42 protein-coding genes and 1 pseudogene (2 of these 43 running past the window's edge) are annotated in these 57,671 nt (G+C 61.5%); 23 read left to right on the plus strand and 20 right to left on the minus strand.

Features of this window, described 5'->3' with window-relative positions; genetic code table 11:
- Both ICL81_RS07315 and ICL81_RS07320 read left to right on the plus strand, forming a co-directional pair.
- A protein-coding gene (locus ICL81_RS07315; protein WP_353055461.1) for an NUDIX domain-containing protein crosses the window boundary here: on the plus strand, positions 1-260 show its 3' portion. It extends 181 nt beyond the left edge of the window; 260 of the gene's 441 nt are visible here — the last part of the coding sequence; its start codon lies off the left edge, out of view; the stop codon is at positions 258-260.
- Positions 257-922, plus strand: a complete 666-nt coding sequence (locus ICL81_RS07320; protein WP_215394765.1) for a lysophospholipid acyltransferase family protein — start codon at positions 257-259, stop codon at positions 920-922. The genes ICL81_RS07315 and ICL81_RS07320 overlap by 4 nt, the downstream gene beginning before the upstream one ends.
- A gap of 259 nt (positions 923-1,181) precedes the next feature.
- Here ICL81_RS07320 and ICL81_RS07325 read toward each other — a convergent pair whose 3' ends face one another.
- The 6 genes from ICL81_RS07325 to ICL81_RS07350 all read right to left on the minus strand — a co-directional run bounded on the left by ICL81_RS07325 (position 1,182) and on the right by ICL81_RS07350 (position 7,390).
- Entirely contained in the window at positions 1,182-2,162 is a 981-nt protein-coding gene (locus ICL81_RS07325; protein ID WP_188023862.1) for a diaminopimelate dehydrogenase, read from the minus strand.
- A gap of 78 nt (positions 2,163-2,240) precedes the next feature.
- On the minus strand, positions 2,241-3,581 hold the full coding sequence (mgtE, locus tag ICL81_RS07330; RefSeq protein ID WP_188034253.1) for a magnesium transporter: 1,341 nt from the start codon (positions 3,579-3,581) through the stop codon (positions 2,241-2,243).
- A gap of 199 nt (positions 3,582-3,780) precedes the next feature.
- Positions 3,781-4,392 carry a CueP family metal-binding protein gene (locus ICL81_RS07335; protein WP_188034254.1) on the minus strand — a complete coding sequence of 204 codons (612 nt, stop codon included), beginning with the start codon at positions 4,390-4,392 and terminating at the stop codon, positions 3,781-3,783.
- A 63-nt stretch (positions 4,393-4,455) separates the two neighbouring features.
- A complete protein-coding gene (locus ICL81_RS07340; RefSeq protein WP_188034255.1) occupies positions 4,456-5,454 on the minus strand; it encodes an FUSC family protein in 999 nt (332 codons plus the stop codon).
- Between the two features lie 116 nt (positions 5,455-5,570).
- Positions 5,571-6,266, minus strand: coding sequence for a hydrogen peroxide-dependent heme synthase (hemQ, locus tag ICL81_RS07345; protein ID WP_188034256.1), 696 nt, complete (start codon positions 6,264-6,266; stop codon positions 5,571-5,573).
- Positions 6,267-6,277: 11 nt separating this feature from the next.
- Positions 6,278-7,390 carry a ferrochelatase gene (locus tag ICL81_RS07350; RefSeq protein WP_353055462.1) on the minus strand — a complete coding sequence of 371 codons (1,113 nt, stop codon included), beginning with the start codon at positions 7,388-7,390 and terminating at the stop codon, positions 6,278-6,280.
- A gap of 139 nt (positions 7,391-7,529) precedes the next feature.
- On the opposite strand from ICL81_RS07350, the gene ICL81_RS07355 reads away from it, so the two are divergent.
- The 7 genes from ICL81_RS07355 to ICL81_RS07385 all read left to right on the plus strand — a co-directional run bounded on the left by ICL81_RS07355 (position 7,530) and on the right by ICL81_RS07385 (position 16,801).
- Positions 7,530-8,567 carry an iron ABC transporter permease gene (locus ICL81_RS07355; RefSeq protein ID WP_188034340.1) on the plus strand — a complete coding sequence of 346 codons (1,038 nt, stop codon included), beginning with the start codon at positions 7,530-7,532 and terminating at the stop codon, positions 8,565-8,567.
- On the plus strand, positions 8,564-9,388 hold the full coding sequence (locus ICL81_RS07360; protein ID WP_188034258.1) for an ABC transporter ATP-binding protein: 825 nt from the start codon (positions 8,564-8,566) through the stop codon (positions 9,386-9,388). Before ICL81_RS07355 ends, ICL81_RS07360 begins: the two co-directional genes overlap by 4 nt.
- The gene (locus ICL81_RS07365; protein ID WP_188034259.1) at positions 9,388-10,419 is read left to right on the plus strand and encodes an ABC transporter substrate-binding protein; all 1,032 of its coding nucleotides are present in this window, start codon (positions 9,388-9,390) and stop codon (positions 10,417-10,419) included. Before ICL81_RS07360 ends, ICL81_RS07365 begins: the two co-directional genes overlap by 1 nt.
- Before the next feature lie 36 nt (positions 10,420-10,455).
- On the plus strand, positions 10,456-11,244 hold the full coding sequence (locus ICL81_RS07370; protein ID WP_188034260.1) for a FadR/GntR family transcriptional regulator: 789 nt from the start codon (positions 10,456-10,458) through the stop codon (positions 11,242-11,244).
- A gap of 152 nt (positions 11,245-11,396) precedes the next feature.
- Positions 11,397-13,961 (plus strand): YhgE/Pip domain-containing protein, encoded by a 2,565-nt coding sequence (locus ICL81_RS12185; RefSeq protein ID WP_188034261.1) that lies wholly within the window; start codon positions 11,397-11,399, stop codon positions 13,959-13,961.
- Complete coding sequence (locus ICL81_RS07380) at positions 13,958-16,135, plus strand: YhgE/Pip domain-containing protein (RefSeq protein ID WP_188034262.1); 2,178 nt, start codon at positions 13,958-13,960, stop codon at positions 16,133-16,135. The genes ICL81_RS12185 and ICL81_RS07380 overlap by 4 nt, the downstream gene beginning before the upstream one ends.
- A 12-nt stretch (positions 16,136-16,147) precedes the next feature.
- The gene (locus ICL81_RS07385; protein WP_188034263.1) at positions 16,148-16,801 is read left to right on the plus strand and encodes a TetR/AcrR family transcriptional regulator; all 654 of its coding nucleotides are present in this window, start codon (positions 16,148-16,150) and stop codon (positions 16,799-16,801) included.
- Positions 16,802-17,273: 472 nt separating this feature from the next.
- Here ICL81_RS07385 and ICL81_RS07390 read toward each other — a convergent pair whose 3' ends face one another.
- The 3 genes from ICL81_RS07390 to ICL81_RS07400 all read right to left on the minus strand — a co-directional run bounded on the left by ICL81_RS07390 (position 17,274) and on the right by ICL81_RS07400 (position 23,143).
- Positions 17,274-18,665 (minus strand): exonuclease domain-containing protein, encoded by a 1,392-nt coding sequence (locus ICL81_RS07390; protein WP_188034264.1) that lies wholly within the window; start codon positions 18,663-18,665, stop codon positions 17,274-17,276.
- A 100-nt stretch (positions 18,666-18,765) separates the two neighbouring features.
- Positions 18,766-21,198 carry an HAD-IC family P-type ATPase gene (locus ICL81_RS07395; RefSeq protein ID WP_188034265.1) on the minus strand — a complete coding sequence of 811 codons (2,433 nt, stop codon included), beginning with the start codon at positions 21,196-21,198 and terminating at the stop codon, positions 18,766-18,768.
- A 493-nt stretch (positions 21,199-21,691) separates the two neighbouring features.
- Positions 21,692-23,143 (minus strand): DHA2 family efflux MFS transporter permease subunit, encoded by a 1,452-nt coding sequence (locus ICL81_RS07400; RefSeq protein ID WP_188034266.1) that lies wholly within the window; start codon positions 23,141-23,143, stop codon positions 21,692-21,694.
- Positions 23,144-23,274: 131 nt separating this feature from the next.
- On the opposite strand from ICL81_RS07400, the gene ICL81_RS07405 reads away from it, so the two are divergent.
- From ICL81_RS07405 to ICL81_RS07435, 6 genes are all read left to right on the plus strand, one after another.
- Positions 23,275-23,916 carry a TetR family transcriptional regulator gene (locus tag ICL81_RS07405; RefSeq protein ID WP_188034267.1) on the plus strand — a complete coding sequence of 214 codons (642 nt, stop codon included), beginning with the start codon at positions 23,275-23,277 and terminating at the stop codon, positions 23,914-23,916.
- A 501-nt stretch (positions 23,917-24,417) separates the two neighbouring features.
- On the plus strand, positions 24,418-26,091 hold the full coding sequence (gene kdpA, locus ICL81_RS07415) for a potassium-transporting ATPase subunit KdpA (RefSeq protein ID WP_188034268.1): 1,674 nt from the start codon (positions 24,418-24,420) through the stop codon (positions 26,089-26,091).
- A 3-nt stretch (positions 26,092-26,094) separates the two neighbouring features.
- A complete protein-coding gene (gene kdpB, locus ICL81_RS07420; RefSeq protein WP_188034269.1) occupies positions 26,095-28,269 on the plus strand; it encodes a potassium-transporting ATPase subunit KdpB in 2,175 nt (724 codons plus the stop codon).
- A 37-nt stretch (positions 28,270-28,306) separates the two neighbouring features.
- Complete coding sequence (kdpC, locus tag ICL81_RS07425; protein WP_188034270.1) at positions 28,307-28,921, plus strand: potassium-transporting ATPase subunit KdpC; 615 nt, start codon at positions 28,307-28,309, stop codon at positions 28,919-28,921.
- Between the two features lie 2 nt (positions 28,922-28,923).
- Complete coding sequence (locus ICL81_RS07430) at positions 28,924-31,479, plus strand: ATP-binding protein (protein WP_188034271.1); 2,556 nt, start codon at positions 28,924-28,926, stop codon at positions 31,477-31,479.
- Positions 31,476-32,186: a response regulator gene (locus ICL81_RS07435; protein ID WP_188034272.1), complete on the plus strand. Its 711-nt coding sequence runs from the start codon at positions 31,476-31,478 to the stop codon at positions 32,184-32,186. The genes ICL81_RS07430 and ICL81_RS07435 overlap by 4 nt, the downstream gene beginning before the upstream one ends.
- Positions 32,187-32,289: 103 nt before the next feature.
- Here ICL81_RS07435 and ICL81_RS07440 read toward each other — a convergent pair whose 3' ends face one another.
- The 5 genes from ICL81_RS07440 to lysA all read right to left on the minus strand — a co-directional run bounded on the left by ICL81_RS07440 (position 32,290) and on the right by lysA (position 39,479).
- Entirely contained in the window at positions 32,290-35,211 is a 2,922-nt protein-coding gene (locus tag ICL81_RS07440) for a lamin tail domain-containing protein (RefSeq protein ID WP_251381915.1), read from the minus strand.
- A 233-nt stretch (positions 35,212-35,444) separates the two neighbouring features.
- The gene (locus ICL81_RS07445) at positions 35,445-36,191 is read right to left on the minus strand and encodes an amino acid ABC transporter ATP-binding protein (protein WP_188034343.1); all 747 of its coding nucleotides are present in this window, start codon (positions 36,189-36,191) and stop codon (positions 35,445-35,447) included.
- Between the two features lie 25 nt (positions 36,192-36,216).
- Entirely contained in the window at positions 36,217-37,179 is a 963-nt protein-coding gene (locus tag ICL81_RS07450; RefSeq protein ID WP_188034273.1) for an amino acid ABC transporter permease, read from the minus strand.
- Between the two features lie 8 nt (positions 37,180-37,187).
- Positions 37,188-38,117, minus strand: a complete 930-nt coding sequence (locus ICL81_RS07455; RefSeq protein WP_188034274.1) for an ABC transporter substrate-binding protein — start codon at positions 38,115-38,117, stop codon at positions 37,188-37,190.
- A gap of 63 nt (positions 38,118-38,180) precedes the next feature.
- Positions 38,181-39,479 carry a diaminopimelate decarboxylase gene (gene lysA, locus ICL81_RS07460; protein ID WP_188034276.1) on the minus strand — a complete coding sequence of 433 codons (1,299 nt, stop codon included), beginning with the start codon at positions 39,477-39,479 and terminating at the stop codon, positions 38,181-38,183.
- 83 nt (positions 39,480-39,562) lie between these two features.
- Here lysA and ICL81_RS12190 point away from each other — a divergent pair, with 83 nt between their 5' ends.
- The 4 genes from ICL81_RS12190 to ICL81_RS07480 all read left to right on the plus strand — a co-directional run bounded on the left by ICL81_RS12190 (position 39,563) and on the right by ICL81_RS07480 (position 43,811).
- A complete protein-coding gene (locus ICL81_RS12190; RefSeq protein ID WP_188034278.1) occupies positions 39,563-41,158 on the plus strand; it encodes a helix-turn-helix domain-containing protein in 1,596 nt (531 codons plus the stop codon).
- Positions 41,159-41,358: 200 nt separating this feature from the next.
- Complete coding sequence (locus ICL81_RS07470; protein ID WP_188034279.1) at positions 41,359-42,444, plus strand: S-(hydroxymethyl)mycothiol dehydrogenase; 1,086 nt, start codon at positions 41,359-41,361, stop codon at positions 42,442-42,444.
- 8 nt (positions 42,445-42,452) lie between these two features.
- Positions 42,453-43,082 (plus strand): MBL fold metallo-hydrolase, encoded by a 630-nt coding sequence (locus ICL81_RS07475; protein WP_188034280.1) that lies wholly within the window; start codon positions 42,453-42,455, stop codon positions 43,080-43,082.
- A 147-nt stretch (positions 43,083-43,229) separates the two neighbouring features.
- On the plus strand, positions 43,230-43,811 hold the full coding sequence (locus ICL81_RS07480) for a hypothetical protein (RefSeq protein ID WP_188034281.1): 582 nt from the start codon (positions 43,230-43,232) through the stop codon (positions 43,809-43,811).
- 98 nt (positions 43,812-43,909) lie between these two features.
- On the opposite strand, the gene ICL81_RS07485 is transcribed toward ICL81_RS07480, so the two are convergent.
- Positions 43,910-46,798, minus strand: a complete 2,889-nt coding sequence (locus tag ICL81_RS07485; RefSeq protein ID WP_188034282.1) for a hypothetical protein — start codon at positions 46,796-46,798, stop codon at positions 43,910-43,912.
- A 195-nt stretch (positions 46,799-46,993) separates the two neighbouring features.
- On the minus strand, positions 46,994-47,512 hold the full coding sequence (locus ICL81_RS07490) for a hypothetical protein (RefSeq protein ID WP_188034283.1): 519 nt from the start codon (positions 47,510-47,512) through the stop codon (positions 46,994-46,996).
- 669 nt (positions 47,513-48,181) lie between these two features.
- On the opposite strand from ICL81_RS07490, the gene ICL81_RS07495 reads away from it, so the two are divergent.
- Positions 48,182-49,558, plus strand: coding sequence for an APC family permease (locus ICL81_RS07495; RefSeq protein ID WP_188034284.1), 1,377 nt, complete (start codon positions 48,182-48,184; stop codon positions 49,556-49,558).
- A 118-nt stretch (positions 49,559-49,676) separates the two neighbouring features.
- Here ICL81_RS07495 and ICL81_RS07500 read toward each other — a convergent pair whose 3' ends face one another.
- On the minus strand, positions 49,677-49,970 hold the full coding sequence (locus tag ICL81_RS07500; RefSeq protein ID WP_215394767.1) for a hypothetical protein: 294 nt from the start codon (positions 49,968-49,970) through the stop codon (positions 49,677-49,679).
- 5 nt (positions 49,971-49,975) lie between these two features.
- Positions 49,976-51,184: a hypothetical protein gene (locus ICL81_RS07505; protein WP_188034287.1), complete on the minus strand. Its 1,209-nt coding sequence runs from the start codon at positions 51,182-51,184 to the stop codon at positions 49,976-49,978.
- A gap of 676 nt (positions 51,185-51,860) precedes the next feature.
- Between ICL81_RS07505 and ICL81_RS07510 the strand changes: the two genes are divergently transcribed.
- A complete protein-coding gene (locus ICL81_RS07510; protein WP_188034288.1) occupies positions 51,861-53,666 on the plus strand; it encodes a hypothetical protein in 1,806 nt (601 codons plus the stop codon).
- Between the two features lie 439 nt (positions 53,667-54,105).
- On the opposite strand, the gene ICL81_RS12005 is transcribed toward ICL81_RS07510, so the two are convergent.
- Complete coding sequence (locus tag ICL81_RS12005) at positions 54,106-54,243, minus strand: hypothetical protein (protein ID WP_251381917.1); 138 nt, start codon at positions 54,241-54,243, stop codon at positions 54,106-54,108.
- A gap of 9 nt (positions 54,244-54,252) precedes the next feature.
- Between ICL81_RS12005 and ICL81_RS12010 the strand changes: the two genes are divergently transcribed.
- A complete protein-coding gene (locus ICL81_RS12010) occupies positions 54,253-55,020 on the plus strand; it encodes a Fic family protein (protein WP_251381919.1) in 768 nt (255 codons plus the stop codon).
- Positions 55,021-55,335: 315 nt separating this feature from the next.
- Positions 55,336-55,416: pseudogene (locus tag ICL81_RS12195) on the plus strand (hypothetical protein); the annotation flags it as partial.
- Between the two features lie 528 nt (positions 55,417-55,944).
- Here the strand turns inward: ICL81_RS12195 and ICL81_RS07525 are convergent.
- Positions 55,945-57,671 carry the 3' portion of an AAA family ATPase gene (locus tag ICL81_RS07525; RefSeq protein WP_188034289.1) on the minus strand. The gene runs 937 nt beyond the window's last position, so the window shows 1,727 of its 2,664 coding nt (coding positions 938-2,664); the start codon falls outside the window, past its right edge — the gene reads right to left on this strand; it ends in the stop codon at positions 55,945-55,947.

The raw sequence follows: 57,671 nt of genomic DNA on the forward strand, positions 1-57,671 counted from the left end.
AGGAGCTCGGATTCGAGCTCGATGCCGCAAGTCTGATTCCGCTCGGTGTGTATCGATCCGCCGCCGCAAACGAAGCTGGCTTCATCGTCGAAGCAGCCGTGTTCGTGGCTCCCGCGGTGCCAGGGGTTGAGGATGCGGCACCACAGGCTGAGATCGAGGCGGTCGATTGGATCGCGCCGACCAGTACGCGTGCCGACGTTGCCCCGCTCAATCACGACCACGTGTTTCCCGCGTTGCTCGCACAGGACAACGCCGCGTGACAGACCCCAAGCCTGGCATCGTATTCACAATCGGCCGTGCGGTGCTGCGTCCGGTGCTTGCGCTTGGGTTCCGCCCACACATCACCGGGCGTGAAAATGTGCCAGAATCTGGCCCCGTATTGCTTGTGAGCAACCATCTTTCCGGGTTCGATACGATCCTCATCCCATCGTTTGCGCCGCGCAAGGTGCAGTTCCTCGCGAAGGCCTCTCTCTTTTCGAGCGCGCTTGGTCGCTGGTTTTTTACGCGGATCGGCGCCATCCCCGTCTATCGAGAGGCGTCATCGGCTGCTCAGGCTGCGCTTGATTCAGGGCGTCGGGTACTCGCAGCGGGCAATGTATTTGCCGTGTTCCCCGAGGGGAGTCGCTCACGCGATGGTCGTCTCTACCGCGGAAAGCCTGGCGCTGCCTGGCTCGCCCTTGAGACCGGTGCGGCCGTGGTGCCTGTTGGCCTCATCGGCACCAGCAGGAAAGTAACCGGTCGCCGTTGGCCCAGGGGCCGTGCTCAGATCAAGTATGGGCAGCCGCTCGATTTCTCCGCTCTCGCGGCTTTGCCCGGTGGCAGAGCACGCCGTGAGGCGACAGAGCAGATCATGTGCGCGATCCAGGCATTAACTGGGCAGGAGCGCACGGATGCCCACGCGTCAGGCGCGGTCGGGGCTTAGCCCTCGGGCGCATGCCCGGCCCATTGGATATGGCCGACCGGCCACAGGCCGGCCCATGCTTTCCACCTGGCGGAGGCATTGAATGGTGCGCGTTGCGCGCCACTTACGATCTGCAGCGCTTCGCACGGGCAACCAGCGGCGCCAACCCCGCGAGATGGGTCCGTTCACACGAAAAGGCCCCTTTCATACGCATGAAAGGGGCCTTTTCGGTAGAAACCCTCGGTTTCGAGGGGTTGAGCGCTAAATTAAGCGCGAGAAGTTACAGGATTTCAGCGCGCAGCTGCTCTGCCGACTTCGGCGAAAGCAGGCCAGGAGCGATGTCGAACGGCGTCTTCGCACCGGTATCGCCCTGCGCAGCGAGACGAGCTGCCGCACGTGCATAAGCCACGAGCACGCTTGAGGTGAACTCGGGGTTCGAGTCGAGTGCAAGCTTGTACTCAATAGTGTGGTTGACGCCCTCTGACGACTCACCGCTGCGAATCACGAAGCCACCGTGGGGCATGCCCTGGTGATCGCGTGCCAGCTCTTCAGCCGAGATGAAGTTCACGGTCGTGTCGTACGGCTCGAAGTAGTCGGGCATCGTGACGATCTCGTTGCGAACTGCCTCAGCGTCTGCACCCTCTGCGAGTACTACGAAGCACTCGCGGGTGTGCTGCTCACGAGTGGTGAGCTCGGGCTGCTCGCCCGAACGCACGCGCTCGATTGCCGACTCTGCGGGAAGGGTGTACTGCACAGCACCAACGACACCCTCGATGCGGCGAAGCGCATCGGAGTGGCCCTGGCTGAGGCCACGACCCCAGAACGTGTAGGTCGAGCCCTGGGGCAGGATTGCCTCACCGTAGAGACGGTTGATCGAGAACAGCCCCGGATCCCAGCCGGTCGAGATGATCGCGATCGTGCCTGCTGCGGTTGCAGCAGCGTCTACGGCTGCGAAGTGCTCGGGAACCTTGGGGTGGGTGTCAAAGCTGTCAACAATGGTGAATCGTGCAGCGAGCTCTGGGCTCTGCACGGGCAGGTCGCTGCGCGAGCCGCCGCAAAGGATAAGGACATCGATCTCGTCTGCGTGTGCATCGAGGTCTGCAAGAGCGTATGCGGGAGCTCCCGCCGTCTTCACTTCTAATGGATCGCGGCGTGAGAACACGCCGACAAGCTGGAGGTCAGGGCTCAGTGCGATCGCCTTTTCGACGCCGCGTCCGAGGTTGCCGTAGCCAACAATTCCGATACCGATAGGAGTGGTCATGCGAATCATCATATGATGTTTTTGCGTTGCGACACGCGGGCTTTACGTCATATGACGCGCATTGCACATCAGACCCATTTACCCGAGTCCCAGCACTGAAATGGCGACGGTGAAGTAAATCATCAGGCCACTCGCATCGCAGAACGTCGAGATGAACGGCGTCGAGAAGACCGCCGGATCCACCTTGCACGCACGCGCTACCAGCGGGATTATGCCACCAACCGTCGCCGCAATCGGCAGGTTGATAATGATCGTCAAACCGATGACGATACCAATCGGTACCTCATACACGAGGCTCGCAACGGTGAATGCCAGCACCGCGAGAATTGCACCGAGCATCAGGCCGGTTCGTACTTCCTTGAACGCGACGCGAGCTGCGTCGCGCAGCCGTACCTCGCCCATCGCAAGCGCGCGGGTCACGGTTGTCGCAGCCTGCGAGCCGGTGTTGCCACCGATGCCCGTCAGCAGCGGAATGAAGAGCGCGAGCGCCACCTGCTGTTCGAGTGTTGCTTCGTACAGTTCAAGCACGTTGACCGTAAGGACAGCCGATATCGCGAGCACGAGCAGCCATACGATTCGCGACCGCGCGATCTTGCGCACTGGGGTCAAAAGGTAGGGGCGACGAAGCGGCTCACTCGCACCTGCGCGCGCCTGGTCCTCTGCGACGGCTTCCTTGTCAATCTTCGCCGCATCGGTGATGGGCAGCAGGCCAACGAGGCGGTGCTCACTATCCACGACGGGTGCGAGCAGATCGCCAGAGTCGAGGAGCTGTCGTGACGCCTGCTCGACGTCTTCGTTCGTGGTCGCCACGATTGGATCGACGTGCATAATGTCGGTGACAATCGTGTCTGGAGCGGACCGCCACACATCAGCGGGATCAAGTGTGCCGAGAAGAATGCGGTCTCGGGTAATCACAGGGATCGCCGCGAAGTCTGCAATGTGAACGTCTTCGGCATTAATTCGCGTGGCGAGCGAAGCAACGGTGTCGTCTGCATACGCGCGCACGCGAGTCGGTGACATGTGACGTCCGACCGATCCAGCGGGATACCCGAGGAGGGCCATCACGGGCCCACGTTCCGTGACATCAATCGATGACACGAGGCGCTTCGCTACGCGTGCTGGCAGTTCATCGAGCAGGCGCGCCTGTTCGTCGGGGTCGATCGTGGCGAACACCTCGGTGATCGCGCCGTGACCCAGTTCGTCGACAAGATCGGCCTGCGTTGCAGTGTCGAGGCTGTCGAAAACGGGGGCAGCGTCGCCTTTATGGAGAAGACGGAAAACGATTGCTGCCTCATTGGTTGGCAGCGCGTCAATAACTTCGACTACCTCAGCGGTGTCGAGGGTGTGCAGAGTCTCGGCGAGACCTTGGAGGTCGCCTGCCTGCAGTGGTTCGCGGATCTGGTTCTGAAAGTCGACCATGTCGGCACCTTCTGGCTTCACGCACCACACTATGGTGCGGACGGATATCTGAGAGCACGCCTCAAGTCACCTATTCCAGGGGTGCGGCGCGCTATACCGTCCTGGAGGTGCGGTGAGATCGACTGAGCGGATCGCCCATCATGCACCTCCTGCCGTGTTTCACAGCGAGCCAGCGAATCTGACTCCAGAAAAGCCTATGTTACCCGATTTGTAGCGTGGTGAGGCACGTTGGGTCTTCAGGACCAGTGGTGACGACCTGCGTGCCCGTCTTCCCGTCTGCGGTTACGGTGACCTCGTATTCGTTTCCACTCTCAAGCCAGACGCCGGTGAATCCGTTGTCAGCGAGCGTGCGAGCACCGTCAACAACGTGCTCCCCCGTTGCCGTATTCGTGATCTGCAATGTCACGTCCGCGCCGCGCATCTCACCGACACAGGTGGTGAGGCTGTGGAAGGTGCAGGGATGCGTCTGCTCAACGTACGGCGCGATCGAGAGATAGAACTGGCCCTCGGGAATTGCCAAGTTGTGCGCGGTCGATTCGCCTGGCTGCAGCTGCAGTTCCGTTGGTGTCACGGAGGCGATGAGGTTGCTCGGTCGCTCTGCGAGCGGGAGCGCATCGAGCGCATCGATAATCTGGCGCGGATTCGTCGTCGAGATACCGAGATCTGACAGCACCGTGGCTGGCACTGCAGCCCCGGTCACCTCGACCGCGCCACCGCTGGTGTCCGATGCCCCGTCACCCGAGGTGCAACCAGTCACAGCCAGCACGGTCGCAAGAGCGAGAGCAGAAACAACCCCAAAGCGCACAGTCATGTGGCCATCATCCCAAGCCAAACGTCAAGGTTGGCTGTGAGTTGAGTGGGCGCGGATCCGCCTCTACTCCGCGGGGACGACCGGAGCAGCGAAGCGATCCGCCTTGGCCTTGCTGAATGGGTCGAAGATCCAGCTCACAGCAAGGGCGATGCCAGCCGCAACGAGGCCGGCGATGACGCGTTCACCCGCAAGAACGTACCCGGGAAGCTCCGAGCTCGACGTCAGCAAAATTGCTGGCGTAAGGAACGCAACGAACAGCGCATAGTTGCCCATGTTGATGTAGGCCAGGCCGAGAATGCCACAGATGGCAGCCGCTGCCGTCTGCGCCGGCTCGGGCGCAAACATCATGAGGGCGGCAAAGAGCGCACCCGCGATCGTGCCGAACATGCGCTGGTGCACGCGCGAGACGCGGTTGTCAAAACCGACCGAGAGAATCATGCAGAAGGTGAGCAGCGTCCATTCGGTGAACGTTTTACCAACGAGCTGACCGAGCAGCAGGATGAGCACGGAGCCGGAGGCAAACATGAAGCCGTACCACAAGCGCTGGTGCGTGCTTGTGGGCTGTTCGAGCTTGCCGCTCTTTTGCGGGTTCAGCCAGCCAACCAACAACATGACCGAAGCGCCAGCGATCGAACCGACGATGACGTGCCAGAGCTCCATCGAGCCGGTCGCACCGATGCCCGCGAACACCACAAAGTTCACCGGCGAACGGCTGAGTGAGGCAATCTCACCAATGCGGAACATGCCCTGCACGATGCACACCAGCATCACGCCGATGAGCATGGGCCAGAAGCCAAGCCCACCGATCAGGAAGCCGGCGACTGCGACGGCGACAGCCCAGCAGGCAGAAAGCACGCGAGTCTTCAACACGAAGGTGCGCACCGGGGAGAGGAGGAACAGCATCGCGAGGTACCCAGCGCGAGCGGTATTGGGGCCGATGACCACATTCAGCAGACCGAGCACCACGATTGCGGCAATCGCGAGCGCTACGGCGCCAAGGATTGCAGCCTTCGTGAGGCGGAAGGAGAATCCGTCAGGCTTCTTTGTGATCAAGTCATTCACATCCCCATGCTATCCGTGCAGATGGCAGCTCACAGGGCGGATCAGTGGAATTTCTGTGTGTCGCATGTGACACGCCTGGAGCTCCCCCGATCCGCCCTGTGAGATAGACGGACTGGCTAGCCGAGTGCGCGAGTAAGCAGCACCTCGGCCGCTACGCGCGGCCCCGTGAAGAACGGGGTCTCTTCGCGCACGTGGCGCCGCGCCTCGGTGGCACGCAAGTCACGCATGAGGTCAACAATGCGCAGCAGGTCGTTCGCTTCAAATGCAAGCAACCACTCGTAGTCACCGAGCGCGAACGACGAAACCGTATTCGCCAGCACATCTGTGTAATCGCGCGCCGCCGCACCGTGCTCGCGAAGCATCTGGCTGCGCTCGGCCTCTGGCAGCAGGTACCAGTCATAGCTGCGCACGAAGGGGTACACGCAGACGTAGTCACCTGGCGTCTCGCCCGCGAGGAACGCGGGGATGTGGCTACGGTTGAACTCCGCGGTGCGATGCACGCCGATGTTCGACCAGACGGGCGAGAGTCGCCCCTCTGACCCCTCAATGACGGCACGATAGCCGGCCTGGAGCGCTTCGGAAGTGGGCGCGTGGAACCAGACCATGATGTCTGCGTCTGCGCGGAACCCCGAGATGTCATACCAGCCACGAACCTCGAGGCCGTTAACGGCTGCGATCCGCGCCTCAATCTCGGCGATTGCGGCTGGAGCGTCGTCAACGGGCGCAACCAGTCGATCTTCTGCGAAGACCGCAAACATGGTGTAGTTCACTGCGTCATTGACGCTTTCGGCGATTGCTGAGTGGTCGATCATGGTGGATCTCCTTAATCCTCTGGTCCTGCAAGTACCGGTTTGCCGGTTACTTCGTTGTGGCGCATGCGGCAGCTTCCTGGAGGTGCCACATCTGGCAGCGCCGCGAGCTCACCGAGCGTGCGGGACGTGACGTCCTCGCCACGTTCGCGGGCGGCGCGTTCGAGCACGAGATCAACGAGGCCGGCAACGAAGGGGGCGCGCACGCCGGCGGTGTCTGCACGAACCGCGTGAATGCCAAGCTCCTCAGCGGTTTCTAGCGCCTCGGTGTCGAGGTCGTAGACGACCTCCATGTGATCTGAGATAAAGCCGATGGGCGCGAGAACCACCTTTGTGACGCCGGCAGCCGCGAGCGCTTCCAGATGATCGTTCACATCGGGTTCGAGCCACGGGGTCCGCGGATCGCCAGAGCGCGAGCAGTACGCGAGTGAGGAATCAAAGGTGGGAGCGGTCGCACCCGCGAGGAGCGCATCGATCGTGGCTCGCACATCCTCGTGCTGTTCGCGGTAGCCGGGGCCGGTGGCCGCCGAGGCATCTTGCATGGTGTCAGGGATCGAGTGAGTGACGTACACAATGTGCGCGCCAGCAAGCTCACCAGGCAGCTTCGCTGCCGCCTCGCGAATCGCATCTGCGTTCGCAGTCACAAACCCCGGGTCATTAAAGAATGGGCGCACAATATCGATTTCGGGAGCGATGTCGCCGAGCGCGGCGACGTCTGCCGCGAGGTGCTCGCGGTACTGGCGGCTGCCCGAGTACGAGGCGTATGCGCTCGTCACAATCGTGAGTACGCGCTTCGCTCCGAAGGCTGCGGCATCGCGCAGGGTGTCAACCGAGTACGGGTGCCAGTTGCGGTTCCCCCAGACGACCGGTAGGTCGATGCCGCGACCAGCAAGCTCTGCCTGCAACGCTGCAACGAGCTCAAGATTCTGTTCGTTGATGGGGCTCTTACCGCCGAAGTGGCCGTAGTGCTCGCCCACCTCCGCGAGACGCTCATCAGGGATCCCCTTACCGACGGTCACATTTCGCAGGAACGGCAACACGTCTTCGGGAGCGTTCGGTCCGCCAAAAGAGCAGAGGAGCACGGCGTCGTAGGGGTGGGCAGCTTTGAGATGAGATTTGTCAGTCACAACTCTGACGCTATTCTCCCCAACCTGAACATCTGATGTGAAACATCGGACGTGATAGGTCTGACGTGGAACTATAGTGATTGCCGTTCGGCCAAACGGCCGGCTCCATCCCTTCGTCAGGAGCTCAATCGTGACCCGCATGCGCCATCCCGTGCTGTGGACGACCGTCATCGGCGTGGTTGTCCTGGCCGCGGTCGCACTCGTCTCGCTCATGCTCGGCACGGTTCGACTCACGCCAGCAGAGACGCTGGGCGCGCTGTTCTCCGGGTTCGGCGGATCAGCACCCCAAGGCGCCGAGGCCACCGGTCGTGCTGCCGCGCAGGCACAGGCGGTCGTGTGGTCGATCCGCCTCCCCCGCATCGTGGTCGCGATGCTCGTGGGTGCCGCACTCGCGGTTGTGGGTACGGTCATGCAGGCGATTCTGCGCAACCCGCTCGCCGAACCTGGCATCACGGGCGTCTCCGCGGGTGCAGCGGTCGGCGCGGTTGCCGGCATCACGCTTGGCTTCTCTGGCAAGAGCCAATGGGGCGTCCCACTTTCTGCGTTCGCGGGGGCCGCAATCGTCGCACTCATTCTGCTCGGCGTCTTGCGTGCGCGGCGCGATCTCCGCCCCGGCACCATCATTCTCGTTGGTGTCTCACTCAGCGCGCTGGCCGGCGCAATCATCAGCATCCTCATCGCTAACGCGCACGATGACGCACTCGTACGGAGTGCCATGTTCTGGCTCTCGGGCGATCTCGAACTCCGACGCTGGGATCATGTCGCGCTCGCGATCGTTCCCATCGTCCTCGGTGTCGGCTACCTCCTCACCCGGCTACGGGCTCTCGATGCGCTCGCGCTCGGCGAAGAAATCGCGGCTACCTCCGGCATCAACGTGAACCGAGAGCGCACGATCCTGCTGCTCGTCGCCGCACTCGTCACCGGTGCCGCAGTTGCGGTGAGCGGAATCATCAGCTTCGTCGGCCTCATCGTGCCGCACTTCCTGCGTCTCATCGTCGGTGCCGCGCACGCCAGGCTTCTCCCCCTCACGGCGCTCGGTGGCGCACTGTTCCTGGTCGTCGCAGACACCCTGGCGCGCACCGCGTTCGGTTCGGTCGTCGTGCAGACCGGCGTTGTTGCCGCGCTCGCTGGCGCACCAGTCTTCCTGTTCATGCTCCTGCGAAAGAGCCGCTCATGACGACCGAATCACTCACACTCACCGATTTCGGCGCGATGCGGGGCGGGCGCTCGCTGGCGGATCCGCTCACCGTGCGCATCGAACCAGGCGCTATCCTCGGCCTGGTCGGCCCGAACGGTGTCGGCAAGTCGTCCTTGCTCGGCGCGATCGCCCGCACCGGCATCGCCTCATACGGCACGGCCACCTATGGCGATGCCGACCTCGCGCGCGTACCTGCGCGAGAGCGAGCGAAGCTCATCGCTCTCATGGCACAAGACCACGGCGCACCTGGCGAACTGCGCGTCCGCGAGCTCGTCGCGGTGGGCGCGTGGGCGTCAGCCCGCAAGTATCCGAGCATGGCGGTCGAGCGTGCGCTCGACCAGGCAGGTATCGCTCACCTCGCAGATCGCCCCTACGCCGGACTCTCCGGAGGCCAGCGCCAGCTCGTCCAGTTTGCACGCGTGCTCGCCCAGCAGACCCCCATCGTCGTACTCGACGAGCCTACGAGCGCACTCGATCTCTTCCACCAGGGCGCGGTCGAGCGCATCATGCGCGATCTCGGAGCAGAGGGGCGGATCGTGATCGCCGCCATCCACGACCTCAGCCTCGCACTGAACGCGTGCACGGACGTCCTGCTCCTCCACCCTGGCGGCGTCGCGCATCACGGCCCGCCGCAGGAGGCGCTGCATCCGGAGCGTGTGTATGACGCGTACGGCGTGCACACCGAGATTCACACAACTGACCAGGGCAGGCACGTGCTTGCGACGGCAGATCCGTACGGGGCTGATCCGCGCCCCGAAGACACACACCCCGGCGTCACGCCGCACCGAAAGGACCAGTAATGCACCTCAACCGGACTCTCTCAGCCACGGCACTCGCGGCCGCGTGCCTCGTCGCCCTGACCGGGTGCGGCGCGGGTGGCGGATCGGACGCTACCGAGGACGCCGCGTCGGTAGCACCGGCCGAGGCTGCCGCGAGCTGGCCACGCACGATTGAAATTCCCGCTGGCTTGCACGGTGGCGAGGCAACGTCGATCACGATCGAGACCGAGCCGCAGGCGATCGCCGCGCTTGATTACGAGAGCGCTGAGGCGATCGCTGAACTGGGTCTCGCCGACCACCTCGTACTGATCCCCGAAGCCGTACTCAACCCGACACTTGGAAGCCACGTCAAGGAACTCAGTGCGGTGCCTGCGACCTTCCCCGTCGCAATGAGCCTTGATCCGGAGACCGTCATTGCGGCGGCGCCCGACCTCGTCATTTCGAGCCCACGCCACGGCATGGACGACACCATCGGCGAGACGCTCGCGCAAGCCGGCATTCAGTCGATGCAGCTGCCGACATCATGGACGAGTGTCGCCACCCTCACCCAGAATGTCGACCTCATCGGGCAGGCGGTCGGGGCGGATGACGCCGCAGACAAGCTCATCACCGAGCTGGAAAAGGGACTCGTGGCTACGGGATCCGCCGCCAAGTCGTCTGATCCTAAGAACAGCGAGACGCCAGGCGTGCTGGTGCTCACCAACCAGGCCGGCCGCGCTTTCATCACCGCAGGCGAGGCGTACCCACTCGAGCTCCTCGAGCTCGCTGGCGGCCACAGCGTGAGTGCGGATCTTGGCATGCGCGCCACCGGCCCCATCACCACTGAGCAGGTGGTTGAGGCAAATCCCGCAGGCATCGTACTCGTCGATATGAACGGTTCTGGCGATCGCCTGTTCCAGGATCTGCTCGCGAACGAAGCGGTCGCGGCGTTGCCGGCTGCCGCGGATGACAAGATCCTGCGCGTTACTGGGCACGAGGTCCAGGCACTCGGCTTGAACTCGACCATCGACGGGCTTGCAAAGCTCTCGACCTGGGTAGCCACGCTGGGCTAACGGGCAACTTTGGGACGCGATCGGTACACTCAACGCATGGCGACCCAACAGCTCGGATCACACAAAGTGCGAGACACACTAGCTTTCCTTCGCGCGCGCATCAGCAGCGGCGAATGGGCCATCGGCGAACTCATTCCGAAAGAACCCGAGCTCATGGAGCTCATCGGTGTCGGTCGCTCGACCGTCCGCGAGGCCGTGCGGTCACTCGCGACCCTCGGCATGTTGCAGGCTGTTCCCGGCGTCGGCACCTTCGTGCGTGCGCGTACGCCGGTAAGCTCGATCCTTACCGAGTTCTTGCAGGAGCAAGACATCGAAGAGGTGCTCGTCTACCGGCGCTCGCTGGAAATCGAGGCGGCACAGACCGCGGCAATCAAGCGCACCGACGAGCAGCTTGAGGCACTACGCCTGAGCTACAAGCAGAACCACACCCACATTCTCAACGGTGAATACGGCGCTCCCGAGCACGGAGACACCCACGAGCGCTGCAACGACATCACGCGCCCGGACTCGTTCCACCGCCTGATCGTCGAAGCAAGTGGCAGCAAGCTGCTGCTCGACCTCTACACGGGCGTGATGGCCGTGCTCGGCCGCGCGGTCGATAACGGTGTCGCGTTCCTCGACATTTCCCCCGAGACCATGGACCTCGATCACGGTGCGCTCCTGCGCGCTATCGAGGACCGCGACGTGCGTGATGCGGCTCACACGATGGCGCTGCACGCAGACCGCGACCTCGGATTGCACACCGACATGCTGAATCTCTCCCCCAACACGGAGCGTGCCGAAAGCCTGATCGAGGCCGGCTACGATCCGCAGTCGGTCGAGTAAGGCGCGAACGAGTCGATCATGACGATTTTGTGGGGCGATGCGCGAAAGCGCATCGCCCCACAGTCGTTTGCCCGGCTTGATTCAGTCCGGGTTTTGCAGCAAGTTTGCACTAAGTTGCACATTAATGTGCACTTTAGGGGTAAGCTGTTCACGTGAAACAGAGCTGGAGCGTCTTTACACGCGATGTTAAGCGAATCCTGCGCACAAGAAAAGCGTGGGTCATCGTCGTCGGTGTACTCGTCACGCCTGCCCTCTATGCGTGGTTCAATATCAATGCATTCTGGGACCCGTACGAGAACACCTCGAACATTACCGTTGCCGTTGCAAACCTCGACCAGGGCGCAGAAAATGACCTCACCGGCAAGGTGAACATTGGCGACGAGCTGGTCAAAGAACTCAAGGCCAACAACCAACTCGGCTGGGAGTTCATGAGCGAGGCAGCCGCGCACGAAGCCGTCGAAAGCGGCAAGGCCTACGCAGCAATTGTCGTCCCGGCAGAATTCAGTTCAGATCTCTTGAGCCTCACGTCAGGCGACTTTACCCAGCCCGCACTCGAGTACTACGTCAACGAGAAAAACGGCATGATCGGGCCAAAGATCACCGACGTTGGCGCGTCCACGCTTGACGCTCAGATCACCAACTCCTTCAAGGAGCAGGTCGCAGACGCCGCAACGAAGGCGATCAAAGACACCGGCGACTCGATCGAACTGAAGCTGTTCAACGCGCAAGACAAGACCGTCAATGCCTTTGACCAGACCACCAAGACGCTCGAGAACGCTCGGACGAGCCTCACGAACATGCAGTCTGGGATTGAAGACTCACGCGGCACGATTGCGACCGCGCGCACGACCCTCACCGACGTGCGCAGCACGCTCGACGACGTGAAGAGCTCGATGACCGCTGCGCAGTCTGCACTCGTGGAAACGCAGCGCGAACTCGTGGCGTTCACAGACGCGGCATCAAATGCGTATCTCACCGGGGCAACAAAGCTCGCAGATTCAGCTGCCTCTGCCAAGACTTCGATTACGCATCTCACTCAGGAACTCGATCAGGCAGGCGTTCGGCTTGATGCATCGATCACCGAGATGCAGAAGTCGATCGATGCGAACAACGAATCGATCGCAGATCTCAAGGCCCTGCTCGCAGACACGTCGCTTCCGCCCGAGACCACAGCCGCACTCACCTCTGCGCTTGAGCAGCTCGAGCAGCAGAACACAGCCAACCAGGGTGTACTCGATTCACTCAGCGAGCTGAGTGATAGCACCGCAGGCGCAGCGGCTTCGGTCACTGATGCGGTCACCGCGCTCTCCACCGCGATGGAGAACACCAAAAACGCCGCCGGTGACATGCGGAAGATTCTCACGCAGACCGTTCCCGGAGTGAACTCAGCCGTTTCGCAGCTGTCAGCGAGCGCTTCGGCATTTACCGCAGCGATCTCTGCGCAGCAAGAAGTCCTGACGCAGGCCGATGGCTTGCTCGCAGGCATCGATACGCAGTTGGTAGCTACCGGATCCGCGCTCACCAGCTTCGATGAGGACCTCAAGGGCCTGATCACCGGCGTGAAGACCGCCCGAGCAGACGTGCTCGCGATGTCTGCAGCGTCGGAGTGGGGTCTCCTCACCACGATCACCACGCTTGATCCCGACCAGATCGCGAGCTTCGTCTCTTCGCCGGTGACGGTGAATGAGATCCAGGTGTTCCCTATCAAGACCTACGGTTCGGCCATGGCGGCGCTCTTCACCAACCTTTCCCTGTGGATCGGCGCCTTCGTACTCATGGTGATCTTCAAGGTTGAGGTCGATACCGAAGGCCTGCGCCGCATCACCGTTCGCCAGGCGTACATGGGACGCTTCTTCCTATTCGCCGTACTCGGAATGCTGCAGGCGCTCATTGTGAGCGTCGGCAACCTCGTCATCGGGGTACAAACGACGAGCGCAATCGCCTACGTCGGCACGAGCATGCTCATCTCTGTCGTGTACATGAGCATCATCTACGCGCTTTCGTCTGCGTTTGGCCACGTCGGCCGCGGCCTCTGTGTGTTGTTGATCATCATGCAGATCCCTGGCGCTTCTGGCCTCTACCCGATTGAGCTCATGCCCGGATTCTTCCGCACGCTGTACCCGCTGCTGCCGTTCTCCTACGGCATCGACGCACTGCGCGAAACGATCGGCGGCTTCTACGGCGCGCACTACTGGAAGTTCATGGGTGTGCTTGCGCTCATGTCGGCGATCGCTTTCATCATCGGCATCACGCTGCGCACGCGCTTCGGTAACTTCAACCGACTGTTCAACCGTCAGATCGCTGAAACCGATCTGATGATTGGCGAGAAGGTTGCGGTGGTCGGCCCCGGCTACCGCCTGATTGATGTCATTCACGCACTGAAGAACCGTGACGAGTACCGCGAGGACCTCGCGGTACGCGAGCGCGCGTTCACCCACCACTACCCCAAGCTGTTGAAGAGCACGCTCATTATCGGCGCGGTCGGCATGGTCGTACTCGGAATCGTCGCGTGGGCGTTGCCCGGCGGCAAGGCCCTCATGCTCGGCCTCTGGGTGGCGTGGTCACTGCTCGTGATCGTCTCACTCATCGTGCTCGAGTACATCAAGCAGAGCTTTATTCACGCGGCCACGGTCGCAAACATGCCGGAGGAAGAACTCCGCGAAGCAGTCGTGGCGAGTGCCATCACTGAGCAGGGCGAGGAGGAGTCGCGCGCATGAGAAATATCTTGGATCTGATCCGCCGCGATCTGCGTCACGCCACTCGTAACGTCATGGCAGGCATCGTGTTGTTCGGCCTCGTCGTCATTCCATCGCTCTTTACCTGGTTCAACGTGATCGCCAGCTGGGACCCGTTCGAGAACGCGAGCAGCCTCAAAGTCGCCGTCGCAAGCACGGATGCCGGATATCAGAGCGACCTCATGCCGATCCGCATCAACGTCGGCGAACAGGTGCTCTCCCAGCTGCGCGCAAACGATGCACTCAACTGGGTCATCACCGATGAGGAAGACGCAATCGACGGCACCCGCTCGGGTGAGTACTACGCGGCTGTTGTGCTGCCCGCATCGTTCAGCACCGACATGATGACGTTCTACACCAACGGCTCTGAGCGCACGAGCCTCGACTTCTACACGAACGAGAAGAAAAACGCGCTCGCGCCGAAGCTCACCGAGCAGGGTGCCGAGGGCATCTCTGCGCAGATCAGCGAGACCTTCACCGAAACGCTCGGTGATGTTGCGGTCGGCATGATCTCCTCGCTCAGTGACTACCTCACCGATGACAACACGCAGGCCATGCTCACTCGCGTAGAATCCCGCGTTGGCAACATCTCTTTGCAACTACGTTCGAGCGCCCGTACAACCGAAATGCTCACTTCGCTCGTCGACGCGAGCATTCCCCTCGTTGACAGTGCCGAATCGCTCGTAAGCGCTGCGGGTGGCGCATTTGGCGATACCAAGAACGCGCTCGGCGGTGGTGCTGCAGCAGTTGAGGATCTGAAGAGCACGCTGCAGGGCGCATCAAGCGCGCTCTCGAGTGCACTCACCGCTTCTACCGAAGGCTACGACGCGGTCGCGGCGAAGATCGACGCGCTCTACGCGAGCGGTAACGATCTCGGCAACGCGCAGGCCAACGAACTCAACGCGCTCGCTACCGTCGTGCAGACCCAGATTGATGCGACTCAAGCGCTCCGCGACAAGCTCGCGACAGACACCGCAAACCTGCCCCAGCAAGACGAAGCAACCAAGCTCCTGGCCCGGCTCGACGACGTCATCGCACGTCAGACGGTCGTGCGCGATCGCCTCACCGACGCTGCGCAGGCCATTCGCGACGGCAATGCGAAAGCCCAAGCATCACACGACCAGAACATCGCGGCAATCAACGATGCAAAGGCAGCACTAGAGGCTGCTCGCACCTCATACGAAACCGGCCTGAAGCCACAGCTCGACAAGCTCGGCGCTGCCGTCGACGCGGTGAGTGGTGATGTGGGGGCGATCCGCCAAGACCTCGCTTCAGCATCTGCCGGGCTCTCTGGCGCGGGTGACTCGGTACGCGACGTGCTCGACCGCTCGCGCGATGCGACCTCGAAGCTCTCAAAGTCGCTCACCGATGCCGCCGACAAGTTCGACAAGATCCAGCAGACCATCAAGGATGCGACCAAGACCGGTGATCTTTCGAAGCTCTCAGAGGTGATTGGCTCTGACCCGGGTACGCTCGCTACCTCACTCGCGAACCCGGTGCGCGTGGATCGCACAGCGGTATTCCCTGTCGCAGGCTTCGGCGTTGGCGTCGCTCCGCTGTACATGGTGCTTGCGCTGTGGGTGGGTGCCTTGCTGATGACGGTCACCATTCGCACCGACGTGACCAACGAGACGCTCCCCGACCGTGACGAACTCAGCCCCACCGAAAAGTACCTCGGTCGCTACGGTATCTTCGCCCTCATTGGGCTGGCACAAAGCACCCTGCTGTCCCTCGGACTCATTCTGTTCGTCCAGATCGAGCCGGCACATCCGTTCCTGTTCGTGCTCGCGTCATGGGTAATCTCGCTGGTCTTCACGCTCATCGTGTACACCGCAGTGGTCGCCTTCGGCAATGCGGGCAAGGCACTTTCCGTGCTCTTGCTTGTGCTCCAGGTGTCAGGTGCAGGCGGCGCCTACCCGCTGCAGCTGCTACCCGAGTGGTTCCAGAACATCAGCCCGTTCCTGCCTGCAACGTACGCGGTGGAGGCGCTCAGGGCTGCAGTCGCCGGCGTTTACAATGGAGACTTCTGGATCGCGCTTGGCATGCTCCTGCTGTTCATGCTTCCCGCGCTGCTGCTCGGCCTCGTCCTGCGTCGCCCGCTCATGTCATTCAACCGTGGCCTCATCGAGGCCGTTGAATCAACGAAACTCATGTAAGGGGTGACACCGATGCCCGCATCAACTGCCGTGCGCAACGTCGTTCGCCGCGGACCCCGCAGCGACGCCACCGCCAACCGTGAAGCGCTCATTCAGGCCGCCCAGTCAGTCTTGGCGCAGCAGCCCAATGCCTCACTCGTCACGATTGCGCAGGCCGCTGGCCTCTCACGGCGCGCACTGTACGGGCACTTCCCCGACAGAGAAGCCCTCATCAAGGCAGTCGTTGAGCATGGTGCACGGAAGTTCAACGACATCGCCGATTCGACGGAGCATGCCGATCCGCGCGTTGCGCTGGCACTCTTGGCGGGGCGGCTGTGGCGCGAAGCTTCGGCCGTGCGCGCGTCTGCGAATATTGCTTTGGACGATGCGCACGTTGCCGACACCGCGCGGGCGCTGGCCCCGCTGCGCCAGCGGTTGCGGGTGTTGACCGAGGCTGGTGTTGCTGACGGGTCGTTCCGTCGGGACCTGTCGCCCGCCGTACTCGCCTACCTTGTGGAGGAGGCAGCTCGCACTACGTTGCGTGGGCGGTCTTCCTCTGGCGATTTGGCGTCAGGCGAGCTGGCTGCTGCCGCTGGCACCGTCGTGCGGGTGGTACTCAGCATCGTTGGGCTCGGGTGGGTCGAGCAGGTCGAGCTCATCGAGGCGCATCCTGAGGTGCTTGGGTAACCCCTAGCCGCCGAACGAACGCGTCTTAGAGGCACAAACTCCATCAATTCGTTCACAGCCGTTGACGTCTAACCTCAGCTGAGCGATGCTCGTGCGCATGGGTTGTGATGCTTCTGCGCATAAGGTTCTGATTCCACATGGGGCACAGCTGCATGCTCTGAGCATTGTGCGGGAGTTCCCTTGGGCCTGTGCCCTCTCTGAGGCTGAACAACTGCAATGCGCGAGCGATCTACTCGCAGCAATACGGGCTGATACGCCGGGGCGGCTATTGAACGAGATCTACTCTTGGCGCGGCACTGCTGAGGCCCTGGCTGCCGAGCTAAAGAATGAATCGTGTGGGTGACATGAGGCGCGACATGTTCCAGAGGTATAGCTGGAATTGATTCCCACCCCGGGATGCGACGTGAGACAACAAGAAAGGGGGAGACAACCGATTGGCTGTCTCCCCCTTTCTGATCCAGGCAACTAGGCGCTAGCCGCGAATGAGCGCGAAGCCCTCGTGCTCACCTACGACCTGAATGCCGTATTCGTGTGCCTTCTTAGCCTTGCCCGAAAGCGTGTGTGGGTCAGCGGCGATGACGAGACCGGTTTTCTTGGTGACGCCCTTACCGACGACAAACCCGCGGATCGCGATCTCTGCTTCGAGGGTGGAACGCTCCATCGTCATTGTGCCGGTGAGCACGATGACTGTTCCGGGCGCGAGTGCACCGATCGCGTTTGCGGCCTGTGCCACGGCTGCCGCATCGGGCACTTGGAGATGCGTCACGAGCGGCTCAGGCGCCGACGCTTCTTCGGGGTGCACGCCCTCGAGTGCACGAGCGAGCGAGTCTTTGTCAATACAGAGCACGTTCGAGAGACTGATGATGTCAGCACGCTCCTGCGCGGTGAGAACACCGTCTGCCCACGCAGCGCGCACGGCGGCATCAAAGTGCCCACGGTGGAGAGAGCCGAGAGTGACACCGTCAAGGCCCAGCTCCTTTGCGGTGCGAACTAAGTCGTCCACCTCACTCGCATCTAGGATGCCATCTTCGAGTGCAGTATCAAGCAACGCGGCGTATGACGCTGTGCCAGCTGCTGCAGGTACCGCGGCACCGATCGCTTGGAAGACGTCGCCGATGGAGCTTTCGGCTGCGGGGCGCGACGTAGCGACAGGCATGGTCACCGTTGGCCTCGCTTGCTCCGGCACAGCGATGTTCTGTTTCGGCATGATGATGCCGGCCTCGCTGCCGCGTAACTTAGTATGCAGGGTGACGGGCACGTACTCGGGCCAGACCACGCGAGAGGCGTAGTCAAGTTGGCTACCCCAGAAGGCCGAACCCGAGGCGAGCTCATACAGGTGACGCAGCACGTATGCAGTAACCGCAGCATCACCGAACGCGCTATGGGCCGGGCGGGATTCAAAGCCGGACCTCGCGAGCACTTCACCGATCTCGAGCTCGAAGTATGCCGCAAGATCACTGAGCTTGAACGAGGGAAGTTGCCCCTTCACGAAAATCTGCTTCGCAATCTTCATCGTGTCAATCGCCACGATCTCGGGGACTTCGTATCCTTCACGCTCGAGCTCCGCTGAGAGGAATCGAAGATCGAAAGCGACGTTGTGTCCGACAACAAGACGCCCGTCGAGCGCAGCCATGAGGGCAGGTGCGACACGGTCGAAGGCCGGTGCATCACGGATATCCGCGGCGGTCACACCATGAATACTCGTCGGTCCCACGTCTCGACCGGGGTTCACGAGGGTCTCAAACGAACCCTCGATTCGGAAGTCAGCATCGAGGAGAAGAACTCCGACCTCGAGAATCCGATGGCCGAATTTTGGGGACAGACCTGTCGTCTCAAAATCGAGAACAGCAAAACCGCGATTCATTTCACCCTTTGTGTAAGGAAACTAATCGTTGATGCGAACACACCACGTGATTGCCATTTTCTAAGAGTTTGCCTTTGCTTACCTTTCGGCGCGCTGGTCTTTACATCGTATTCACCGAAACAGCACCCCGCACCGGATCCTGCTTCGCGATCAACCGCAGGTGCCACGCACGCAGCACCTCAACGAGCACGACGCCCACCGCGACAACGATAAGCACAAGCAGGCCCAGTTCGTTGGGCAGCCACGTCACCTGGAAGAAGTCGCGCGTGAACGGAATGAGCCAGACGAGGCCGAGTCCGGCGTACATTGCCAGCACGATGAGCACCCGGAACGGGTGAATCGGTCGCGCCATCACCGCGAGCACCCAGAGCGCGACGCCAGCAAGTGTGAGCGTCGACGCCGACTGGATCTCGATCGTCGAGAAGTCGCCCATGTTGAATGCGCCGATCCGCACCGCAATGAGCGCAGCCGTCACGATAAGGCCAGCAGGAATTGAGAACGCCAGGGATCGCTTAAGGAAGCCCGACCGGTAGCGCGCGGAGTTTGGCATCAGCGCCAGGAAGAACGCCGGGATACCGATGGTGAGGCCGTCGGTGATCGACAGCTGGCGCGGCAAGAACGGGAACGCCCACGCGAGCAGACCGAAAATCACGCCAATCGCGAAGGCGTACATCGTCTTCGTCAAGAACAGCATCGAAACGCGCTCAATGTTCGCGATCACGCGGCGCCCCTCTGCCACAACGCCCGGCATGCGGTCGAAGCGGCCATCGAGGAGCACGAGGCGTGCGACGGCCTTCGTTGCCTGCGCGGCGGTGTCCATGGCGATTCCGAGATCCGCTTCTTTGATAGCGAGTGCGTCGTTCACGCCGTCACCGGTCATCGCAACCACGTGGCCGCGTCGTTGGAGGGCATGCACCATCGCGAGTTTCTGCCGCGGAGTCACCCGCCCAAACACATGCTCGCGCTCGAGCACCTCACCGAGCTCGTCGAGATCTTCCGGGAGCTCGCGCGCATCGAATCCTGCCGCACATTCAAGACCAACGGAGCGGGCAACGGCGGCGACCGTGCGCGGATCGTCTCCCGAGATCACCCGCACATCGACGTCTTGCTCGGCAAAGTACTGCAGTGTCTGTGCGGCGTCTTCGCGCACCTGTTCCTTGAAGGTCAAGATCACGACCGGGAACAGTTCGACTGGCAGCTCCGGCTGCTCCAGCGCCGCAGGGTGCTGCGGGCTGTACGCGAGCACGAGCGTGCGCGAACCCTGCTCAGCCAGGCGGCCGGCCTCCGCGAGCGCGATCCGGTTCGCCTCGGTTGCCTCGCGCATGACGAACTCGGGGGCGCCAAGCACCCAGGTGCCTTCGGCGGGGGCGGATCCGCGCCCCACCAACAACGCACTCCACTTGCGCGCCGAATCAAACGGAATCGGGGTCGGGTCAACCGGTTGCTCGGCACCCGCGAACGGGCCCGCGAGCGAGGCCGCGGTGCCGTTCGCGTCGGGCGCGGATCCGAGGTAGCTCAGTACCCCTTCCCAGCCCGTGACCGGATGCAGTTCGACCGCCTGGTCGAAGGCCATTTCGCCGGTCGTGAGCGTGCCCGTCTTGTCGAGGCAGAGTGCGTCGACGCGCGCGAGGCCTTCGACGGCCGGCAGCTCTTGGATGAGGACCTGCTGCTGCGCGAGCGAGACTCCGCTCACGGCAAACGCGATACTCGTGACGAGCACAAGGCCGAGTGGCACCATCGCGATGACGGCAGCGATCGCACCGACAACCGCTTCTTCCCACCCACCGTTGGAAATAGCGACCGACCAGCCGCCCTGCGACTGCATCTGGCCGTTCACAACGATGACGATCATGAGCGGAAGCAGCCACATGATCCACTTCAGCAGACGGTCGATACTGCTCCGCAGCTCGGACTTCACGAGGGAGAACTTGCGTGCGTCGGCTGTGAGCTTCGCAGCGTAGGAGTCGCCACCGACGCGGATCACCTCAGCGGTTCCGCTGCCGCTCACCACGTTTGAACCCGACAGAAGCTCATCGTCGGGCTGCTTGCGAATCGCGTCAGATTCGCCGGTCAATAGCGACTCGTCGACTTCGAGGCCGGTCGGACCGGTGTGATCGGTGTCAATGACCCGCGCATCGGCGGTGATTTGGTCACCCGTATGCAGCACAAACACATCGCCGAGCACGACCTGTTCCTGCGGAATCTCGATCGTTTTCCCATCGCGGATCACGCGCGCCGTCGGCGCATTCAGCACGGCAAGGCGGTCAAGTGTGCGCTTCGCGTTGAACTCCTGCACGACGCCGATGACGGTGTTGAAGATTGCTGGCAGGCCGAACAGCGCATCTTGCCAGCGACCTAGAAGGAGCAAGATGCCGAAGCCCGCGAACACAATCGCGTTGAACAGCGTGAATACGTTGGCAGCGAGGATCGCGCCGAGCGATCGACTCGATGCGTCTGGGGCCGCGTTCCCTCGTCCGTCAGCAAGCCGTTTGGCTGCCTCTGTGCTGGAGAGTCCGGTCGTAGTCACGCTCATAGTCCAAGCCTATGAGGTTTGAGGTGTTTTTCTTAGGGTTTTGTGCGGCCTCGCCAAGGTTGCCGGGCTCGCGGCCCCGCGCCCCAACCCGCCGCGCAGGCCACGATGGCCGTGCTGGCCGTGCTGGCCGTGCTGGTACCCCCAATCCCGCGAAAACACCCGTTTCTGCCGAAACCGATAGTTTCAGCGCGCAGAAACGGGTGATCTCGACAACAACGTCCCTTCTCGCGGGGTTGACCTCGTAAGACCCTGGACTTGAGTACCACTACGCATCAAAAGCGTGCAGCCCAGCTCAAATCTGGCTACTTCCTCACGCCAATCCCAGCAAATTCACTAAGGTTTCACTGGCGGCCGAGGAAGAAGTGGTCTCACAGGGGTCAAATGACGTCGAGTGAACCGTCCGAAGCACAAACTTCTCCATGTGGAGGCAAATGAGGGAGCGTTTTCACGCTCCCTCATTTGTTTTGCTCCCCTTCATGCAGAAGTGCGATAGCTAGACCTTGACTGCCACCTCGGGCACCTGCTTACGCCCGAGGAAGGGTGCGCACACCACGCCGAGCAGCGCAATGCTGCCGCCCACGACGAACGCCAGGTGCACGCCGCTACCGCCACCGGCACCAACACCGGCACCAACACCGGCACCAGCACCAGCCGTCCCGAGCGCGAAGCCGCCGATCATCGCCGCGATACCGATCGCACCACCGAGCTGCTGAGCGGTGTTCACGATCGCGCTGCCGTGACCGTACAGTCGCATGGGCAGGCTGCTGAGCGCGTGGGTCAGCATGGGCGTGAGCACGAATGCCATACCGATCGAGAATACGACGTGCATGCCGATGATCTGCGGCACCGTGCTCTCCGCGTTGAGCGTCGTCATCCACCACTCAGCGCCAGCGAGCACGATCGTGCCGGGAATCACGAGCGGAAGCACGCCGAACATGTCGTACAGGCGGCCAACGAAGGGCGAGAGCAGGCCCTGCAGCACGCCACCTGGTAGCAGCATGAGGCCGGTCGCGAGCACGGTCATGCCAAGCGCGGTCTGGGCGAACATCGGCAGCACGAGAACGGTGCCGAGCATCGTGCCCATGGCGACCATCACCACGATGACCGAGAGTGCGAAGCGGCGCTCCCGGAACGGCGTGAGATCAAGCAGTGCAAGGCCGGGACCCTTCGCGAGGAGCGCGCGCTGACGCAGCACGAAGCCTACCAACGCGACGAGACCGATCGGCCCCGCGATGACAGGAACGAGCGAGCCGGTGGAGAGATCCGCGATCGTGGAAATCGCCGTCACGATACCGCCGAAACCGAGCAGACTCAGAATCACTGAGGTGACGTCGAGCGACGGTCGCGCGCCGCCGCCGATGCGCGGCATGAGCAGGAGGCCGACAATGAGCGCGATGATCGCAATGGGCACCATGAAGCCAAAGACCCAGCGCCAGTTGAAGGCATCGATGACGAGGCCAGAGAGCGTCGGGCCGACCGCGGGACCGACCGAGATGACGACGGAGTTGAGGCCCATGACTGATCCGCGGAACTGGGGCGGCACCAGCGTCAGCGTCGTCGTCATGAGGAGCGGCATGATGATCGCGGTGCCAGCAGCCTGGAGCACGCGGCCCGTCATTACGACCCCGAACGCCGGCGCGACGGCGGACACGATCGTTCCGACGAGGAAGAGCACGATCGCGATCAAGAACAGGTGGCGGATCGAGTGCTTCTGGAGCAGGAATCCGGTCATCGGAATGACGATCGCCATCGTCAGCAAGAATCCTGTGGTGAGCCACTGCACCGTGGTCGCGCTCACGCTGAAGTCAGCCATGAGCTGCGGGAGGGCCACGCCAAGCACCGTCTCATTGAGAATCATCACGAAGGCAGAGATCGCGAGAATCGAGATCGCTGCCGTGATCGTACGGCGGTCGGGGGTGGGTGTTTCGGTGGGTTCAGGCGTCACTACGCAGCAGCTCTTCTCTGGTGAGGAATTGTTCGAAGCATAAATTATGGCACACTGTGCCATCTTCCGAAAAATGGACCGCGGATCAGATAGATTCGTATGGCACCGATCCGCCCACCGCGAGGAGCGCCGTGTCTACACCGCAACCTGATGCCCTGCCAGAGGGGCTGCGTCAGCGAAACTACCGCGAGACGCAGACGCGAATCCAGCTTGCCGCGATCGATCTCGCCGAGCGCAACGGACTGTGCAACGTCACGACCGCGCAGATCGCCGAGGCCGCTGGCATTTCGCGGCGCACATTCTTCCGCTACTTCTCCTGCAAAGAACAGGCGATCATGCCTGGCCCGCGCAGGTATCTCGACACGATCGACTCGATCGAGCTCGCCGGGTCGAACCTCACGGTGTCAGACAGCATCCTCGCGACCATCGAGGCAATCGGCGACCAGGTGCTTGAGATTGAGGGCGACCCAGAACTCACGGTGCATCGCCGCATCGCCGCACTTCTCGCCGCCGAACCAGATCTGCGCACGTACGGCGCCTCGCAGGACGTCGAGATCGCAGAGCGCATGGCGGATCGGTTCAGCGCGGTCTACCCCGATGTGAGCACCGCAGACCTCGCACTGTTTTCCGAGATCGGGATCACGGTCTGGCGCCACGGCTGGATTCGCTGGTCAGGCCAGGCCGAGCAGCCGAACCCCGAGTCGCCCGTCGAAAGCCATCGTGCCGTGCGCGAGGCGATGCGCGGGGCGTTCCAGGCGCTCGCCCAGCAGTAGCGCGGTCCGGCCCGTTCAGCCGCGCTCAACCCCGCGAACCCCGCGAACCCCGCGAACCCCGCGAAAAGCATAGTTTCTCCCGAAACCGATAGTTTCAGCGCGCTGAAAGGGGTGATCTCGGCAACAACGCCCCTTCTCGCGGGGTTGACCGCAGCTGGGGCAGGGTTGGCCGCAGCCTGCGCGGGGTTTGCCGCAGCGTGCGCGGCGTTGAGCACCAATTCAGCCCAGCACCACACCCCAAACACCAAACCCGTATGCCGTCCGTGAGGATCCCCGCAAACACCGTATGGATTCCGTTAGGACTCCGTTCAACGACCCCAGCCGGGTGTTTGATCAGGTCATAGCCCAATTTCGGGCGCCAGTTTCCGCCAGCAGCAGGCTGCGTGAGCGGGACTGACTTTCGCTGAAAGGACCTGTCGTGTTTGACCTCATTGCCGCCACGCTCGCGGTCGCCGCCATCGTGTATCTCGTGGTCGCACTGTTGAAGCCGGAGAAATTCTAATGCCCTGGCTCTATGCGCTCGCCTCCCTCGCGACCGTCGCGCTCGTCCTGGTCATCGCGTATCGCCCATTCGGCGATTACATGGCCTGGGTCTACACCTCACGCACTGATTGGAAGATCGAGCGTGTGATCTACCGGATCATTGGCGCGGATCCGCAGACCGAACAAACCTGGCAGGCCTACCTGCGCAGCGTGCTCTCGTTCTCAGCCGTTGGTCTCCTCTTCGTCTACCTGTTGCAGCGGCTCCAGCCGGTGCTCCCCTATTCGCTCGGGCTCGATGCTCCGTCACCGGATCTCGCGTTCAACACCGCGGCCTCCTTCGTGGGCAACACCAACTGGCAGTCGTATTCGCCAGAGCTGACGCTCGGATACACCGTGCAGTTTGCGGGTCTCGCCGTACAGAACTTTGTCTCGGCTGCGGTCGGCATCTCGGTTGCGATCGCGCTCGTGCGCGGCTTTGCGTATCGCCGCTCTGGCACGATCGGCAACTTCTGGGTGGATCTCACCCGTGGCACCCTACGTATCTTGCTGCTGATCGCATCGCTTGCAGCGGTGGTGCTGATGATCGCGGGCGTCGTCCAGAACTTCGCTGGTTTCACGACCATCGAGACACTGACCGGTGCGACGCAAACAATTCCGGGTGGCCCGACCGCTTCGCAGGAGGCTATCAAGCTCCTCGGCACGAACGGTGGCGGTTTCTTCAACGCGAACTCCGCGCACCCGTTCGAGAATCCCTCGGCACTGACGAACCTGTTCCAGGTGCTCCTCATGCTCATCATCCCGTTCTCCCTGCCTCGCACCTTCGGGCGGATGGTCGACGACAACCGCCAGGGCTACGCAATCGTGTCGGTCATGGCGATCCTCTACATCGCATCCTTCAAGATCCTCACGCTGCTCGAGACCGCCGGCCGAGGCACCGCACCCGAGCTCGCAGGGGCTGCGATGGAGGGCAAGGAACAGCGGCTCGGCATCATTGGCTCGACGCTGTTCACCACGACGAGCACGGGGACATCGACGGGCGCGGTCTCGGCGATGCACGATTCGTACACTTCCCTCGGCGGAATGATGCCGATGCTCAACATGATGCTCGGCGAGGTCTCCCCCGGTGGCGTCGGATCTGGGTTGTACGCGATCCTCGTCCTCGCGGTGATTGCGGTGTTCATCTCGGGCTTGCTCATTGGGCGCACCCCCGAATACCTCGGCAAGAAGATCAGCTCGCGTGAGATCAAGCTGGCGGCGATGTACGTGCTCGTGAGCCCCATGCTGGTGCTGGTAGGCACCGCCCTGAGCTTCGCACTCCCCGGTGTCAAAGACGAGGTGGCCAACGTCTCGATTGCGAACCCCGGCGTGCACGGCATGTCCGAAGTGCTCTACGCCTTCACCTCGGCAGCCAACAACAATGGCTCGGCGTTCGCGGGACTTACTGCCGATACTCCGTGGCTGAACATCGCGCTCGGCCTCACGATCTTGCTCGGCAGGTTCATTCCGATCGCACTCGTGCTCGCGCTCGCTGGTTCGCTCGCCGCACAGGAGAAGGTCCCGCCAACGGTCGGCACCCTCCCCACCCATCGCCCAATGTTCATCGGACTGTTGACCGCGGTCACGATCCTCATGTCGGCACTCACTTACTTCCCAGTACTCACTCTGGGTCCGCTCGCTGAAGGGCTGCAGTAACTCATGTCTACGATCATTTCTCCATCACAGGCGACGACACCTGAGCCTGGCACCGAGCCGGCAGCACCACAGCCGCAGCCCCGCTCCGGCTTCACGCTGCAGCAGGTGAAGGAGGCGCTGCCTGGCGCCCTGCGGAAACTCAATCCGAAGGAACAGTGGCGCAACCCCGTCATGTTCCTAGTGTGGATCGGTGCCGCACTCACCACCGTGCTCGCGGTCGCTGAGCCGTTCATCGGTGGGCCAGCTGATTCTGGCGGATCACCGGTGCCAGTCTCGTTCACCTGGGCAATCGCCGTTTGGCTGTGGCTGACCGTGCTGTTCGCGAACCTTGCCGAGTCCATCGCTGAGGGCCGCGGCAAGGCACAGGCTGAGACACTGCGAAACACCCGCACGAGCACGGTTGCGAACCGTGTCGACGGCTACGACGCTGCCGCTGACCCCGCTGCGACCGACGCCCAGACCACACAGCTCGCCTCGTCCGAGCTCACGCTCGACGATGTCGTCGTGGTCACCGCTGGTGAACTCATTCCTGGCGATGGCGACGTGATTTGGGGCATCGCCTCGGTTGACGAGTCTGCGATCACTGGTGAGTCCGCGCCCGTGGTGCGCGAGTCCGGTGGTGACCGATCCGCCGTCACTGGTGGCACGCGCGTGCTGTCCGATCGCATCGTGGTGCGGATCACCTCACGTCCCGGCGAGACCTTCGTCGACCGGATGATCTCGCTCGTCGAGGGCGCCGCTCGGCAGAAGACGCCGAATGAGATTGCGTTGAACATCCTGCTGTCAGCGCTGTCGATCATCTTCGTAACGGTCGCGATCACGCTCAACCCGATCGCCTCGTACGCAGCCGCTCCCGTGAGCGTCCCCGTGCTCGTCGCGCTGCTGGTCTGCCTCATCCCGACCACCATTGGCGCACTCCTCAGCGCAATCGGTATCGCTGGCATGGACCGCCTCGTGCAGCGCAACGTCCTCGCGATGTCTGGTCGCGCGGTTGAGGCCGCTGGCGACGTCACGACCCTGCTGCTCGATAAGACGGGCACCATCACGTATGGCAACCGGCGAGCGAGCGAGTTCGTGTGCATCACCGGCGTGAACGCGCAGGAGCTCGGCGAGGCAGCAGCGCTCTCATCGCTCGCCGATCCCACCCCCGAGGGCGTCTCGATCGTCGAGCTCGCAGAGCAGCTCGGCATCGCGTTCGAGCGAGACACCACCGGCGAGATCGTCCCGTTCACCGCGCAGACCCGTATGTCTGGTCTCGATCTGCCGGACGGCACACAGATCCGAAAGGGTGCCGGCTCGGCCGTCAAGGCGTGGCTCGTGGAGGCAGACGCCCCACTCACCCCTGCGGCGAGCGCTGAGCTCGATGCGCACATTGAGCGGGTGTCGTCGACCGGTGGTACTCCCCTGGTGGTGGCGATGCGTGATGCTGCCGGTGTTGCTCGGTTGCTCGGCGTCGTCCATCTCAAGGATGTGGTGAAGGAGGGTCTCCCCGAAAAGTTCACGGAGTTGCGTGCAATGGGGATCCGCACCGTGATGATCACGGGTGACAATGCGCTCACGGCCGCCGCGATTGCGCAGGAGGCTGGCGTTGACGACTTCCTCGCGGAGGCGACGCCTGAGGACAAGCTCGCCTATATCCGTCAGGAGCAGGAGGGCGGCAGTCTTGTCGCGATGACCGGTGACGGCACGAACGATGCGCCGGCGCTCGCGCAGGCCGATGTCGGTGTGGCGATGAACTCGGGCACCTCGGCTGCGAAGGAGGCCGGCAACATGGTCGATCTCGATTCTGACCCGTCAAAGCTGATCGATATTGTGCGGATCGGTAAGCAGCTCCTCATCACCCGCGGCGCCCTCACCACGTTCTCTATTTCGAATGACATCGCCAAGTACTTTGCGATTATCCCTGCGATTTTCATCGGGGTCTTCCCACAGCTCTCTGCGCTGAACATCATGGGTCTGCACTCACCGTCGTCGGCGGTGCTGTCGGCGATCATCTTCAACGCGATCGTGATCGTGTTCCTCATTCCGCTCGCGCTGCGCGGCGTGAAGTTCCGCCCGGGCAACGCCTCGACCGTGCTCGGCAGAAACCTTGGCGTCTATGGCCTCGGTGGCATTGTCACCCCGTTCATCGGTATCTGGCTCATCGATCTGCTCGTGCGACTCATTCCCGGGTTCTAGCGCGTCTTTACCTACCGTCTTTTGAAAGAAGCTCATCATGCAATCCTCACTTCGTAGCGTGGGTCGTTCGACCTGGGCGTCGGTGCGCGCAATGGCGCTCTTCACGGTGCTGCTCGGTGTCGTCTACGCCCTCGTCATCACCGGTATCGGGCAGCTGGCGCTCCCGTGGCAGGCCAACGGGTCGCTCCGCACAGATTCGCAGGGCAACGCAGTCGGTTCTGCGCTCATCGGGCAATCGTTTGTCGACGCCACGGGTGCCCCGCTCCCCGAGTACTTCCAGCCCCGGCCGTCGGCCGCGGGCGACGGGTACGACGGTGGCGCCTCGGGCGCATCGAACCTCGGCCCAGAGAATCCCGATCTCGTGGCCGCGATCACCGAGCGCAAATCGCAGGTCGCGAGGTTCAACGGGGTACCAGAGTCGGCGGTGCCCGCAGATGCGGTGACTGCGTCGGCGTCTGGCCTTGATCCGCATATCAGCCAGGAGTACGCCGCCATCCAGGTTGCGCGCGTTGCACAGGCTCGTCATCTCGACCCCGCTGTGGTGCAACAGGTCGTCGCTGAAAACACCCATGGCCGTGCCCTCGGCTATTTGGGAGAATCAACCGTAAACGTGCTCGATGTGAACATCGCGCTCACCGAGCTGAAGGAGTAAGCATGTCGAAGCGGGGGCGGCTCAATGTGCTGCTCGGCGCCGCCCCAGGCGTCGGCAAGACATTCGCGATGCTTGAGGAGGGGCGCAGGCTCCTTGGCGAGGGAAAAGATGTCATTATCGGCATCGTCGAAACTCACGGTCGCGAGGCAACCGCGGCCATGACCGTTGGGCTTCCCGTGATCCCGCGCGCGCTCGTCGAGCACCGCGGGGTCGCCCTCGAAGAACTCGACCTCGCAGCCGTCCTTGCACACCACCCAGAGATCGCGCTCATCGATGAGTTGGCCCACACCAACGCCCCAGGGTCTGCGCATGCGAAGCGCTGGGAAGATGTCGAGGCGCTGCTTGCCGCGGGCATCGACGTCATCTCGACGCTCAACATCCAGCACATTGAGTCGCTCAATGATGTGGTCGAGCAGATCACGGGCATTCCACAGCGCGAGACAGTGCCAGACAGCTTCCTGCGTGAGGCTGACTCCATCGAGGTGATCGACCTCGCCCCGCAGGCGCTGCGCGACCGCTTGAGCAGCGGCGTCGTCTACCCCGCGGAACGCATCGACGCTGCCCTCTCAAACTACTTCCGGCTCGGCAACCTCACCGCCCTCCGTGAGCTCGCGCTCATCTGGCTCGCTGACGAGGTCGACCAAGCCCTTCGCGGCTACCGCGCCGCACACGGCATCAACCGCACCTGGGAAGCTCGCGAGCGCGTAGTCGTTGCGCTCACGGGCGGCCCCGAGGGTGAGACCCTGCTGCGACGAGGGGCGCGGATCGCCTCCCGCTCAGCCGGTGGCGAGCTCTTGGCAGTGCATGTCACGACCCAGGACGGCCTGCGCGCGAGCAACCCTGCAGAGCTCTCGCAGCAGCGCCGCCTCGTCGAAAAGCTCAACGGTTCGTATCACCAGGTGATCGGTGACGACGTCCCCGGTGCGCTCGTCGAGTTCGCTCGGTCAGTCAACGCCACCCAGCTCGTGCTCGGCGCCAGCCGCCGCGGCAGGCTCGCCGCCGTCTTTACCGGCTCTGGCATTGGTGCAACCGTCGTGCGTGAGTCTGGCGACATCGACGTGCACATGGTGAACCATGCGGCAGCAGGCAAGCGCTTCTCGCTCCCGCCGCGCACGGGCGCTCTCACCATGAAGCGCCGCCTGCTCGGTCTCGCTGTTGCGCTCATCGGTGGCCCGCTGCTGACACTCCTGCTTGCCACCACCCGCAACGCTGAATCCATTACGACTGACGTACTGAGCTTCCAGCTGCTCGTCGTGGTGGTCGCGATTGTGGGCGGCTTCTGGCCTGCCATTCTCGCGGCGGTCTTGTCAGGGCTCACCCTCGACTTCCTCTTCATCGAACCGCTCTACACGGTGCATATCAATCGCACCCACCATCTCCTCGCGCTCGTGCTCTATGTGGTCATCGCGAGCCTGGTGAGCTTCATCGTTGACCGCTCAGCACGCTTCACCCGCGCTGCCCGTCGAGCCGCGGCCGAATCCGAACTCATTCAGACGATCGCGGGCAGCGTGCTGCGCGGTGAGAACTCGATCCAGGCGATCCTCGACCGCGCCCGCGAGGCCTTCCAATTGCCAAGTGTGGTCTTGCGTCAGGGCGACCGGGTGGTCGCGAGTGCTGGCGATCCGCCGCCTGCCGAGACCCCGACCTCGATTGTGCTCACCCGCGATGCGACGCTCGATCTCTACGGCCCCGACATCAACGCGACCGAGCAGCGCTTGCTCGGCGTCGTCGTCGTGCAGCTCACCACCGCGCTCGAGCACGAGCAGCTCACCGAGACCGCGAAGCAGATTGAACCGATCGCCGCGTCCGACCGCGTGCGCGGAGCGCTGCTCTCTGCCCTGAGCCACGACCTCCGACGCCCCCTCGCCGCTGCGACCGCGGCAATCGGCGGCCTGAAGACCGCGAGCCCAGAACTGTCACTCACCGACAAGCAGGAACTCCTCGATACCGCTGACGAAAGCCTCACCTCGCTCGCAACGCTCGTCACCGATCTGCTCGATGTGAGCCGGCTCCAGGCCGATGCGATGAACGTCAGGACGTTCCCGATCGATCCGGCCGATGCCATCGCTCCCGCGCTCGAGGAGCTCGGCCTCGGGCCGCGCGATGTCGTACTCAGCCTCGACCATGGCGACGCCAACGTCGACGCCGACCCCGTGCTGCTGCAACGCGTGGTCGTGAACCTACTGTCGAACGCGCAGCGGTACACCCCCGCCGGCATCCCGGTGCTCGTTGGTACGAGCGTCTTCGGCGACCGGCTCGAGATCAGGGTGGCGGATCGCGGTCACGGCATCCCCGCAGAGAAGTTCGACGACGTGTTCCAGCCGTTCCAGCGACTCGGCGACACCGACAATTCGACAGGTCTCGGGCTGGGCCTTGCGCTCTCTCGCGGTTTCGTGGAGGCGATGCGCGGTACGCTCACGCCAGAGGATACGCCCGGCGGCGGACTCACCATGGTGGTGTCACTGCCGATCGAAGGTGCCGCCACTGGTGACGGTGCGGGTGCGGCAGGTGCGGCTAGTGCCGATGCTGATGCCGCGAATGAGGAGGATGTGCGATGAAGATTCTGATTGCCGACGATGATCCGCAGATCCTCCGTGCGCTGCGCATCACGCTCACGGCCAAGGGGTACACGGTCTTCATCGCAAACGATGGTGCGCAGGCGATTGCGGCCGCCATCGATCACCACCCCGACATCTACCTGCTCGACCTCGGCATGCCGCAGCTCGATGGTATCGAGGTCATCCAGGCGATTCGTGGCTGGTCACAGGCACCGATTCTTGTCGTTTCGGGGCGCTCAGGCGCCGCCGACAAGGTCGAGGCCCTCGATGCGGGAGCCGATGACTACATCACAAAGCCGTTTGCGGTCGAAGAGCTGCTCGCGCGCATTCGGGCGCTCTCCCGACGCGTGGTGCAAGATGACACGTCACCTGTCGTGCGTCTGGGTGACACCGTCATCGACCTCGCCGCGCACAGCGTGACGCGGGTTGGGGGTGCTGGCAGCGAAGCGGGTGCGGCTGCTCGCCAGATTCGGCTCACTCCCACCGAGTGGCAGTTCATCGAGATCCTCATTCGGAACGCTGGCAAGCTCGTCACCAGGAAGACGATTCTCACGAGCATCTGGGGCTCAGAACACGTCGAAGACACCGGGTACCTGAGGCTCTACGTCTCGCAGCTGCGCCGCAAGCTCGAGGCAGACCCGGCGAATCCCGTACACATCCTCACCGAGCCCGGCATGGGGTATCGGTTGGAAGGGTTGAGCACGTAAGGATCACTGACGTACCGCGGGCTCACCGTGCATGAGTGTGCCCCGGTGTCACAGCTGACCGCTGGGCCAACGTGACACCGGGGCACACCCGCGGTCAGACAGGCTATCCAGCGTCTCCCGCACGCTGCGCGGTGCGCTTTCGCGCTCCTGCGAGCGCGGCACCCGCAGCGGCAAGCGCTATTCCCGCAGCGACCATCAGCGCAACCAAGTTCGCGTCCTCACCGGTGTTCGCGAGTGCGCCAGTCGCCCCGCCGGTTCCGGTTCCGCCTGCATTGCCTGAGCCCCCAGGGGTAACGGGTTTGACCGGGTCAACCGGGTCAACAGGGTCAACCGGCGAATCTGCGTTCAACCAGCCAGCACGGAGCGCCTCAGAGCTGTACCCATCGGCGAACCACCAAGCGGGCCGCTTGCCATCGACGATGAGCTCAGCGGGGGCAGTCGCAAACCCCTCGTTGTTCAGATTCGGGAGCCCAGCGGGACGCAGCACATGCTTCACCGTTGGTTCTGCGGTGCCGTTGAGCGAGATCTGTGCTCCGGTTCCGTCACATCCGTCATCGCAGACTGCCCACAGCACGCCGAGCGTCGTGTCATAGTCGAGCGCCATAACACCGGGTAGCCCCGGCTTCACCTCGGCAACAATCTCTGCCTTGCCGCCCGGGAGCAGTGCGACCGCAAACACCTGCCCTTGATCTTCGATGCCAACAAAGAACAGCCCGTCACCATGACCGGCGTAATCGCTGCTCTGGTATGGCGCATTGGTGTTGCGATCCCACAGCTCGCCTTCGAGGTCGCTGTCCGAGACCCACTCGATTGCTTCAAGACCCAGGTTTGCACTGACCTGCGGCAGCATGCTCGTGAGATCCCACTGCTGTGATGCCACCACGTCCGGCCCCTGGGCGTTCGGGTCGATCTGCAACACGGTGTTGTAGTTCACGCCCTTAGCGCTGTTGTCGCGCTCAGCTGCGAGGTAGAGGAAGCCATCGCCAGCAACGGTGATGCCCTCGGTATCGGGGCCTGCAGCACCCGGATTCGCCGCATCATGCTGGAACCGGGCGCGTTTGCCTGACTCCCACCCGTCAGCAAACTGCACACTGCCGTCGGCCTGCGCAGCGAGCTTCCAGAACTTGCCAGCACCGTTGTCTACTGCCCAGAGGAACACGCCTTCGTCGGTGACCTGTGTATCCAGCCCTGAACTGTCTGCCAAGAACATGGGGGCCGCATCGAGCACGCGTGTCTCTGCAGCGCCCGGCCACGGATCCGCTGAAATCTCGCCAACACAGGTGTTCGCTGCACCCTTCGTTGCGCCAGCTGTCACAGCGAACGGGCCAGCAGTGTCGGGGCACCGGCCCCAGCTAGGTACTGCGTGCTCAGGGCCCCAACTTGTCTCATTGATCAAGTTGCCACTTTCGAAGAGGCGCACGCTGTCGGCCTTACCCAAACCGAAGCCAAGCGCATCGCCCTCGATGACCAGGTATCCGCCTGCGGGAATCCTGGTGCCCGCAGGAATCGTGTACTCGTGTGCATCATCGTCGTCTTTCACCACAATGCCCGAGACGTCGATTGCACTCGCCGCCGGGTTCACCAGCTCAACCCAGTCGCTCGGGTTCGAGACCACCTCATTGATACGCACCGGATTGCCACAGGCGTTCTGCAGTCCCTTGGTGGAGATCTCAAGGTCGCGGAACTCACCGGTGCCGTCAACGCAGCGTCCGAATACACCGGCAGCGTGGTCATCCCAGCTGTACTCGGCAGCCACGAGCCCAGCCGCGGTACGCACGGATGCGGTGTCTGCCTTACCAAGCCCGAACGTGAAGTGTGACGGCTGGTCAAAGACATAGAAACCACCCGGCGCAAGCACCGTACCGGCGGCAACCGGGGTCACATCAGCTGCATGCCCAACGGGGTCGTTATCGAGCATGATCCAGCCCGAAATATCGACAGGGTTCGCACCCGTGTTGGTGATTTCTACCCAGTCGGTCGCATCACCGTTCGATTCAACCTCGTTGATCGCGATGGTCGGGGGAACGCAACGGTTTTTCTTTCCCGGCGTCGCATACGCAAGCGCGAACTCACCTTCGCCATCGACGCATCGCGCGAGCGTCGCTGCGGCCGCGTCACCATCGATCGCCGCGTGGGCCGTCCACGCGCCAGTGCGATCTACCAGGTCTCCGTTGCCTGCAAAGAGGCGGATCTCGTCAGCCCCACCAATTCCAATCGCCTCAGGGAAGCGGCCGTCTTGCCAGGCACCCGTGGCGTCATTGAACACGGATCCGCTGCTGTTCTCGTCGACGACGAGCAGCGCACCGGGCTCAATCACGGCTCCGGCGGGGAAGCGCCAACGGTGATCATCAGAGTTGTCACGCAGCTCGAACCCATCAAGTGACACCGCGACGTCGCCAGGGTTCACCAGCTCGACCCAGTCTGCCGGTTGCGAGTCAACCTCGTTGAGCTTGACGCTGCCCTGCACGGGAGCAACCGTGCACATGTTTGCGGCGCCCGGAGTCGCCTGCGTCGCGGGAGCCCAATCGCCAAGTCCGTCACCGCAGCGTGCCCAGGTCATGAGCGGGGCCTCGTTCGTGTACGCGTAGCCGTCGACCTCAACACCGGCCAAGTCGGACAGGGTGAACGAGTCACCCTTGCCCAGCCCGAACGTGAAGTGAACGCCATTCATGAGCATGAAGTACTCGCCGGGCTGCACAACGGTGCCTGCTGGGAGCGCCTCTTGATTCTTATCATCGGCCACGCCCCAACCACTCACATCGACAGCAGTCGTTCCGGTATTGAGAATCTCGACCTGGTCAGTGTCGTAACCGGAAGCTTCGCCGTAAATGATCTCGTTCACGATGAGACCGCTCGGGTGCGCGGGGGCAAGTACTGCGGGGCTCGGCTCGGCAGCACGCGCCGTGGCGTGTGGAAGCGCCGACGCGGGCGCTCCCGTAACGGTCAGAGATATCGGTGCAACACACACTGTTGCGCCGAGTACGCCAAGGGTAACTCTGGCGAAGATTGAACTATTGCGGGGCAAGGCGGGGCTCCTCTGGTCTCGAACGGCCAGGTTTCAATCAACCACTCATATGTTTCTCACTGGTTACGAGAGTGCAAAGCCGCGGTGACACGCTGGCATCAGCTCAGAGTTCATCGTTACGGCGCAAAGGGACGACGCACATGGGTGTGCCCCGGATGACAACATCCGGGGCACACCCATGTGTACGAGGAGTCAGTGTGACGACGTCAACTACGGCATCACACGAACTCTGCCTACAGCACGCTCTGCAAGAAGCCCTGCGTGCGCGCGTGCTGCGGGTTGTCGATGAGTTCGCTGGGGGCGCCAGCTTCGACGACAACGCCGCCGTCCATGAAGACCACCTGGTCGGCAACCTCACGGGCAAAGCCGATCTCGTGCGTGACCACGATCATGGTCATGCCTTCCTTCGCGAGCTCCTTCATGACGTCGAGTACCTCACCGACGAGCTCGGGATCGAGCGCAGAAGTCGGCTCATCGAAGAGCATGAGCTTCGGCTTCATCGCGAGTGCGCGAGCGATCGCGACGCGCTGCTGCTGGCCACCGGAGAGTTGTGACGGGTAGTGATCCGCCCACGCATCGAGGCCCACGCGTGCGAGTAGGCGACGTGCCTCAGCAACAGCTTCGGCCTTACTGCGCCGCGAAACGACCATCGGAGCTTCGATGATGTTCTCGAGCGCGGTCTTGTGCGGGAACAGGTTGAAGCGCTGGAAGACCATGCCGATCGAGCGACGCTGCTTCGCGACCTCGCGCGGGTGCATCTCGCGCAGACGCTTGTCGCTCTGCTCGCGATAGCCCACGATCTCGCCGTCAACGGTGATACGGCCGCCGTCAATGGTTTCGAGGTGGTTGATGCAGCGAAGCAGGGTCGATTTACCCGAGCCTGACGGGCCGAGCAGCACAGATACCTGGCCCTCGTGCACGTCCATCGAGATGCCCTTGAGGACCTCGAGATCGCCGAAGTGCTTACGCACTCCGCGCATCTGTACGAGCGCCGAGTCATCGAGTTCAGCCACGACGTGCTCCCTTCTTCTTGCCCTGCAGCTGCACTGCAATGGCACCGGTCATTTCGCGCGCCTTCTGCAGCGTCGACGTGGGAGCGTTGCGCTCAACGCCACGGCCGAAGTACCGCTCCAGGTAGTGCTGCGGAATCGACAGGATCGAAACGATGATGAGGTACCAGATGCTCACAACGATGAGCAGCTCAACCTGCTTGAGGTTCTGCGCCGAGATCTGCGTCGCGCGGGTGTAGACCTCCATCACCGCGATGAGCGAGAGCAGCGAGGTGTTCTTGATCATCGAGATGAGCTCGTTGCCGAGCGGCGGAATGATCACGCGCATCGCCTGGGGCAGGAGGATGCGAACGAAGGTGTGGAACGGGCTCATGCCGAGCGACGCTGCCGCTTCCTTCTGGCCGGAATCGACCGACAGCATGCCCGAGCGAACGATCTCTGCCGAGTATGCAGCCTCGTTCAGCGTGAGGGCAATAATGCCAGCAACGAACGCGGTGAGCAGCACGTTGGTGTCGACTTCCCAGAACACGATGTCGGTGAAGGGAATACCGAGCGAAATCTTCTCGAAGATGAGACCGAAGTAGCCCCAGATGACAATCTGGACGAGCAGCGGGGTGCCACGGAACAGCCAGACGTAGAAGGACGAGAACGCGATCGCGACCGGGTTGCCCGACAGGCGCATCGCTGCCAGTACCACCGCGAGCACGGTCGAGATGATCATTGCAATGGCAGTGATGATGAGCGTCGTGCCGACGCCCGAGACGATCTCAGGGTTGAACAGGTACTGCCCAACCACGGAGTAGTCGATGTTCTTGTTTGTCCAGAGCGCCTGGATGAACCATGCTGCGAAGAGCAGGAGGACGATGGCCCAGATCCATCGCCCGGGCCGCCGGAGCGGGAGGGCCTCAATATCGAAGGCCCGATCCTGCCCCGGCTTCGGGAGAGTTGACGAAGTCATTGTGGAAACTAGCCTGCCTGCGATGCGCCGTTGACGATTGCCTCTTCAGTGGCGAAGGTCTGGAGGTTGTGCTTCTCGAGGATCTCCTGGTAGACACCCTCATCGATGATCGCCTGCAGTGCGAGCTGGAGCGCCTCGGTGAGTTCGGTGTTCTCCTTGAGCGTGCCGATGCCCGTGTACACGGGGTTGATGCCCGCGGGGTTCTCGGGGTCGGTGATCATCTCGAAGTCGTTGCCGTCGCCCGCGGTCTGCACGGTGTACGCCGCAACCGGTGAGTCAACGGGGAACGCAACCACGCGACCTGCCTTCAGTGCGGTCTGCGGATCCTGCGCGGTGGGCAGCTGCTGGATGACGAGCTCACCCTTGCCGTCTGCCTTGCAGGTCGCAGCCTGTTCCTTCAGCAGGTCGAGCTGGGCGCTCGCCTTCTGCACGGCTACCTCGTGGCCGCAGAGATCGCCGAGACCGGTAATACCCTCGGGGTTACCCTTCTTCACGACGATCGAGAAGCCAGCGTAGATTTCTTCGACGAAGTTCAGCGTCTTCTCGCGCTCAACGGTGTCGTTCATGCCCGACATGATGATGTCGAACTTCTTTGCCTGCAACGAGGGGATGACGGTCTCAAACGCCTGGTGCGAGATCTGAATCTCAACGCCGAGCTTTTCGCCGAGTGCCTGAGCGAGGTCGGGGTCAAGACCAACCTGCTTCTCGCCCTCGAGAAGAATGAACGGCGGGTACGGGATGCCTGCGGCTGCCTTGATGACGCCTGAGTCGCGGATCGAATCGGGAAGCGCAGCAGCTGCCTTCTCGTCAACGCCCGAGGTGAGCTGCGGTGCGGCGTCTTCCTTCGCGGGAGCTGCGTCGGTGCTCGAGCACGCGGTGAGGCCGAACACTGCGGCGAGCGCAGCAGCTGTGGAGATCTGTACGAGCTTCTTGTTCATGGTGTTTCCTCTTCTTTGGGGATATTGGTTGGCGGCAAGTGGCCGCCGGTTCTGTGAACTGGTCTATTCGGCCCAGGAGACTTCGCTCGGGCCGACGTGCGGACCCAAGAATTCTGCGTAGGTTTGGCGTCGCACCGCGAGTCGACTCTCGCCGTTTCGGCAGAACACCACCGCGGGCTTCAGCGCACCGTTGTAGTTGTTCGAGAGCGTGTACCCGTATGCGCCGGTCGCTGCGAGCACGATGGTGTCGCCGGTCTTGGGTGATGCGAGTTCTGCCTGATCGACCAGGAGATCACCCGATTCACACTGCCTACCGACAAGCTGCGCGACCGTGTCGGGGGTCTGGTTTGCGCGATCCGCCACGATGGGAGTGAATTCCATGTTCATGAGCGCAACGTTCATCTGGTCAGCGAGGCCACCATCGACCGCGACGAAGGTCGCGCCGGTCTGCTTCACGTTGTTCACCCGGTATGCGGTCATGCCGCTGCGGGCGACGAGCGAACGGCCGGGTTCGATGATGAGCTGGCTCGACGCCGGCAGCACGCGCTCGGCGGCGGCGGTGATCGCGTCAAGGTACTCGTCGAGGGTCGGAGCGTTGTGCTTGACGTTGTAGTTCACGCCGAGTCCGCCACCGATGTTGTAGACCTCGAACTCACCGAGCTCTCGAACCGCGGCAACCGCGCGTTCGAAGGGCTCGACCTCGAGCACCTGCGAACCGATGTGCAGGTGCAGGCCCTTGACGTTGATGTACGGGTGATCCTTGAGCTTTTCGATCAGTGCCTTCGCCTGCGGAATCGGCAGACCGAACTTCGACTTCTTGCCGCCGGTCGAAATCGCCTTCGGCACGCTCGGGTCCACACCGGGGATGATGCGCACGAGCACATCCTGCGGGCGGGTGAGCAGCGCATCGAGGCGCTCAACATCTGCCTCGCCATCGATCACGATCGCGCCGATGCCAGAGTCAACCGCGAGTACGAGCTCTTCCTGGCTCTTCGCGTTACCGTGCAGGTGGATGAGCTCGGGATCCGCGCCAGACTCCAGAGCGAGCAGTAGCTCACCCGCGCCAGCAACGTCGAGCGCGAGGCCCTCTGATGCTGCAACCGCGTACGCTGCGAGTACCGGGAACGACTTCGAAGCGAATGCGACCTGGCTGTTCGGGCGGCGTGCTGCCAGCCCCTGCTTGTACGCACGCATCCGATCGCGCAGACCCTGCTCGTCGACCACGTACAACGGGGTTCCATACTCAGCGGTGAGCGCTGGCAGTTCGCAACCGCCGACACTCAAAACTCCGTTCGCACCCACTGCGGCGTGCGTCGGAAAGATCCGTTCAAACCTCGGATCGTAGAACCCGCTAACTGCCACTTCGAAACTCCTTTGTGTTCGTATGTAAAGACTCTAGAAAGCTGGAGTGGCAGAATTTTTATCGGATTCGATAATCTTTAGAAGTGAACTTATCGAAGTCGAGCAATGTAGCTCAGCCGCCATTTGCGAGTGGCCTCCCGCTGTCGACCCTGCTGTCGCAGCTCGGTGACGAGGTCGTCGTCTCCCTCAACACCTCTGCGGCGCCCGTCGCGCTCGTCGGCGTGACCTACTACGACTCAGATGTGACGCAGCAGCACCTCACGGGTCAGCTCCTCCTGCTCACCGCTCACGCAGAGCTCACAGTCGAGCGCATCAACGAGCTGTGCGCCGAGCTCAGGCTGCATCAGGTCAGCGGCGTCGTGGCGAGAGATTCGGGTAGTGGCGTCTCCCCCGCACTCGTTGCCGCATGCCAGTCAAACAGCCTTCACCTCCTCGCCCTCACCGCGAGCGTCGGCTGGCGCGAGTTCGACGCCCTCATCAGCCGACTCCTTGGCGAGCACGGTGCCGGCCTGCAGCTGGGTTCCAACTCGGGCGACCGCCTATTCGCGCTCGCGAACTCGGTCGCGCAGGCGTTTCGCGGATCGGTTGCCATTGAGGATCACCGGCGCAACATCCTCGCCTACTCAGCGCTGCCTGGGCAGGCAATCGATCAGCTGCGCGCGAGCGGCATCCTCACGCGCAAGACCCCGGATGGGCCGCTGAACGAGGTGCGCTACCGACAGGTCTTCAGCACCGAGGATGTCTCGCGGTTCCCAACCGAGTACGAGTTTGCGCCCCGCGCCGCGATGCCGATCCGCGCGGGAAATATCCCCCTCGGATCCATCTGGGTCATTGACCCGACAGGCGATGACCTGGCGACCCCGCTCGCGCCAGAGAAGGAAGACGCCCTCCGCAGCGCCGCCAACATCGCCGCGAGCTACATCGTGGATGCCTGGCGCTTCGACCACGGCGACGAGCGCTCGAAGGAGGCAGCACTCCGTCGCGTGCTCGCCGGCACCCAGCACGTCAACGATTTCACCGTGCTCGGGATCCGCTCAGACCGCCAGTACCTCGTTGCCGCGATCGACGGCACGTCGGCTACCGAGGGTGACGTCAGCGAGATCCGCGCCGCCGCCTCACGCCATCTCTCCGTCTACTTCCCTGGCAGCACGTGCGCCGTTGTCGATGGCCGGGTGCTTGCCGTGGTGCCAGCGCTGTCGCGGGAGAACGTCGCTCGCTCACTCGAGCGGTTACTGCCCGAGCTCGAACGTCTCACCGGCGTGCACTGCCACTGCGGCGTCAGCGAGCCGAGCCACCCTGGATCATTCGCCGAAGATACCGAGCGGGCCATCCGCATCGCTGACTGCGCGCGCGACCTCGGTCTCACGGTCGCGGGGGCCGACGCGGTGCAGGCGCAGTTGGTGCTGCGCGCATGCAACGATGCACTGCAGGGGGCGGATCTCCGACTGCCCGAAACCGAGCAGCTCCTGGCCGAGAACGAAGCCGAGACGCGGGCAACACTGCTCGCGTGGCTAGAAGAACGTGGCAATGCGCCTCGCGTCGCGGAGCGGCTCAACCTGCACGAACAGACCGTGCGGTACCGGGTGCGCAAGGCTACTGCTCGTTTGGGTATTGATCTCGATGACCCCGACCGGACGCTGGCGCTTTGGTTGCAGCTGCGGTTGGCGGAGTTGGGGTAGTGATCGGCAGTCGCCGCAGCGGCTCACAGCCGCCCGGATACCCGTAATTTCCCAACAAGTAATCCGGCAAAACCCTAGTAATCAACCTGGCCCAGACCCGAGCCCCGGCTCATATACTGACAAGCAGACCCGGCACCGCCGCCGGGTACCAATCAGGGCCACGCACGGCACAGCGCAAGCAGCTGTCGGAAGGAATTGACATGTCATATCGAGTACAGGGTGTTGTTGTTCGCGAGAAGTTCGCACCGGCCACGATCGAGACGATCATCGTTCCCGGGCCAGGCCCGGGTGAGGTCGTCGTTGACGTGCTCACCTGTGGCGTCTGCCACACCGATTACCACTACCAGCAGGGCGGAATCAGTGACGAGTTCCCCTTCCTCCTCGGCCACGAGTCAACCGCTCGCGTTGCCGTCGTCGGTGAGGGCGTGACCGAGGTCGCCGTCGGCGATCGTGTCATTCTCAACTGGCGTGCGGCCTGCGGCCAGTGCCGCGCCTGCCAGAAGGGCCAGCCCCAGTACTGCTTCGCGACGCACAACGCAAAGCAGAAGATGACGCTCGAAGACGGCACCGAACTCTCCCCCGCGCTCGGAATTGGCTCGTTCGCAGAAAAGACCCTCGTAGCTGCTGGCCAGTGCACGAAGATCGACGAGGATTCCGACGCAGCTGCCGTTGGCCTGCTGGGTTGCGGAATCATGGCCGGCATCGGCGCCGCAATCAACACCGGTGAGATCAAGCGCGGCGAATCCGCGGCCGTCATCGGCTGCGGCGGCGTCGGCACCGCAGCCATCGCTGGCGCACAGCTCGCTGGCGCCACCACAATCATCGCGGTCGATATCGACGACGCGAAGCTCGAACAGGCGAAGCACTTCGGCGCGACGCACACCATCAACTCGCGGAATGAGGATCCGGTTGAGGCGATCCGCGCCCTCACCGGTGGTCATGGTGCCGACGTCGTGATCGACGCGGTCGGCCGCCCCGAGACCTACAAGCAGGCGTTCTACGCGCGTGATCTTGCGGGCCGAGTCGTGCTCGTGGGCGTTCCTACGCCCGAGATGATGCTTGAGCTGCCGTTGCTCGACGTCTTCGGACGTGGCGGATCGCTGAAGTCGTCCTGGTACGGTGATTGCCTGCCCAGCCGCGACTTCCAGATGCTCATCGATCAGTACAAGCTGGGTCGCCTCGATCTCGGCGGATTTGTTACCGAGCGCATCGCTCTTGGCGACGTCGAGGCTGCGTTTGGCAAGATGGCTAGTGGAAACGTGCTGCGCTCGGTCGTCGAGCTGTAAAGGAAATCATGAGTAACGCACGCATTGAACGCCTGATCACGAGCGGCACGTTCTCGCTCGACGGCGGAACCTGGGACGTCGACAACAACGTCTGGATCATCGGTAACGACGATGAAGTGATCGTCATCGATCCCGCGCACGACGCAGCAGCGGTGGCTGAGGCAGTCGGTGGTCGCAAGGTCATCGGCATCCTACTCACGCATGGCCACGACGACCACATTCGTGCCGCGGTCGACACCGCCGCCGCGCTCGATGCGGCGCTGTACTTGCACCCCGCAGATCACATGCTCTGGCAGTCGGTGCACAAGCAGCTTCCGCACTTCGAGATCGCTGACGGCGACGCCTTCCCCGTAGCGGGCATCTCGGTTGAGGCGCTCCACACCCCAGGTCACTCCCCCGGATCGGTGAGCTTCTCGGTGCCCGCGCTCGAGGCCGTCTTCACCGGCGACACCCTGTTCAACGGCGGACCCGGCGCAACCGGCCGCTCGTACAGCGACTTCCCGACCATCATCGACTCGATCTCGCAGCGCCTGCTGACGCTCCCTGAGGAGACCGTCGTCTACACCGGTCACGGCGACACCACGACGATCGGCGACGAGAAGCCGCACCTCCAGGATTGGGTGAAGCGCGGGCACTGATCCGCCGATCTTCTTGGGCCGTGATCACACTGCCCGCACCGACTGTGCCCCGCGAATGTCACCCGACTCGCGGGGCACAGCGGTGTCTCTACGCCCCTACGTCGATACTTAGACTGGTCTGTGATGAGAAAAGCATGTGAGGTTTCTGTGTCCACGACCGCAAGTCGACTGGCGCTCAAGCGCTCGCTCGCAGCAGTAGGCCTCGCGTCGACGCTGTTGCTTACAGGGTGCGGATCTGCCCCCGCAGAAGAATCATTCGCTTCTTCGCAGGGCGCTGAGCAGGCTGTGCCTGCCGCTCCTGCGGAGACCGCGCCCGGGGCTGCCGAGAGCACCGAGGCTCCTGCCGCGCCTGCTGAGACTGCGCCCGAGACTGCGAAGCCTGCCGACGAATGGTTCGACGTCGCGTACGAGGATTCGTATAAATCGGTCTTCCTGCTCTCAGCTGCGCAGATCAAGGACGCGACCGGGCTCGATGTCGCTACCGCTTCGGCGAGCGATCTCTCGACAGCGTTCGCTGACGCTGAGCTCTGGGCGGGCGATTCACGCTCGGCGGACTACGCCGACGTCATCGTGACCGCGTTCAAGAACGAGAGCGACCGCCTCAACGGTACGGTCAACGCGCTCCGCAACGACGACGGCGCCCGCCTGAAGGTGTTCGTGAAGCACGACAGCCACAAGACGATCGCGCACGTGCAGACCAGCCATGAGGGCGATCAGCACCACGGTTAATCGGTTTCACCGGCAGAGAGTAAAACTACCCAGGCAATATCGGCTCGGCGTAGGCGTGACTCGGACGAAACGTTCCAAATCTTTCTTCGCTAAGGCTTCTACAGGTTTCCGGCTTCAATGAGACGAAACAGGAGTTCAGGCGGAGTGCTTTTGTTCTCGATCAGCGCATTACGCACCTCTGGCGCAACTCGCTCAGTTAGGTCGCTGAGAGCTTCAATTGGTGCTGCAGGATTTGATGCTACCGCGACAAGCACTTTCATGTGATCACTAGACGCTGCAGCGCGAATTAGACGCTCATTCGTACCAGACGCGTACTCAATGAGTGCTGTCTCCGGGAAGTTAGGATGGGCAATTGCAAGCTTCAGAAAGCGTTCCTCCTGATTCACATGATTCGAGCGCACGAACTGCATCAGGTAGTCCCCGGGAGTTAATGGATTCTTCAATAGCGCCCGTACTAGGGCATCATGCATCGATCGATCCTCGTCTCGGAAGAATCGTTTGGCCGAAACCGCTTCGACGACCGCAGAGTCTTCCGATGCTGCAAACCGGATCAAGAGTGGAAGGTCCGTATCGAAGGCTTTGACGACGGCCACGACAGTTTCAGAGTCCCCAGTATCGGCAAGTCGGTTCAGAACGGTGGCTGGAAGCCCCCAGAGACCCTTTCCGGCGAGAATTCTCCATAGATCAGCGTCGCTGGTGTCAACCAGATGGACTAGGGCCTCTGCGGACAATCCAAAGTCGCGATCAAAAGTGTTGCATTCTTTGCTTACGACGGCTCGTATTAGCGATGCTCGAACTACAGGGTGATCATCGAAGGCGTAGCGATCTCGAGCTTCCTGCGAAAGCGTATTCCAAAAGACGCTGAGGTTGTCCGCTACCGCTGATCGCACAGTCGCGTCCTGATCTTGAGCCAGATACTCGAAAGCCGTGCGGTAACAAGACTCACGAGTGTTCGCCGCGTTCAGATACGATTCGTGTCTAACGCTTGCCAAATCAGGGTGCGTGGCCGCGGCAGCGGCCAACCGAACCTCGGTAGCTGGATCGGCAACAAGCACGTGGAACATTTTGGGGTCCGTTGACGGATTGCCGGCAACTGCGCTGCGGACGGCAACGTCCGAGTCGCCGCTCAGTTCCTCCAGTATTTCAAGGGATACCTCTGGATTAGAGGCAAACTCAAGGCGATTCTTGCTGTTGGACGTATCGCGCCACTGCAGCCGTGAGAGCTCCTTTTTTACCGCGCTAGCCATGTCCTGCTTGGCAGCAGCAGTCGCTGGTCGGTCCCACACCTTCCATGTCGTAGTATGACCGTCCTCACGCTCACTTCGCTTCGTTGTCCGGCGCGCAACCCAGTCTCCGGAACTCAGAAAGTCGAGAGTCGCAACCGAAACAGATGGGTTCTTCACAACACTTTTCAGCGTCAATTCACGGAGGCTCTCCAGGCCGATACGCCCGCGATCCGGGTCAGTTTTGGTCCAAACCATCTCATGCACTGCACGAGCGATCTTGTCGAGCAAGTCGTCTGTTGCCGAGGGGTTACCCGCGATGCTTGTCCAAACTCCGACTTCTCGCTCAATAGCGGTTTCATCGCGGGAATAGCCGAGATTGTCATTCAGCGCTCGATCAACAGAGTCGGCGAGAGTTCGTAGAGTGTCTTTGTCGGTCCGAGGGTTCGCGGCAACAGCATATAGCGGCCTGAGTGAGAAATTAGGCAGATCACGGCTGTACGCCGACTTGGATCGGGCGTTCTTGCGCCGCTCAAGCTGATCTTTCACTACCCTGTCAAGAACAGCTGCTGTGGCCTTTGGGTGGATGGCGGTCGCTCGAACGACGGCTGGCACATCATCGGTGGCTGATCTGAGCAAGAGTTCAACTGGGGTTATTGAGTTGCTCGCGACGATTTCCCGGATCTTTGGATCGGCATCGGAGGCGAGCTTCACCAGGCTATCCATGGGGACCATGGGAGAGTTAGCCATTAGCTTTCGGATGTCAAGGTCATTGTCCATCGCGAGAGTTCGGAGCGTCTCTGCCGAAACCCGAGGGTTAGACGCAATCGCGTTCTTGAGTTCTGATGCTTTCCGCGGAGTTAGGCTCGCTCCTCTATCAAGAACTCCGCTCAAGATCTGGCTCGGCGTGCCAGGGTCCTTCGCGAGGTCCATTAGCGTGTCCTCACCGACCAATGGCAGCCCAGCTTCCACCGCCGCTGCTTTGTGATCGACAGGTATATTCGCATTCATAATCAAGGCCTCGATCACCATCCCATCGGTGCTCAAGGTGAGATCCTCGATCTCGCCTAGGCCCCTTGCCCAGCGTGCTCGAGCGACAGAGGACACCTCCCGGGCTGGGTCATCGGAAAGTACAGCAAGAATGGTGTCCGAAGCGCCTGGAGCGAGTGCCACTGCCCGGCGAACCTCCGAATCAGGGCTATGGGACAGCAGCTCAGCTACACAGTTGGAGGCCGCGCGAGCGCACGCAATCCGGGACTGTGATGATTGGCGCAGCTCGTTTGCAAGCACTAGGTCTCGATAAGTATCCATTCCGAACAGCTCTGCCCGCGTATCGAGGGGAGCGGCAGGGTTTCCTGCAATGGCCCTGTTGATTTCTCGCTGCGTCGGCGACTTCTCGTCTCGTTGGAAAAGGTCCCGTAGGGTGCCCGCTGAGGCGTTCGGATTAAGCGCGACGGAGACAAGCATTTGGTGCTCGGCGTCCTGGGAGCTGAAGTGAGGCGTCATTCGCAATTCGGAAAGGGAGACCGCCGACGCGGATGGATTCGCGGCAATCGCGAGTTTCTCGCGTTCAGAGATCGAGTCGGCTTTAACGATTTCTTCAAGGACCGATGTCGGCATCGAAGGATTCGCTACTGCGGCCTCCCTGATAACGCTATTCTCGTTACGCGACAGGGTCTCAAGCGCACTAGCTGGACAAAGAGGATTGCCGGCCACAGCGAGTTCAACTTCAGCATCGTGATCTTTCGCAAGAATGCTGAGCATTGTGACCGGCGTCGATGGGTTCGAGGCAACGAGCCTACGAATTATTGGGTTTCGACTCCGAGCCAACCGAGCGAGCTTATCTGTACTCGTTCGAGAATCACGAGCGGCTTTTTCACCGAACACCATTTCTACCCCCACTGTCGCTGTTCGAGTCGCTTCATACTACCTACGACATACGCAACGAGCCTGTTTGATTCAGACATTGGCACCTGGGAACAAAGTGATGTGCTTTCGAATCAGTGACGACCCGAGCTGGTGCACGGCCGTCGATACCTCGGTGGCTCGCATGACTAGGGTGGTGAGGACCGCAGGCTCCCCGAGAGCATTATTCACGATGGAATCGAAGGACCATTCGACACGACCGGGGCCGACTTTGGTGAGACTTAGATGCGCCGCGACCCCATTGCGAATCTGCTTAAGTTCTTCCATAAATGCCCGGTCCTTACGTATTCCTTTCACTGCGTTCTTGAAATTCTTGCCTTCGTCTTGCAGATCTGTGCCAAGCAGAGATGGCAGCTCTTCAAGTACCTGCCACAGCACTAACGCCAAATACTTGTGCCAGATCGCACGATCTGATGGAGCCTCGACCAATCTTAGGACTAGTGTTTTTAACTCGTAATTCAGCGAGGCAATGGCCGCAATTAAGTCCAGGTCTGTCTTAATGCTTTCGCGGTTTTGACGACGCCGTTCGATGACAACGGTAGCGATGATCATCTCGTAGGACCTCCGAGCATCAAGGAGGCCTCTTTGAAGCACGGGCACTAGTTCCGCGACTTGCTTGTCCCAGCTATCAGGTACCGCCGATTCACTATTGCGCATTCAAATAGTTTCCCATTCAAACAGGCAACGAGTCGGCCCCAGCCCACGCGCTTTCTCATTTGCACTTCCCGCAGAGCAGAGGTTCGTATCGGGTTATAGACAAGCGAGGGGCGTCGGAGTCCTGATTTAACCGTGTAATCCCGGAGCTTGCACAGATCACTAATGCACGGCACCACTCATCATGCCAACAGCGACAACCCCAAATCACTGCGTGTTCGACCCAGCCAGACTCCAAAGACGGTAGGCATCCCTCCAGAACAAGACGCCGTCGATGCCCCACCTGCGAAACGTCGCCAAGTAGAAAATGGGTGGGCTTGCCAAATAGCTTCAACTCGCCATAGCGTTTGTCTGTCTCTCTGATGAATGTATCAACCGAGATGCCTTCCAGACCAGCGCCAGCGCCCTCAGGCGAGATGTCGACTCGTGTTGGGAGTAGCACGGCAACACATTTACGTCATTCGACCGACGGACTTCCGAGACCACAACTCGCACAATTGCTTAGTCGGGCACCGCCAGCCCGCCTGAAGATTGCTCGGCCTCGCGCCGGTGCGTGAAAGGTCAACGATGCCCAGTAGTTCCCCAAGCTCCTCGCCAGTCACGGCGACGAGCGCGCCCGCTCCCTCACTCGTGAAAACCCTCGGCCTCACGGGCGCGGTCGGTTTCGGTCTCGCCTACATGATGCCGATGGCGTCATTCACGACGTACGGCGTTGTGAACACCATGACGGAGGGCGCAATTGTCACGTCATACGTCGTGACGCTCATCGCGATGCTCTTCACCGCATCGAGCTACGCGTCGATGGCTGGCGCCTTCCCCACGACGGGCGCCGCCTACACCTACACGCGCAAGTCACTCGGTGGGCACATTGGATTCCTCGGTGGTTGGACGATCCTGCTCGACTACGTCCTGCTGCCAATGATGGCGTACCTCGTCATCGGCATCTATATGGCTGCGGCGGTACCCGCGATCCCACAGCAGGTGTGGATCATCATCGCCATCGTCGCGGTCACCGTCTTGAATTCGATCGGCGTCAAGCTCCTCTCAGGTGTGAGTAACGCAATCGTGGCGGCGCAGGTGATCTTCGTGGTGCTCTTCCTGGTCCTCGCATCGACGACCGCCGCTGGCAATGAGATCCCGTCGATCTTCGACGTGGTGTTCGGCGGTAATACGGAGACAGCGTTGGTGCTGGCCGGATCCGCCGTTCTTTGCTACTCGTTCTTGGGATTCGACGCCGTATCTTCGCTCGCCGAGGAAACGAAGAATGCGAAGCGGAACATTCCGCGGGCGATCATGCTCGTGACGCTCATCGGCGGACTCCTCTTTATTGTGGTTTCGGCACTGTCGAACCTCGCGGTCCCAGACTGGACTAGTTACTCGAGCCCAGACTCGGCGGCGAATGACATCACCTTCGCCGTCGGCGGCAAGTGGTTCGAGATCTTCTTCACCGCGGCATTCGTCGCCGGTTGCTTCGGCGCAGTTATGGCGCAGCAGGCCACCGCATCCCGCTTGCTGTTCTCGATGGGACGCGACGGTGTGCTCCCCCGCGCGATCTTCGGCGTGCTGCACCCGAAGTTCAAGACCCCGGTGCGCGCGACCATGTTCATCTCGGCCATCGGCCTCGTCTCGCTCTTCATCGATATGAACGCGGCAGCCTCGCTCATCAACTTCGGCGCGCTCACGGCGTTCTCGCTCGTGAATCTGTCGGTCATCAAGCATTTCTTCTTCGAGCAGAAGCGCCGGGCTGGATTCGACTTCGTGCGGTTCCTGGTGCTTCCGCTCATCGGCTTCGCGCTCTCAGCATGGCTCTGGACAAGCCTCGACGGCATGGCAATGACTGTCGGCCTCATCTGGCTCGGCCTCGGCCTCGCCTACCTGGTGTGGATGACCCGTGGCTTCCGTCGCCAGCCGCCCGAGCTCGAACTCAACAACGCGGCTGAATAAGGCGGCGGATCCCCAACGCCAATCGGTCGCTCACCGGCTGGGCTCGTTGTCGAGTATTCGATGTACGAGCCCAGCCTATGGGCGTTATTGAGGTTTACGCGTCTTCGCAGCCGCTGCCCTATTCTGCGTCTTCAGGTGAAGACTTTGAAAGTGAAGCCAAGAGCACCACGTTAAGGATGAACCCGGTCGTTAGGGGCGCCACAACGAGGAGCATATATTGGAGCCACAAGGGCGAGATCCAGGGTTCATCGATCAGGCTGAGCGATGTGCCAATGATCATGACTCCCATGACTAACAAAAGCAAGCCAGGAAAACTCTGCTCGTCAGTTTCTCGCGTGCAGAGCGAGAAACTCAACAAGAACGCAAACATAAGGCTTGCTCCTGCAAGCCCGATTCCCATGAAGATATCCATGCGAGTTACCAGCGGGCCCTGAAGAGGTTGTAACAACCACCAAGCCCAAGCGAGCCGACGATTACCGAGCTTATGCCTCCGACGAGTTTCCCGATCGTTCTGATTTGGTATGTCGACAGACTCGACCGGTTCCTCACGAATCTCTCCATATACCTGAGCACGCTTTTCATGCTGTTACCAAGAGCACGGTATGCCTGAAGTACGGTTTTAGCTGATTTGATGATTCGTTCCGCTTTGGCGAATGCTGCAACAACTTTGGCCGCCCCGAAGGCAAGCGTCCCCAGTTGCGCAGCACAGACGGCAGAGGTACCGATGACCCACCATAATGCCGGGTCGGCGGTTACTGGAAATACTGCGCCACGCAAGTCAACTACTTGCGTTAGGGTTTCTCCACTTAATTCGTATCGGGTTGGAAGCGCCTTACCTTTCGCGTCGATTGCCCAAGGCACCCCGACCTTGGCCAGCTGCTGAGTTTCGCTAGCCACCTCCATTTTCGCTGGTGCAATCTGCTCAAGTTCCGCAGCTTGGGATTCTGACAGCGGTTGATCGTCTTTCAAATCGATGAGGGCAGCATCCACGGCGTCGCTAATTCGTTTCTCTTCACCAGCAAGAGGCCGCTCAATTTCAACGTCCTGCTCGATAGCGATAGACCCATCAGCTATCTCCACCATTCGCGAATCCAACGGAAGCTCAAATTCAAAGGACACTCTTCCTTCTGCTGCCTCGTCGTTGAAGATCGCTACCAGTTGTGCCCCATTTTCGGTGGCTCGCGTAACGACATCTGCTTCGTTTACTTCACCCGTCTGGACTGAGGATCCACCCGAGATCGCACCACTATTGAACCTGCCAGTTGCGCTAATCCCAATCTCATCGCCCAAATTTGAAGAAAGCAGGGCTGTCCCGTCCGGAGCGATCTCTACAGTGCTGCCATTTTCAGCGACCGCACTTTCCACGGCACCGTCGGTCTCAATTGGAATTGAATCTTGAAGCGAAGCTGCATCGGCCAATCTCGCAGCTGTTTCCTGTTTCTCCTTCTCATAAGCCTCTGCGCTGGCCGAAATCACCTGAAGATCATTCGCGGCACCATTCATCTCCTTTGGGGTTCCCCGGCTAAGGGCACCTATGGTGTCTGCCCCCTCGAAGGTGTCATCCGATTTTGCTGCCAAAGCTGGTCCGGAGATCATTGATACCGAGAGCGCTACTGCAATCAGCACACCTAACGTCTGTCTTAAAAGGGCGCTGCTCCTCGCCTGAGGTTCTTGTGTGCAGTGCTGCTGTCTTCGATGCATTTGTTTCCTCTTCAAGTGATGAATTTCCGCCAGCAATCCAGTAGATCAACGGCCACCAAGTGGGGAAAATAGGCCAAACAAGCCGGTATTACCGTTCAATGAAAAAATCTGCTGTCGCCTGGATTGAACTCGGGGTTGGGCTCACAAAAGTAGTGAGACAAGCCATGAACCAACTCGATGTTCCGCGGAATGACGCGAACCTGATGTGCGTTGTCTTCATCCGTGAGTTTCGAAGCTTGCCCCCACTGGTGAATCAGCATTACTGCACTTCTCATTCAGCATTTCTCACATTCAACGTCTCACACCAATTCGGAAAAGGTTGAACGGACTGACGACGTCCCCGAGACGCTCGGCCTCGGCATCGCCTACCTGGTCTGGCTGACCCGCGGCTTCCGTCGCCATCCTCCCGAGCTCGAACTCAACAACGCGACTGAGTAGTCACACCCAACCCTCACTGAATACTCACTTCTGGTACCTTGCGCACTCAAAGAGCATGGAACCAATGGTCCGGACTGGCTTTCCGGGTGATGCTGGAGTTGTGACGTGTGCCTGTTCCTACTTGGGACAACAGTTGGCATACGCGCGGGGAGGGAGCGACACTATGTCAGTTCAGGGAAACATCACGAAGCGCACAAGGTTCACCGCGATCAGTGGAGCGCTCGCACTCGGCTTGCTCAGCGCAGGAGCAGGGGCGGGTGCCATCACAACCTTAGGTGCCACCGCGGCCGTCGCTGCAACACCAACACCAGTCCAAGCACCGCCTGCGGCCATCGGCCAAGATGGCCAGACGCTCATCGTGCTCGACGACGTCATGGCTGCCGCAACCCCCACCCCACAGGGGCAGCTGGAACCCGGCATCGACGGCTCCTTCTACTCTGCGCTCTGGTCAGGCAGCGCCATAGGCAGCTCTCTCATCACCAGGTACTTCGAGAACGGTGACGCCCCAATCGAGTGGAACACGAACGATGCACCCGGCGTGACCGGAAAGGTGTACTCGGTCTCCACCGATGCGGCCGGCACGGTCTACGCACTGAACCGCGGTGCCGCGGCTCCCGCATCGTTCACCATCTCGACCTGGCAGCCTGACGGCACCTTCGTCGGGGCCCAAGACTTCAGCATCCCCGGTATCGTTTCGGGATACACAAACGGCATGGCTGTCTCCGCTTCAGGCAACACCGCGTACGTGCGCGTTGACCGCGCTGTGCCGACGAGTTTGAATGGCATCTGGGCCGTTGATCTCGCGTCTGGCGACGTCACCCCGGTGGTGCAGAACCTTGCGGACACCGCAAACCCAGAGCAGTCGCCGTGGGTGCAGGTCGATCACGTCACCGGCGCGATTGCGTTCAGTCTCGATATGCGCGAGATGGGAATCATCGCGGATCCAGCGACCGGCACCGTCCAGTCGTTCCCGACGAACGATCACATGATCCGCGGCATTGACATGACCCGCTACAGCGAAGGTATCGTCACCGTGAGCGGCGGCGGATACATCATGGATCTCAACACCGCGACCGGCGCCCTGACCACCACCCTGGGACTCCAGGACCTCGACTACTTCAATCCGTATGCCACTCGCGTCGGAACGGACGGCCGCACCTACATCAGCGGCTTCAGCCCCTGGGGCGTCTTGCCCGTTGACGTCACGCAACTGAAGTCCGCTGAGATTTCGTACCCCGAGACCACAATCACCACGAACGTGTGCGCGGCGGATCCGATCGCCCTCACCCCGACGCTCGCAGGCGCGCCCACGCCAACCTGGGTGAGCATCGCAGACGGTGAGCTCCCGGAAGGCCTCGAGCTTGACTCCGTCTCCGGCGTGATCTCAGGTACGCCGACCACCGATGGCGCGGTGACCGTGCGCGCCGAGAACGGTGTGACGCTGGTGGCAGGATCCGCCCCCGATACCGCCCACCTCACCTTCGAAAGCGTCGAAGAGCCCGTAGCATTCGAGTCCGTACACACCCCGGCGGTGACCGGTACGCCGGCAATCGGTGAAACGCTCAGCGCGCAGGTATCGGCTTGGGTGCCGGCAGCGTCATTCAGCTACCAGTGGACGCGCGATGGCTCGCCGATCAGCGGCGCCACCGAAGCGACCTACACCGTCGTTGCGGCCGACGCGGGTGCTGAGATCGCCGTGACGGTGGCCGGCACCGCCGACTGCCGAATTGCCGCGGAGCTCAGCTCGCCGGCCGTCGTGATCGACGATGCGCTTGCGCCCCCGGTGAAGCCGGGCGGTCCCACCGGACCCGGTACCGGTGCGAAGCCGGGCACGGGCACCGGTGCCACGCCAGATGCGCTCGCGCGCACGGGTAGCGACGACCTCGGCTGGGGCGTTGTTGGCGCAGCACTCTTCGCGGCAGCAGGTGCCTCGCTCATTGCGCGCCGCTCGGTGCTTCGCAAGCAATAGCGGTACAGCAGCCTCAGAGGTTCTGGCGAAGCCATTGCCAGGCGAACTGAGAACTGCCCTTGGCATGACGTGCGTTGGCACCATTCGATCGTCGTTTTCGTTTGGTGCACCCAAACCGAAATAGCCTTTCCGCCATGACAGGAGCAACCAGCTGGCCAGCGCATCGCGTCGAATTGTGCCCGTGGCGCCAGCAGACGCGCAGCGGCAACCGTGCTGACCGCACATTGACGTCGGTCAGCACGATGGTGCCGCCTCGTATCGCAGCGCTCCATTTCGCCCCTGGTCTCGGGCTCACTGTCGCCGCAGAGCGTGCACTGCTGGCGGTGGCCCAGGTAGATGCCGATGCTGAAGACCATTCCAGGGCAGTAAACCGCTTCCTCATTCGAAGCGAATCAGTCGCATCTTCAAAGATCGAACAGATTTCGGCCTCCGCTATCGACTACGCCAAGGCGGCGACTGGGAATCGAAGCAATCCGTGCGCGACGAGCATGGTGGCGGCTACAGAGGCGATCCACCAACTCATGCCCGGGTGGGTCTGCACGGTTGCTTTACGCTCGATGAAATTCAGGGTGCTCACCGTGCGCTCATGTTCGACGATCCGAGTGAGTCTCTCTACGCCGGGCGACTCAGAGACATGCAGAACTGGATCGGTGGAAGCGATCACTCCCCGCGCGACGCAATCCACGTACCGCCTGCGCCCGAGCATGTTCCACCACTGATGGCTGATCTCATCGAGTACCTCAACCGTGAAGACGTCCCCATCATGGTGCAGGCGGCGATCGGGCATGCGCAGTTTGAATCGATCCACGGGTTTACCGACGGCAATGGGCGGATCGGGCGCGCGCTCGTCTCCGCCGTGCTGCATCGGCGCGGTGCAACACGAAATCTTGTCGTTCCCATTGCGAGCGGCCTGCTCGCCCAGCGCGACGCTTACTTTGCTGCGCTCATCGCCTATCGCGAAGGTGATCCCGAACCAATCATCCGTCTATTCGCCCGCTCAGCGGAGGCCGCAGCAGTCTGCTCCCGAGCCACAATTGAGCGGCTGAACGCATTGCCAGATCGGTGGTATCTGCAGCTGAAGCCGCGTTACGGCTCCGCAACGGAGCGACTGATCGCCGCGTTCTACGACGAGCCTGCCCTGACGTCAGAAGAGGCGAACTTCTATGCGGGCACCGCTTCTTCGAACACGAATCACGCGATCACGCAGCTTGAAGCGGCCGGCATCATCAAGGAGATCACCGGGCGTAAACGTGACAGGGTGTGGATCGCCATCGCAATCATGGAGGAGCTCGATCAGTTGGATCAGCGGATTCACGCGGCGATGGCGGAAACACAAAAGCCGCGGAGCTCTTAGAGCTCCGCGGCATCTGTCGGGGTGTTCTCCTCGTATGCAAAACAATTAGAACAGGGGTGGCGGCTACTGCAGGAAGAATCCTCGTCGCCAAGTACCGCAGAAATACAACAATCTCCACGATCTTTCGCACGCATCATTCCTGAGCGTCTGACAGAGATAGCTGCCGACTACGAGGCGGGAATGTCGGCCTACGAACTTGCCGACAAGTACGGCCAAAATCGCGGCACGATTATGAAGCACCTCGCGGGGGCCGGAGTCCGCTCACGAGTTGCAGTGCCGGTTAACGACGAGATCCTTTGATGGCAGGAACTCCATGCAGAGGGTCATGGTTTCAAAACTATCGCCAGGCGAGTAGGGCGGAATCACAAGACGATCCGAAAATACCTCACCATGTGACGGGCGGTCAAAGACCTCGGAGGTGTCGCCAAACTCGACCGTGGGCCAGCGGGTCGTACTTCTCGTTGTTGAGAAGAGCGCGAACGTGCATATACTCAGCGACCGGAGCCTTTGACAGCTCTTCACGAATTGCTCCGGTTGCGCACATGGTGCGAATATCGTGGCGCCAGTACTCCCAAGTGTGATTCGTGACTCTACCTAATGACCGTAGTGCGATCTGGTCATCCGAAAGATTCAAGTACTCTCTCAGCACAGCCGTATCGGCTTTCGTAGGAATCCCTTTGCGCTTGAACTTATCCGACAGGCGATCCGTTAACGTCCAGAATCGAAGCAAGTATTGCATTTCGAACTCTCGGTGCATCTGCCGATTTATATGCCGGATCTGTACCGCAGCCAGGCCAACTGCGACAAGTGTCGCAACTGAGAACAGCGCAGTCAGTGCCTCAGCCCAATTTGGGAGCTGGGGGGATACCACTGAAAGAAATCTCTCGTCGAGAAATTGTGTCACAAGAGTCTTCATCTCGAAATTCACATTCTTCTCGCATTAACGACACTCTTGAACTCTTCCAACCGTTTAATCTCTTCTTCCAGGTCGTTCGGCGTCATAGCCGCTGAGCCATCACTCACAGGGGCTGAGTGGCCAGTCATGAATCGAGATTCAATCGACATACCCAGATCAACGGTGGCGATATCTTCCGGGGACAGGTCGATCAGCTTCTGAAGCCTTTGAGTCTGCACTCGGCGCTCATGGCGAGTAACAACCCCATTAAGCAGCTCCTGTTCCACAAAAAACTCCCAGGTGTCTCTCATTGCGCCAACGATTTCTCGCGCGAGAGATTCATACTCGCTGATTGCGTTCTTGCGATACAGCGCCCCTGCGGCCTGTAGGCGATCCTTGAGCCTTCCGATGCGGACTTTCACGCTTACGTGACGCCACTCAACTGCGGACGTTAATGCCCCAGCCCCTTCAGCAGAGCGTTCTATATGAAGGTAGTGAATGTCCTTTGCGGGCCCCTCACCACGGGTGCGTGCGTCTTTATCCCGTAGCTGCTTTTCCTCGTAGAGGTACTGCACAAAAGAGAAGTCGTGAGTAAAGACGAGCACCTGACGCTTCTCGGCTTCTTCCAAGAGCCGCCGGGCAACCTTGACTCGGAAAACTTGATCGAGACTGGAAACGGGATCATCGAAAATCAAGGTCGAAAAATCACCGGACTCCGTTAAATCGGCAAAGAAGCCAGCAATGGCAGTTACTCGCTGCTCACCTTCACTGAGAACCGACGGGACAGGTGCTTTAGCTGCGTCTGTAAGTGCAACGCGGATGTAACTGGTTCCTTTGGATGACTTGTCGAAAACCAGTTCCACTGGCACTCGGTCGAGGCCCAGCTTTTTTGATTCTGCGGTGAACCCCTCACAGACTTTTCCCACATAACTAGCTGAAAGATCTGAGTTCTTCCGGCTTGCTGAAGTGGTATTACAGGCTTTCAGGCTTGCTTCGAGGCAGGTAGCTCGCGCGAATCTGTCATGTTGTGCTGCAATACCTTCGAGATGATCAGCCAGCCCTTTTCTCAGTTTCAGCTCCGCTTGGCGTCCTTGCAGTCTGGCGACGGCCTCGGCTGAAGTATCCGTTTTAGCCAGATCGTCAGCATTCTTGGTTTCAAGATCTGCCGCGTCTCGGATGCGCTCGATGCCCTTTGTGAAAGCGGCTTCGAGTGAGGATTCGCCAGATGATTCGGCTTCTCGTTTCGAACTGATCAAGCGATCGCAGATTGCATTGGCTTTGTGAAGAGAGGCAGCGAGCTCGACCGCCGTATTTTCGTCATAAATGCTGATGAGTTCAGTTACCTCTGGTGCCCTGACTGCGTCCCAAGGAAGCTCTTTTAGCCTGTTGACGTCATTCTCTCTCAGCTCCTTAGCCTTGCCCCACGCAAGTTGAGCCTCTCCGCTCATAAACTGGGCAAACTGGGTGAACCGAGCCTTGGATTCTTCGTCCACGTCTTGTTGGCAAAGTGGGCAAACGTCCGAATCTTCCAATGCGTTCGTCTGGTCATGGGAGTGCTCAGCCTTGTAAAACACCTCGGCAGCTTGCCAGAGCGCCTGCCAAGCCTCTCCACCGGTTCCTGTTAGCTTACCTTCGGCTTTGACAAGGCTGCGTGCGTCGTCTGCCTTCGCTTTGCAAGCTTGAAGGTTATCGATCAGGTTCTCACTTGCAGCAACAGCATCGCTCGATACCTTTGCGGAGATCAGTTCGAGATTCC

Source organism: Leucobacter sp. cx-328 (assembly GCF_014530035.1).
GTDB lineage: Bacteria > Actinomycetota > Actinomycetes > Actinomycetales > Microbacteriaceae > Leucobacter.

Coding starts and splice junctions, on each gene's coding strand:
- ICL81_RS07390 (WP_188034264.1), bottom strand. CDS start 18,665: ATGAATCGCGGTTTTGCTGTTCTCGATTTTGAGACGACAGGTCTGTCC.
- ICL81_RS07455 (WP_188034274.1), bottom strand. CDS start 38,117: ATGAACAAGAAGCTCGTACAGATCTCCACAGCTGCTGCGCTCGCCGCA.
- ICL81_RS07370 (WP_188034260.1), top strand. CDS start 10,456: ATGGCGACCCAACAGCTCGGATCACACAAAGTGCGAGACACACTAGCT.
- hemQ (WP_188034256.1), bottom strand. CDS start 6,266: ATGATCGACCACTCAGCAATCGCCGAAAGCGTCAATGACGCAGTGAAC.
- ICL81_RS07360 (WP_188034258.1), top strand. CDS start 8,564: ATGACGACCGAATCACTCACACTCACCGATTTCGGCGCGATGCGGGGC.
- ICL81_RS07355 (WP_188034340.1), top strand. CDS start 7,530: ATGCGCCATCCCGTGCTGTGGACGACCGTCATCGGCGTGGTTGTCCTG.
- ICL81_RS12010 (WP_251381919.1), top strand. CDS start 54,253: ATGTTCGACGATCCGAGTGAGTCTCTCTACGCCGGGCGACTCAGAGAC.
- ICL81_RS07510 (WP_188034288.1), top strand. CDS start 51,861: ATGTCAGTTCAGGGAAACATCACGAAGCGCACAAGGTTCACCGCGATC.
- kdpB (WP_188034269.1), top strand. CDS start 26,095: ATGTCTACGATCATTTCTCCATCACAGGCGACGACACCTGAGCCTGGC.
- ICL81_RS07395 (WP_188034265.1), bottom strand. CDS start 21,198: ATGAGCGTGACTACGACCGGACTCTCCAGCACAGAGGCAGCCAAACGG.
- ICL81_RS07365 (WP_188034259.1), top strand. CDS start 9,388: ATGCACCTCAACCGGACTCTCTCAGCCACGGCACTCGCGGCCGCGTGC.
- ICL81_RS07485 (WP_188034282.1), bottom strand. CDS start 46,798: ATGCTCAGCATTCTTGCGAAAGATCACGATGCTGAAGTTGAACTCGCT.
- ICL81_RS07500 (WP_215394767.1), bottom strand. CDS start 49,970: ATGGATATCTTCATGGGAATCGGGCTTGCAGGAGCAAGCCTTATGTTT.
- ICL81_RS07445 (WP_188034343.1), bottom strand. CDS start 36,191: ATGCGCGGAGTGCGTAAGCACTTCGGCGATCTCGAGGTCCTCAAGGGC.
- ICL81_RS07335 (WP_188034254.1), bottom strand. CDS start 4,392: ATGACTGTGCGCTTTGGGGTTGTTTCTGCTCTCGCTCTTGCGACCGTG.
- ICL81_RS07450 (WP_188034273.1), bottom strand. CDS start 37,179: ATGACTTCGTCAACTCTCCCGAAGCCGGGGCAGGATCGGGCCTTCGAT.
- kdpC (WP_188034270.1), top strand. CDS start 28,307: ATGCAATCCTCACTTCGTAGCGTGGGTCGTTCGACCTGGGCGTCGGTG.
- kdpA (WP_188034268.1), top strand. CDS start 24,418: ATGCCCTGGCTCTATGCGCTCGCCTCCCTCGCGACCGTCGCGCTCGTC.
- ICL81_RS07385 (WP_188034263.1), top strand. CDS start 16,148: ATGCCCGCATCAACTGCCGTGCGCAACGTCGTTCGCCGCGGACCCCGC.
- ICL81_RS07470 (WP_188034279.1), top strand. CDS start 41,359: ATGTCATATCGAGTACAGGGTGTTGTTGTTCGCGAGAAGTTCGCACCG.
- ICL81_RS07490 (WP_188034283.1), bottom strand. CDS start 47,512: ATGATCATCGCTACCGTTGTCATCGAACGGCGTCGTCAAAACCGCGAA.
- ICL81_RS07475 (WP_188034280.1), top strand. CDS start 42,453: ATGAGTAACGCACGCATTGAACGCCTGATCACGAGCGGCACGTTCTCG.
- ICL81_RS07435 (WP_188034272.1), top strand. CDS start 31,476: ATGAAGATTCTGATTGCCGACGATGATCCGCAGATCCTCCGTGCGCTG.
- mgtE (WP_188034253.1), bottom strand. CDS start 3,581: ATGGTCGACTTTCAGAACCAGATCCGCGAACCACTGCAGGCAGGCGAC.
- ICL81_RS07380 (WP_188034262.1), top strand. CDS start 13,958: ATGAGAAATATCTTGGATCTGATCCGCCGCGATCTGCGTCACGCCACT.
- ICL81_RS07495 (WP_188034284.1), top strand. CDS start 48,182: ATGCCCAGTAGTTCCCCAAGCTCCTCGCCAGTCACGGCGACGAGCGCG.
- ICL81_RS07325 (WP_188023862.1), bottom strand. CDS start 2,162: ATGACCACTCCTATCGGTATCGGAATTGTTGGCTACGGCAACCTCGGA.
- ICL81_RS07430 (WP_188034271.1), top strand. CDS start 28,924: ATGTCGAAGCGGGGGCGGCTCAATGTGCTGCTCGGCGCCGCCCCAGGC.